This is a genomic window from Pseudomonas syringae, assembly GCF_001698815.1.
In the GTDB taxonomy this organism is placed as follows: domain Bacteria; phylum Pseudomonadota; class Gammaproteobacteria; order Pseudomonadales; family Pseudomonadaceae; genus Aquipseudomonas; species Aquipseudomonas syringae_A.
The window spans coordinates 1-47,675 of the sequence record NZ_LGSI01000070.1 but is presented as its reverse complement, the minus strand read 5'-3'; the positions used below and the strand labels follow the sequence as shown (position 1 = coordinate 47,675).

Below are 47,675 nucleotides of genomic sequence, written 5' to 3'. Positions count from 1 at the left end.
ATACCGCTTATGGAACCGCACCGATGCTGGCCTGGATGGTGGACCAAAAAAACATTGAGCCTCATGTGCCGGTTTGGGACAAAACCGAACGCAAGAACGACAGCCTCTCGAGCAGCGATTTTCAATGGAATGAAGAAACGCAGGAGTATCGCGGTCCCACCGGACACGCCCTGCGTAGCGAGTGGCGGGCCTTCAAGAACCAGCGCTCACATGTCACGAAAGCTGGCACCATCATCTTTCGATCCCGACAAACCGACTGCGCTACATGCTCGATGAAAGCGCGCTGCTGCCCGAACACTTCGTTCCGAAAAATCGCCCGTAGTGTCCATGAAACGGCGCGAGATGTGGCCCGGCGGATCGCCACGACACCGCAATACGTGTGCTCTCGCCATGAGCGCAAGAAAGTAGAAATGTTGTTCGCTCACCTCAAGCGAATCCTGAAACTGGATCGATTGCGGCTACGAGGCATGACCGGTGCAAACGACGAATTTACCTTGGCGGCAGCGGTACAGAATCTAAGGAAATTAGCGAAACTGACCTCTCAAGGGCCACCGACCACGGGATAGGTACGCCCGGAATCAGCAAAAACCTTCAAATTAACCACTGACCAAGCTACAAAGATCAACGCAGAACCGAAAAACCACGCAACGTGGTGAACAGGTTCTGAAGTGACGGCCAACCTTGATGCCTTCCAGTCTGAAATTTCGACTTTTTCAACAGGATCGGTCGAAAACGGCCAGTTGCGAAGAGCAGCTACGAGCCGACTGCTGCCCGTCTTAGTAACGGTCATTCTAAGCCTCTCAAAATGGAGGCTTGCTATGAACGCATTAACCACCTCAGCGCACCAGCCTTGGAATAAAGGCAAGCTGGTCGGTCAAAAATCCCCCCTCCGCCTGCGTGACATTTGGGGCATCAGGATCAGACTTGAGCTGGCCCGAAACGTGAGAGATCTAGCGCTTTTCGATTTAGCAATCGACAGCAAGCTCCGTGCCTGCGATCTGACGAAACTACGTGTTCGGGATGTGGCCCACGGGAATCACGTTGCAGCGAGGGCAATGGTCATGCAGCAAAAGACACAACGGCCCGTACAGTTCAAGATCACCGCGCAGACGCGACTTGCCGTTGAGGAATGGGTAAAACAGGCTCGACTCAGGAGTGAGGACTTCTTGTTTCCGAGTCGGCTAAGGACCTCGGAACACCTTTCCACGCGCCAATACTCACGCATTGTGAAAGCCTGGGTAACTTCCATCGGCCTCGACCCAGTGCCGTATGGCACCCATACGATGCGTCGGACCAAGGCTTCACTGATCTATCGCAGAACGAAAAACATCAGAGCAGTACAGATACTTCTAGGCCACACGAAATTGGAAAGCACCGTTAGATATCTTGGCATCGAAGTGGACGACGCGCTTGAGATGGCCGAACAAACTGAAGTGTGAGCAGGGATCAGCGACGGGGCGGTCACCCGTCGCTTTCGGCCAGAAGCAGTCACCTTGTCAGGTGCGCAAACCATTGAACGGGCTGGGAGTGCTGACGGCTGCTACCGCGTCGCAGGCGTATTTGGTGAAAGCACGCAGTTACTTCTAAAGCTGCCAGCAGGAGCTAATCCACCTACTTTGAGTGACTAATGTTCTTTTACTTAAAGCGAGCACTGGTCCAAGCCAGGACGGTTCACCTAGGCGGCTGAATTAACTTGAACTGCCGCTGATATTCATCCGTGACTTCCCTTGCTTCGCTGTTGCTGGTCACGACCCGAGGCGTGATCAATACGATGAGTTCAGTGCGACCCTTGCTGCGGCTGGTTGAACCGAAAAGCCAGCCCAAACCGGGTATCGAGCCCAGATAGGGCACCTTGCTGACGCCCTGAGTATCGTCCTGCTGGATCAAGCCGCCCAGTAGAACCGTCTGGCCACTCTGCACTGCAACTTGTGTCGCGATGGAGCGCGTGGAAATTCGTGGGTTTTGCTCGGGAGCGGTGGTAGCACCGGCATCACTTACCTGCTGCTTGATATCCATATAGACAAGGCCGCCCGGATTGATACGCGGCACTACATCCAGAATCACCCCGGTTTGTATGTACTCGACACTGCTCAGGGTAGTGTCCGTATTGATGGTGTTGACGGTGGTCTGGCTGATAGGGATGTTATCGCCGACCTGGATCTGGGCTTGCTGGTTGTTCATCACCACCAGAGAGGGTGCCGACAGGACCTGGGTCTTACCCGTTGCCTCCAGGGCCCGGATGGCTACCTGCAAATTGTTGCCGACGAAGGAGTAGAAAAAGGTATCGGCGGCCCCCAACCCTGCCCCGCCAAAACCAAGAGCGCCCTGGCTGCCGCTGATATTACCAATGCCGGGAGTGGTGGAGTTGCCAGCCAGTCGCCCCAGGTACCACTGCACCCCCAGATCCAGTTCGCCGGTCAGTGACACTTCGAGGATGCGCGTCTCGATCTGGACCTGCATGGGCGGGTTATCCAGGCGCCGGATTGCGCTCTCGATTTCGGCCCACTGGCTGGGCCGGGTGCGTATCAATAACTGGTTGCTGCTTTTCTGCGCCGTGATACGGGTGCTTTCGTCCAGGCCCTTGCGGCCTTCGCTGGTCGGTTCCTCTTGCGCTTCACTGCCGACGTCATTTTCCGCTTCAGCCGATGCGGGGCTCTGTGCGGAAGAGTCCTGCATCCCCATGCCGTTTTGAATGCCAGCGCCGCTTTGGCCAAGCCCGGAATTGCGCCCCACACCGCCCAGCCCGCCGCCGCTGCGCCCGCTGCCAATCGGCGAAGACAAGGTGGTGGTGGTCAGTCCTGGCGCCACCTCGGCGGCGGCCTCTTCCTTGATCGCGCCACTGCCGTAGATCTGGCGCAGGTAGCGGCTCAGGTCGGTCGCTTTCATGTTGCGCACGTCATACACGTACAATTGCGGTTCGTTGCCGCCACCGTTGTCGATCATGCGGATCCAGTCGCCCACCTCTTGCAGGTATTGAGGCTGCGAGGAAATGGCAACGACTGAGTTTGTCCGCTCGATGGGCATGAAACGCAGCATGCCCGCCAGCGGCGTCCCGCTGTCGGGGCCAAAGACCTTTTGCAGCTCGGGCAGCAGTTCGGACACAGTTGCACGCTGCAAGCCGAAAACCCCGATGGACATGCCACGCAGCCAGTCGACATCGAAGGTCTCGATGCTGGCCTGGTAATTGGCAAGTTCATCGCTGGTGCCTGCCATCCCCAATACGTTGCGCGCAGGGTCCACCAGCAAAAAGGCGTTATCACGGGCGAACGGCTTGAGCAGCTTCTGCATTTCAGGGGCGGAGATGTAGCGCAGCGGAAACAGCCTCACCGACAGGCCCGCTGCAGGTTGACGCAACCCTATGGAAGGCACCAATTGACCGGCAACCGCCTGACTGGCGGGCAATATGAGGTAACGGTCACCCTGGCGGATCATGGCGTTGTTGGTCCACGACAGCAGCGATTCGAGGATGGCCATGGACTCAGTCTTGCTGACGGGGCTGGAGGTGGAAAACGACACTTCGCCGCTGACCCCTTGGGCGATGCTGTAATTCTCCTGCAGCAAGTCGCCCATGATGGTGTTGATCACTGCGACGATGGACTGATTGTTGAAGTTGAACATTACCCCGGTGCTGCCATCCCCCTGATTTTTCCCCACCGGCACGGGGCGGCCTACGCGGTTGCTCGGCCCCTGGATGAATCGCTGGTTGCCCTGAATGATCTGCCGTTGCCCAGTGCTGGAAACGGGCGCGCTTAGCACGGCGGCGGGCGGAGTTCTTACGCTCTCAGGGACTTGCTGGTTGCCGGTGCCACGCAACGCCTCCCGCGTCAGGTCGTCGTCCTCATTCAATGGATGTGGTGCACACCCGCACAAGACAGTGAGCACCACCAGCATCACGGTCGAGGTCCAGGGCGACATGGTTCAGTGACCTCCCGTAACGGGCCCGCGACGGGACTGAGCGTCCGGCGCATTGGTCGGCGCCGGGCCGGGCCGTTTCACCTCAGGCAAGCGCGGGGTCGGCAACTGCAGGCGCTGGGTGTTGCCGTCCAGTTCAAACTGCACCGATTGGGCGTCAATGCGCTGCACGCGCCAGCCGCTGGGCAGTTGTCCGCCCTCGCGCAAGGACAGATCGCGGCCGTCGGCCTGCTTGAACAAGGCGTGACGCACGCTACCGTCAATGATTACCCCGGTCAGCTTCAACCCGCCGAGATCCGTCGCGGTTTTCACGGCGCGCACGGGCTTGTCCGGTTCCCGCGTGGGGCTGAACAACGGCGTTTTCCAGGTATCGACGAGCTGCTCCAGTGGCACAGACGTCGGCAGTAACGGCACCGGCGCTGCGGTCAGCTGGGCATCAGTTTGTGGAATCGCCAACCATTCAGGATCGCTGCCCACCCCGGTCGATAACCAGCCAAGGCCAATCGTAAGCATCAATGCCAGAGCCGCCAACACCTGAATCAAGGGCTGTCTCCAGGCACTCATCGCGACGGTTCCTGCGATTCGGGCTGGCCTACTGCAGACTCCTCCACTGCAGGCGTCGAGGTGCCGGAAGCCAGAAAACCACTGACCAGCATGTGCACACTCAAGCGTCCTGGACCGCCATTGGGGGGTGCATTGTTGGCGCGACGGACTCTCAACTCATCGACGAACAACAATGGCTGGCTCGACTCCAGTTGGTGCAACAGGGTTTCCAGCGGCTCGGTGGCGCATTCCAGATCCAGGCTCAGGCGAACCTGGCGAAACGGCTCCTGGCTCTGACCCTGGGGCAAGATCGGCATGCGCTGCGTCAGCTGGCAGCCCGCGCCTCGCGCTTCGTTGTCCTTGACCATTTGCGCGACCTTTTGCATCAGTTCGGCCGCCACCACGCTGGAGTCGTCGCCCTCCAGTAACGCGTTGTGCAACGAGTCTTCGCCCGGCGATTTCTCCATGGCCTGCTGCAGGCGCCGGCCCTGGGCGAGCAGCCGCTGATAGTGCTGACGTTGTTCACGCAGGGTGTCCATTTGTGCGTCCATCTCCTGCAACGGTGCGATGAAGAAAGGCTGGATGACTAGAAAATGGAAGCCCGCCAGCATGACGACAACCAGTAGCCAGGCACCGACTCGCCGCTCACGAGGAGTCAGCGGGCGGCCCATCACCAGACTCCCCACGGGTTTTTGCGCGGATGTAGAACCGATCACGGCCACTGGCTTCGTCAGGTTGAATCACCCCTTGATATTGCGGGTCGGACAGCTGGCTGCAGCCCTTGATCAAGGCGATCAGCGAGCTGGCCCGGGTGCTCAAGCCGGCCACGTCGACTTGACCGTCCGCGCTGATTTCCAGGGTTTGCAGCCAGGTGTCGGGCGGCAGGCAGCGAGTCAGTTCGCTGAGCAACAGCGCGCGGGACGGCTGATTCAAGCGTCGTTCGAAGAGAAACTGCACGGCGCTGCGCGAGGCGCCTAACGCGTTGCGCAGGGCAGCGTCTTCGTTGGCCTGTTGCCGCAGTGTCTGCACCTCGGTCTTCATGACGGCCAATGCAATCTGGCGGTTGTGTAGCCACACCCCGTGCAAGGCAATGGCCAGTGCGACACAGGCCACACCCAACCCCATCGCCAGATGTCGACCGCGATGCTGAACAGCAGCGTCATAGCCGGTGGGTAACAGGTCCAGGCCCATCGGCTGGCCGGCATCATCGAGTACCTCCACCGCCTCCAACACCAGCCCGTTGGCCGTGCAGTGGTGCAGGCATTGATCAAGGAAATCACGCTGAACCAGCGCCAACGTCACCCATACCTGAGCGTCACGAATGCCATCGCGGCGAATCGCGTAATACACCTGACTGGCGTCAAAGGGGGTGAAGCGATCCAGCTCGAACGCCATGACGCTGCGCACGTCCCGGGCGGCGGCCAATGGTAGGGGTACGCGGTGCAACAGCACGAAATCGCCGGGCAGATCGAGCACGACATGAGTGCTGGCCGGCTCGTCATCCATCGTAGTGAGCACCGGCCAAGAGTAATGACGCGGGGCGCCGCCGAGGCGCAGGGAGCGTTGCAGCCACGACGGCAAACTGCTGAATAACTCAAGACGCCAAGACTGGAGAAACAGCTGGGTGCGGCTGCCGTTCCATTGGGCCTTGAGACGCGCGTGCCAGAGCCAGAAAAGTTCAGAACCCATAAGCTGCGGCCTCATTCATTGTAGCGCACGACCCGGAAAGGTCGGGTGCCACTGTCCATGGGTAACAGTAGTACGGTGCTGTCGACCACGGCGGTTATCCCATCGGGTAAATAAGCCTGACTGCGTATTCCCACAATCGGCCCGGCGTCCACGCCCAGCGGCTGGATGTCCGGCAAATGCAGCGCACGCCGCAGGACACCCGTGGCAAAGGCCGGATCCGGCGAGGCCATCCCGCTCCAGACCGTGACCTGGTCAAGCAGGCTTTGGTACAGCGACGCGCTCATCCCGGTCAGGTCGCGCAGTTCTTCGAGGGCGCGCAGCGGCGGCTGGCCAACCGCCCGACGCTGATCGAGGGCGGCTGCCACCGTGCGCGCCTGTGTCGGCGAAGCGCCCAAGGCCGTCAGCAGACGCGACACATCGGTTGCCGAAGCGGCATTCAGGTCCAGTTTGCCGCGCTCGCTGCGCACGCTGACCTGCAAGCTGGCGTCGTCAAAGCGTAGGGTTTGCGTGCGGCCATCGGTGATCCAGCGCCGGTTCGCTGCCGGGTCGCTCAAGGCCCTGACTGCCAGGTTCATGCCTGCCTCGGCTGCGAGACTGGCTCTGGTGTGCTCGCGCTGCCAAAACCCAAGGGCGACCTGCTGGCGAACTTCTACCACCAAAGCGCCGAGCAGCACCGTCAACAGCGCCAGCGCCCACAACACCAGCAGTAATGCCATGCCGCGCTGACGATTCATGGCGCCACCTGCAAATCGCTGAGTTCCAGGCGCAGGGCTACCACCTGCGGAAACCAGGCCACGGGGCCGTCGCTGTTCAGGTTGATGCGAATTGCTTCGGGGAGCCTTGCAGGCCACGGCCAGGTCTGCAACCAGCCGGTTCGGACGCCCCGGGTGTCACGGCCTCGATAACTGAAGCGAACATCGCGCACGCCATGCAGCAAAACCTGCGGCTGGCCCCACGCCCCGCCGCCCGCACTTTGCAAGTGTTCGAAGCGCACTTGCAACGCGTTGCCTTTGCCGCTGCCCACCACCTCGAAGGTGTGCAACTGGATGCCGCCGCCCAGCACGCTGTCCAGCCCGGCGGCGAACCGCAAACGTTGAGGCTGGCCCTCGAAAATAACTGCCCGGTCGTCCCCGGCGGCTTGAATCTCCAGCGGCAAGGCGCCCTGCAGCGCCTTGTGCAGAAAGTTCTGCGTGGCTCGCAACTCGTCCAGGCGCTGGCTGTAGCGTTCGCCCTTGAGCAGCGCACGATTGGCCCCCAGCAACGCACCGGCCACCAGCGCAGTCAGCACCCCCAGCAGGACCAGCGCCAGCAACATTTCCAGCAGAGTGAAACCTCGGGACAGGCGCCTCACGGATTGGCACTCAGGGCCGGCGCCGATTGCACTGCCAGAGTGCTCAAGCGCAACTCCCGACCGCCCTGAGCCACCGTCAGTTGCAGCCGCAGCAACGGCAGTGCCGACGCAGGCCCTGGCTCGCGTGTGACCTGTAGGAGCCATTGAACGCCATGCTCGGTCCCGGACCGCTCTCCCACTTGCAGCGGCTGGTCACGCTGATCGTCGATCAGGGTCCGGGCCGCAAGGCTCAGGCGGTCGCTGGACCGCACCTGTTCCAGCGTGTGTGCTGCCTGCCCGAACGCTATCAGCAGCACCGTGCTCCCCAGCGCCAGCACCACCAGCGCGGCGATCATTTCCAAGAGTCCGAAGCCTGCGGATGCGCGCTTCATTGCACGGCCTGCCAGCGTACGTTACCGTTGAGCCAACCCACGTCGATCCGCCAGCGCTGCCCTGCCCGCTCTACCAGCAAGTGGCCGCCGCTTGAACTGCCATCAGGGAAAAACGCCACGGCCGGGCCCAGTTGTTCGGCAGAGGTCAACTGCACGGCCAGATTATCCGGCCATTGCCTGGGTACTTGGCCAGGCACCTGAAAGCTGCGTTTGGCCAGATCAAAGCGCAATTGCAGGGGGGCAGCGCTCAGCACCGCCTGGGTTCGGGTCTGGCGCAGTGCCGCGACCATTTCACGTACCGCCTGTCGATCACGGCTGGCGTCCAGCCCCCGGCCCATGCCCACGCCGAGCACCCCGAGTGCCACGGCCATCAAGACTATCACTATCAACAGCTCAAGTAGGGTGAAGCCGGCCACCGACACGCGAGCGTTCACTCCCAGTTCCCCAGATCAGCGCTGTAGCCCTCGCCCCCGGGCTGGCCGTCCTGACCGTAGAAAATCAGATCGAAACTGCCGTGCTGGCCGGGGAAGCGGTAGCCGAACCCATGACCGAATGGGTCCTTGAGGTCTGAAGGTTTGGCGTAGGGCCCCGCCCAACTGTTCGAACCGGCCGGCTTGTTGACCAGTTGCGCGAGGTCCTTGGGCGGCGAACCCATGTCCAATCCGTAGCTTTCGATCTTCATGCCCAGGCTGGCCAGCTGCGCTTTGCCAGCGCCGTATTTGCCCTTGTCGACGTTGCCGCCTACTTGGCGCACCACGATGGTTGCAACGATGCCCAACAGCACGATGACCGCCAGCATCTCCAGCAACGTGAAACCGCGTGTACGCCTGAGCGACAGCATCTTCAAGGCCCTCAAATGTTACTGGTGAGGCTCATCAACGGCAACATGATGGCCAGCATGATGAAGGCCACCATCACTGCCATGACGATGGTCAGTGTGGGCACCAGCGCAGCCAGCAGGCGCGCGATGCTGTGGCGGGCTTCGCCATCGAACACCTGCGCCACCTTGAGCAACATGGTGTCGAGCTGGCCTGCTTCTTCGCCCACCTGAATCATCTGCAGCGCCAGTTCCGGCAGAAGGTTGTCCCGGCTCAAGGCAAGGGCCAGCGATCCACCGCCCTTAACCTGTTCGCTCGCCAGCTCGACCTGAGCGCGCACCGCCCGGTTGCTGACCACTGCAGCAGCAATCTTCAGCGCACCAAGCAGGGCCACGCCGTTTTGCAGCAGCGTGCCCAGGGTCCGCGCCAGCCGCGCCGCTTCCAGGCGCTGCAACAAAGTGCCGGTGACCGGCCAACTCAACAGACGGCGATCCCAACGCAACCGTCGTGCTGGATCGCATAGCGCACGCCGGGTGATCATCGCGCCCATCACGATCAGTGCAACCAATAGCAGCCAGAACCGATTGAAGAACTGCCCCATGGCGAGGATGAGTTCGGTGACGAATGGAATCGGCACGCCCAGGTCCTGAAAAATCGGCACGAACTGCGGCACCACGTACGCCAGCAATAGCACCAGCGAGCCGAGCACGCCCACCACCAGGAAAGTCGGATAGATCAAGGCGTTGGTGACTTCGCTGCGAAGCGCCTCACTGCGCTCCAGATACTCAGCGAGCTGACGCAGGCTGTCTTCCAGTGCACCGCCCGCTTCCCCGGCGTGTACCAGGCTCAGGTACAGCGGCGTGAACTGATGGGGCTCCTTTGCCAACGCCGCCGATAAAGGCTGCCCGGCCTTGACCCGTTCGCGTACCCGGTCGAGCAGCGCACGGGCCGGAGTCTGCCGGGCACCGGGCTGTTTGATGAGAATGCCCAGCGCGCGATCCAGCGGCAGGCCGGCATTGAGCAGAATCGCCAGTTGCTGGGTGAACGCCATTAGCGCTCGTGGGGGCAAGCTGCGACTGGGTCGCCAGTGAACCCATTGGCCCTTCGCCGGTTCGATGTGCAGAACCAGCGCACCCTGGCGTTGAAGCTGCAGGGCCAGATCCTGACGGTCGCCTGCATCCATCTGGCCCTGACGCGCGGTGCCATCGGCGTCCACGATACGGTAGCGAAACATAGCCATTGCAGGCCCCAATCTTTTTATTCGCCTATTCGCTGCGTGTGACGCGCAGCACCTCTTCCAGCGTAGTGACGCCCGCCAGCGCCTGGCGCAGACCATCTTCATACAGAGTACGCAAACCGCCGCGCCGTGCCGCCTGTTCAAGGGTCCCGGCATCGGCATGATTCATCAGCAGGCTGCGCAGCTCATCGTTCATCACCAATAGTTCGGTGAGCGCGCAACGTCCGTGATACCCACCGCCAGGCGCGTCGGACCGAGGTCGGTACAGCAGGATCGGGCGGCGCTCGGTTAACTGCTCCAGACCGTATGCCACCACTAATGCCTGCGACACTTCGAACGCCTCGCTATACCGTGGGTCCAGTCGGCGCACCAGGCGCTGCGCCAGAACGCCGATCACCGTCGAGGCGATCATGTAGCTCTCCACGCCCATGTCCAGCAGCCGGGTGATGCTCGCCGCCGCGCTGTTGGTGTGCAGGGTTGACAGCACCAGATGTCCGGTCAATGAAGACTGAATCGCGATGCGACAGGTTTCCAGATCGCGCATTTCGCCGATCATGATCACGTCCGGATCCTGACGGACGATGGAGCGCAAGGTCATGGCGAAATCCAGGCCGATGGCCGGCTTGACCTGAATCTGATTGATACCCTGGATCTGGTACTCCACCGGGTCTTCGACGGTGATGATCTTGCGCTCGCAGGTGTTGAGCCGTGTCAGAGCGGTGTAAAGCGTGGTGGTTTTACCCGAGCCAGTGGGGCCGGTAACCAGGAGGATGCCGTGAGGGCGTTCCAGTAATGCCAGCAGACCTGAAAGTTGAAAGTCATCGAAGCCCAAGCTCTGAAGATCGAAATTAACTGTCTCTCGATCCAGCAGCCGCATGACCACCGACTCACCGAAGCTGGTGGGCACCGTCGAGACTCGCAGATCGAGTTCCTTGCCTTGCATGCGCAGCATGATCCGCCCGTCCTGAGGCAGTCTTCGTTCGGCGATGTCCAGACGGGCCATGATCTTGATGCGGGAGATCACCGCCGGCGCAGAGCTGGGGGGTGGCGCTTCGCTGTCCACCAGTATCCCGTCGATCCGGTAACGGACCTTGAACTGGTTGTCAAAGGGTTCGATATGGATATCCGAGGCGCGTTGTTCAACGGCACGCTGCAGGATCAGGTTGACCATGCGGATGACGGGCGCCTCGCTAGCGAGGTCCCTGAGGTGTTCGATATCTTCTGCCTGGGCGGCATTTTCGCTGTCAATGTCTTCGACCAGACTGCTCATGGCCGTGCGCCCATGCCCGTAATAGCGCTCGATCAGATTGTCGACTTCGCTGCGTGTCCCTGCCCGCATCTGCACAGGTTTACGGCATGCAAACGCCACGGCTCGAGCAGGATACGGATCGCCCGGATCGCAGGCCAATAGTTGCAATTGCCCTGCCTCCCAGCCTACGGGGACGACATGCTGGTAACGCAGAAATCGCTCGCTGATCATTGGCAACGGGTCCAGGGAAATCGGCGCGTCAGTGGCGCTCATGAACGGTATGTCGAGCACTGCTGCCCAAGCCTGAGCCATCTCAAGTTCAGAGACGATCCCCAATCGGGTCAGGAGGCTAGGCAACCTGCTGTGCTCGGCACCGTTCGGTGATAGGCGTAATGCCCGGTCGACGTCCGCGGCTTTGAGCCCGGCATTGAGCATGAGCCAGTTGCATAAGGCATCCAGGACGCTCGCGTCATGGCCGGGTAGCTGCACCCGTCTGGCTGGTTGGGCGTCCTCCCTTAGTAGCGTCGCCATGTTTGTTGCCCGCCGCCTTGTTATCGTGAGTCTGGGTCATGACCTTAGAATCTGGAGCACCTGAGGTGTTGGTCGAATCGGCCCCATTGGCAATAGTTGAAACAGCAAAGAGCGCACAGAGAACTGCACACATCTGCATCGAGCGTCTCATATAATAAGTCTCCAACTTAGTTAGCTAAGCAATTACTTTGAAGCGTCTTGTTTGCGTCATTCAAGCACAGAGAACCTTAGACGCCAGTTGTTCTCTTCGCAACCTGAAATCAGATTTACCTGTAAATATCTTAACGCTGAAATAAAGGAAAGCCTTATAAGAATTTATAATAACCAACTCACCCGCGACGTTTGACTTCGCTCAATGTTTGGGCGTCCTATGCAACAGTCATTGTTCGGGTGCATGTCCGTCATAACACAATGACACCGGATATACGAGGCGGGATAAGCGGATCCAATCAGTAGCATCCAGCGCGGACCAGACATATATGGCCGCGGGCCTTCATCAGGGCATCAAAGATTGAAGTCTGTATCACCCGATTAACAGTTTGCCCTCGTTGTCGTTATTTTTACGCCCGACTCTCCCGGGAGGGTCGACGGCGGGAGTAATTAAAATGAGAAAAACAAACTCGCCTAAACTTGCAACAGCCTTTACCCTTCTTGCAATCAGCATCGCGCAAATGTACAGCGGCCCGCTCTCGGCTCGAACGCTTCAACAGGCCAATACTCTAGCGCAACAGACACTCAGCCAAATGACACTGGAGGAAAAGCTCAGTTACATCAGTGGCACCGGAGGCTGGGATATCAAGCCTTTACCTCGATTCAACCTGCCGCAGATATTCGGCGCCGATGGCGGACTGGGTGTGCGATATACCAATCAGGGCAATGATCAGGGCGTGGTGTACCCCAGCGGCCCCAACCTGGCGGCGACTTTCAATCTGCGTCGGGCGGTGGATTTCGGTCGGGCGCTTGGCTATGACACCGCCACCGGCGGGTATCACTACATCACCGGCCCTGGCATGAACATGTACCGGATGCCTTACGGCGGGCGTAACTTTGAATATCTCACCGGCGAAGATCCGTTTCTGGGAGCAAGTATGGCGCCAGCGGTGATCAACGGTATTCAATCCCGTGGAGTTTGGGCCGACGCCAAACACTACGCAGCCAATGATCAGGAAACCAACCGTTTTGTCCTCAATCAGAGTGTGCCTGAACGTGCACTGCGGGAAATGACACTTCCCCCCTTCGAGTCCGCGTCCAAGAACGGCAAAGTCGCACTGATGATGTGCTCGTTCCAAAAAGTGAATGGCGACTATGCCTGCGAAAGCAGCCACCTTTTGCGCGACATATTAAAACAGGGCTGGGGCTATGCAGGTTTCGTGCAATCGGACTACGCCGCTATTCTCGATGGCTTGAAAGCAGCCCAGGCAGGTGCCGATGTTGACATGCTGTTTGGTACACAAATGAACAGTGCCGTCCTGACACCGTACATCGACAGCGGCGTATTAAGTGTGGCCACCATTGATGACAAAGTCTTGCGCATACTCAGGCAGATCTACTTGTTCAATTTTGATACTTATGTGCCATCAACCGTCCACGACATGGACAACCCTGCCAGCAACCAGGCGGCTTTAAACGTGGCGCGGGAAGGGATCGTATTGCTGAAAAACAAAGATAACTTTTTGCCACTGGATCGCAATGTGGTGAAAAAGATTGCGGTGGTCGGTGTGCTGGGTAAATACGCACCGCCCATTGGCTTCGGCAGCGCGTATGTGTCGGCGCGCAACTACATCAGTGAAGTGAGTGGCATGCGCCAAGTCGCTTCGAACGCGCAGGTCACTTTCCTCGACAGCCTGTCTCTGGATCCGCAAGCGGCGGTATGGACCCACCTGGACAGTGACGGCACCACCTCCGTACCAGGAATGACCGCCGAGTACTTCACCAACCCCGACTGGTCCGGCACCCCGGCGGCCACCAGAACCGAAACCTACGTCGATCTCAACTGGGACAGCGACGAAGATCTGCCCACCGACGGCAACGACCGCAACACCTCGATCCGCTGGAGCGGCAGGATCACGCCGACGATCAGCGGCGAGCATGTGTTCAAGGTACGGGCGGACGGCTTGATCCGGCTGCGGATCAACGGCCAGCAGATCCTCGATAACGGCGACGGTGAACCGCTGCCCAATAACCCGATTCCACCCACTATTCCGGCTTACGCCAAGTACACGCTGGAAGCCGGCCAGACCTACGACGTGGTGCTAGAGTATTCGCGCAGGCCTGCTTATGTCGCGAGCTTGGGCGGTTACACCGGGGTCCGCTTCAGCTGGGCTTCACTGGTGGCGCCGGCCGATATCGCGTCCTACGACGCGGTGGTGGTGGCGGCGGGCAACAGCAACGAGTACGAAGGCGAAGGCTGGGACCACATGTTCGAGCTGCCGGAATACCAGGGCCAAATGATCCAGAGCATCGCCGCGCAGAACCCGAAAACCATCGTGGCGCTGCATGGCGGGACGGGGCTCAAGGTCAGTGACTGGGTCGACCAGGTCTCGGGCCTTCTGTATGCGTTCTATCCTGGCCAGAACGGCGGGCAGGCATTGGCTGAGATCATTTTCGGCCGCGTCAATCCTTCCGCCAAACTGCCGATCAGCCTGGAGCGAGATATTCAGGACAACCCTCTGTTCTCCTACTTCCCGCAGTTCGACAACGAAGGCGTCATCACTCAGACCAGCTACGCCAATGACTTGCTATCGGGCTATCGCGGGTACGAGAAAAAAGGCACCACGCCACTTTACCCCTTCGGCTACGGCCTGTCGTACACCCAGTTCCGCTATTCCGGCATCCGCATCACTCCGGCGGTGGCGCTGGGCAATACACCGGTCCAGGTCTCGTTCGACATCACCAACACCGGGCAACGGGCTGGCGCCGAAGTCGCTCAGCTGTACGTTGGCCAACGCAACCCGCGCCTGGAACGGCCGATCAAGGAGCTCAAGGGCTACCAGAAAGTGTTTCTGCAGCCTGGCGAACGGCAGCGGGTGACGATCGAACTTAACGGTCGCTCGCTGGCGTACTACAACCCTGCCACCAGTAACTGGGTGATCGATGGCGACACCTTCGACATCGGCGTTGGTGCGGCGTCCAACGACATCCGTTTGAGGACACGCCTGCTCAGCCCTTACCGCCAGTCGCTGTCAGTCGCCAATAGCAATCCGCTGCCGCCTACGGTAGTGACCGCGACCAAGGTCACCGCCCGCCAGCTGGCCATGAACGGCAATGATGATCAGGCCAGTGGCGACGGACTGGATACACCGGCCCCGGCGCCGGTTACGCCGACGGGCAATGGCAATTCAGGAGGTAGCACCCAATAACTCAAAAAAACAAAGGGTAGCCGGGCCCGTTGAAGGCCCGCCTACTCTGTTTGAACTTTCCAAGGTCGCGCAAGCGCAGCGCGCATGGTTTCAGCCTTGACCGAGTGGGCTGAGCCAACGCCAATCGTCATATCCCAAACCCGATTCCTAGTCTTAGAGCAATCCAATAACCCCGTACAGCACTGACATCAGTGCTGAGTCGGGGATGGATAGAATCTTGCTCGACGGACTAGCGGCGACTCAAGGACACCAGGTAGCGTCGAAGTGCACGGAGCGGTCATCGAACTGGGTCAAAAATGCTTGGGTGTCCATAGGGACAACGGCTTTGGTACTGTCTTCACCGGCAAAAGCAATGATGGTTTCCATTGAATTCCACAGAGTGATCTCCACGAATTCAACTTCACCGCCCTCCAGCGTGCAGCGCATGAAATACGATCCCTTGTACTCTTCTATTCTATGAAGCTAGGGTAATTTTTTCTGTGTAAGAAGTTGCTCATAGGCGTCAGCAGTTTCAGCCTTAGCCCAACCTCGCCATACGCGCCCAATCATAATTTAGCTTCCATGGTTAACGAGCTTAATTAATCCGCGAGGACGCGAACCTTGTCACTGGGTATAAACACATCGATCATGTCCCCGACTCCGTAAAGCTGATCCGCCGGCGCCAGACAACGGATGCTTTGCCCGTTGACATCGACGATGTAGCGGACACGAGCGCCTAGGAATATGCGTGTCAGGACAGTGCCCGCCAACGAGCCCGCCCCGGTAAATGGCCTCAATTGGATATCCTCCTTACTGTGGAGCGCTCGGACGAATCGAGTTGGTCAGCCAGGCTCAGAAACTGCTCAGATCCGAGATAGGCCCTGATCCGTAACGCCTGAGGCTCAAGTCGGGCATCCAGTAGATTGGTCGACCCCATGAACGCCGCACTAAAGCGCGTTGCAGGCCGTGAGTAGAGCTCAGCCGGTTTCCCCGCCGGCTCGATTCTGCCGCTGTTGAGCAGGATGACCCGGTCCGAAAGGCTGAGGGCTTCTTCCTGGTCATGCGTGACGAATACCGTAGCGCGGTGGAGTTGAATCAGCTCCTCCTGCATGCTTTCGCGTAGGCGAGCGTCTAGATTGGATAAGGGCTCGTCCAGCAACAGAGCTTGCGGGGCAGAACCCACGGCACGTGCAATGGCCACCCGCTGCTGCTGACCGCCGGAAAGCTCCTTGGGTCTACGCTGGGCCAAGTGAGACAGCTGCACGAGTTCCAGCACCGAATGGGCACGTTCCAGTTGTTCCGCAGCTGAGACCAGCTTGCGCATGCGCAGCGGAAACAATCTATGTTCACCCCACTATTTGCAATACTGATTAACCGATGAAGTGGTTGGCTTGCTTAAATCTATCCGGCGTCTATTAAGACCATATGTCTTGCGCCATGATGAGCGTCGCGGTTGACGATCCTGTTAATGGACACGGCTTCTTGAGCCGATTTGTTTCCCAGGCTCCTCGTCAGGCCGGTGAGCCGTTTACGTCATCTGTTGTTCAGCTATCGCAAAACCTGAAGGATGAATCGTGGTACCGCAACAACTGCAGGGTCAGACGTTCAAGGCGTCTGGCCTTGCTTCGTATTGGGTATGGTGTAAGGCAATGGCCCACTCTATACGGGCTAATTTGTTCGCCAGTGCGCAGGCCACGACATTGGAATGACGTCGCATCAGTAACGAGCGCACCCAGTCTGCCAGTGGGCCTTTCTGATGCTCCAGCCTCTGCATGTATGCCCTGGAACACTGGACTAGAAGTTGTCTGAGGTGCTTGTCGCCGCGCTTGCTGATCCCCAGTAAATTCGACCGGCCTCCGGTACTGTATGCCTGCACTTGCACGTGTGGGAGTCGTCAGCCCCTGACGTTGAACTCTCCAGTCATGGCTACCGTCTAGCGCATAGGTGAGCACAGAAACTATGCCTTAAATCCCTGACGTTAAAGGAGATAGCCATGACAGGCCGCACACGTTTGAATTACTTAAACGACACCCTTCTCGACCCTATCGCTAAAACTGTTGATTGCGACGTACTCATCACGCTCATTACGCCGGGTGCCTTGCAGGTGCAGGTGCTTTTTCGCCAGTGCCAGATGATCTACACAAGACTCATTCCTTGACCATTACTCTTTCTTCAGGAGAGCGCTTGAATGGCACTGTGGCTCACCGTAGCCAGATTTCGGAGAACCTTAAATGAACAAATCGCATGCTGTGACAGCTACCGTTCAAATCCTGATGTTTGAACGCAACGAATGGGTTCCCAACAACCCGCGCCTGCCGGAGGTAATAGGCATTTTTAACCACACACAGCATAGGATGGAGATATCCCAAGTGTGCGTTGGTTGACGTTAACGCTTACGCAGAGCGCCAAAGCGTAATGTCTGCCGGCAAGGTAATAAACCCGTGAGCAACATTTCAACCTATGGCTCCCCCCATGCATCCACGGCGCCGGGGCTGACTCAGTGGAAGCGCCGGCATACCCGATGCTCTTGAGCACCACTGCCAGCAGAATCGGAAGCAGATAAAGCACTGAGTCATTCGGCCGCGAGATCCTCAGTGGTAACTGGCTCCGTGCTCAAGCACATCCTGGTGCCCCATGCACAAATGACGAAGCCGGCGGCTAAGAACCCTACGTACTGAAGGCCGATGTGATCGATCAACAGGCCTCCAGCCGAAGTACCAAGCATGATCCCAAGGTTGATCGCGCTGACGTTTACGGAGCCGATGAACTGAGCATTAGCCCCTGCCCTTCGCAGCACGTCAACGCCTGTCAACAGGCTGGCACCTGCATGACAACAGCCGATGGCGGCCACTACCAAAGGTACCAACCATACTGATTCGCCCAAGAGCGAGATCGCGGCGAGGCTGACGGCCAGCACTAACAACAGCGTCTTGAACATGCCATCCAGTTGATCAGGAACCCGCTTGGACAGGAGCAAGTTGCCAACAATGTCTGAAACGCCGTACAGGGCTAACGTGAGCGTGACCGGCGTACCTGCCAGCCCCGTATACCTCGCGAGGAATGTTGCGAGGTAACTGAAGACCGCCATGATCCCTGCAAACATAAATAGGTAGCTCAGCAGAGCCAAGGCAATATCTCTCGTCCAGACGCTTCGGAGCCGCTGAGCTAGGCTGCGATGATTCACAGGTGTGTGAGTTTGAGGCGGGTGTATCCATCGAATAACGGCAAGCAACGCCAACGCACTCAACGCGGCAATCATCCCCATAGCAATTTCCCAATCCCACGTGTCGCTAACTAGCTTGCCGAACGGTACGCCCACTACTGAAGCAATTGAAATGCCGATAAGCACACGAGATACGGCAAGGCTCTTATGCGCCGTTGAGGACATCGCTGAGGCGGCCAGCGCGGCATTAGTCCAGAAAATCGCCACGCCTATGCCGCCCAGCGCTCGGCCCAACATCAGCAACGAGAAATTATCAGTGAGCGCGCTGATGGTGTTCCCACAAAAGAGTGCCACGCACCCGCTCATCAGCAGGGTGCGCAGGCTAACCTTGTGCGTAAAAGCCGCGATGACCGGAGCACCAATTCCCATCCCCAAGGCAAATGCAGTAACGAGCCAGCCTGCTTGACCCACGGAGATTTGCAGACCCGAAGCGATCTCAGGCAGCAGGCCCGCCGCTATGAACTCGGAGGACAGCATCACGAATGCTGTGAATGTCAGGATGTATACTTTTGGGTTGAGCGAGTCAGCCATAAAACCTTATTTCCGTTGATATATGTCCCGCCGACCATTCGGCTTGAAGTTCGATGGTTTCATTTCCAAGGGTGAACGTGTAGCGCGCAAATTCGTCCCGTCATGCTTTCATCCGGCGTTGGTAGCATTGTCGCAGCCGCCGCAATGGTCGGGTTCAGGTTCTCTTTGATGCCGGCAAACATCTGCATTGGCAGCGTCCGTTGCGAAGGACTGGCCAGGAATAGTGTCACTACTACTTCGTCAAATGAGGTTGCGAAGGCGAACAAGGCCCGGAGCCTCGCCTTATGACCAACCTCCGGCATCAACCTCATCTAAAATAATCCACCGATGCGCTTTTAGCGTCGTTACCTCACAAAGCAGCCTTCGCTGACGCGCCCTTGCTCGAGTGTCTACGCAGTTAAAGCACCCACAACAGCGCGATCAATAATAGTCCGATGCCCATTGCCGGGATGATATAGGGCTGAATAACCGCCAACATGGGTTGCTCGCCGCCTTGACGCGCGACAGCCACTTCGTGAGCTGTTACTACCTGCGCCGAATTGCCAAAGCTGCGCAAAACATAGGTCGCGATATCGGCAATTCGCTGATCATTCAGGGAGCCAACGTAGGACAACTCATCGAAGCGTGGCATCAGCGCGTGGCAGTCCGCCTAACCTGAACGCTTTGTAGACACTCTTCTTCATGCGCACGCTTGGCAAACAGCTCGCCGACCCAGTCGGTGAAAGCTCGAACAGTTATCGATGAGCGGTTACCAATTGGGTAGACAGCCGAAACCGGGACACTGGGTTCACTTAACTGGTCCAGCACCGAAACCAGACGTCCGGCGCGCAAATGCTCCTGCACTAAGTAACTGGCGACTCGAATCAATCCGAGGCTTTTAAGGCCGCAGGTCACGTACGCCAAAGTCTCGTTAACAGAAATCGTGTTATTCATGCGGATGTTGACTGACTCGCCATTGGAGATGAAAACCCAGTCGATATTCTTGCCTGACTGCGGATGGAAATAACCGACGGCTTGATGGGCCGCGAGGTCAGTCAATTGTCGGGGCGTACCGTATTTTTGCAGATACTCGGGGGTGGCGCAGGTTATCCACTCAAATGAAGCAACGCGTCGCGCGATCAAGATCTGGGAGTCCTGCGGGACGCCGGTACGGATGGCACAATCGATATTGTCATGAATGAGATCGACTACCCGATCATCCAGGCCGATCGTCAGTTGGATCTGCGGATAAAGCTCGATGAACTGGTTAATCGCCGGCAAGATCAACTGGCTGGCCAGCGCATGGGAAATATCAACCCGCAGCTTTCCTCGGTGAGTCTGAGTAGTGCCTGGCAGGGTTTTCTCCGCCAGCTCCACATCGACCAAAATCCGCTTGCAGTGGTCATAGTAGTGGAGACCGTCGGGCGTCAGGCTCAGTTGACGAGTGGTGCGATTGAGGAGCGCCACCCCAAGATGAGTTTCCAATTGCTGGACCTGGCGCGATATTGTCGGCGTCGCCACACCCATCACCAGCGACGCTTTGCCGAAGCCGGCTTGTTCTACTACATGGGCGAACGCTTGCATGGCCTGAAACCGATCCATATCCACTACCTCACTGATTGCAGCGTTAAACGTGCGGAGTAAACACACGGCGGGTGAGTCGATCCATGGACAGCAAGTAACCCGAGAGTTGCGCGCGATCTGGATCATCAATCAGATCTGACGATGCGCGAGCAGTACTGTCGATCTCGGTTACCAGCGAATGCTCATTCAGGCTGGTGTCGTTTCGGTAATTGGCCAGCAGTTCGGCGCGCCATTGCGGTAGCGCTCTGGTGCCAGACGGGAAGAGGTTGGTCGCCTCGACAAATGCACTGACATGCCGGACCTGACTCATCAGAAAGATTACCCGCCCAGCCTGCTCGATCAACTGGTGCTTCTTCTCAGGGGCTTCATAAATCGAGATATAGACCATCTTGTCGATAACCAGCCCGACCCGATCGGCCAGGGCTATCGACGAAGTTCGTTCTACCGAATTGTCGGAGAGGAAGCGATCAAGGTCACGTTCAAACACTTCACTGACCCGAACCGGGTTTTTCAGGACCCGTTTTCTGGGCAGGAAAATGCAGAGCAGTGCCAAAAGGATGGTGCCCAGGCCCATGCTCAGCGAGCGCTCGATTGCAAAACCAATATCAACCGATGGCACGTTTTCTGGCAGCAGGAACACCATGAAAGAGATATTGAAGCCCAGGCTGTACGTAAAACTGGTCAGGCTGGATAAGCCCATGAAGCCAAAGAACAGCACCACCCCACTGGTCAGCAGAAGCAGTTCGACGGCGCTTGGCGCTTGAGCCAACACACTCATGACCAACATCCCCACGGGAATGGCGACAAAGAAGCCGATGGCGATGTTCTTGAGGATTAACTCTGGGTGGGGAGCCTTGCCCAGCACGATGCTGAACACGATCGGAACGACACACATCAAAAAACCGTAGGTCCAATCGGTCGCGTACCAGAACACGAACCCGAGCAGAAACAGCACTGCCGATCGCGCCCCGGTAATCAGGCAGTTCGACAACTGCCGGTGACGACGAACACTGACCCCTTTGACGCTGACTTTCTCAGCCTTCATCAAGCTCGCATAAAGCCGGGCAAAGCCGCTGAGGTGTTGGGCCAGATCAGCGATCTTGCCCAACAACATGCTCAGTGCCCCATCTTCATGGGCGACCTGTTCGCTGCGCTCGCGGGCGTCCGCCATAAAACTTTGCAGCCGATACAGATCGCCCCCCACCGGTATCGCCTGGTGGGCCAGGACGTCAACCAGGTGCTCCAGTTCATTGAGCTCAACGGCTAACCGCTGCCGATAAACCGGCTCGAGTTGCTGCAATGCATACGAGTCGGTGGTGACCTCGATCGCCAGCTTGTTCATTTCCCTGGCAACCTGCGCTCCCCGTCTGCCCCAAGCCCCCTCGAACTCGCAATGGTCAGCCAGGTCCGCGTGTTCGATGATGCCGCTGAATACCGCCGAGAGTCGTACCCGGAACTGCTCAGGGTCCGATCCGAACTGCGTATTGAGGGCAAACACCGATTTGAACAAGCGCCCTGAAGACAGGCGCAGCAAGTCCGAGCTGAACATCGGCCAGATGCAGGCGCTGACAAAAGATGCCCAGACAATCCCGACGATAATAGTGCCGATTCGATCAACGAAAATTTCGTAAATCTCTTCGCTGGTGGGCCCCAGCGTCACCGTCACCATGACCATGATGCAAACGGTCACCGCAAAGATCGCACACATAAAAGTACGGTTGGCATCGCGTGTATGGTAGGACAGCGCGGAGGCTATGAAGACAATAGTAGCGACCGACAACGCTGCCATGAGCGGGCTCTGGCCGAAAAAGTTCATCAATGCCACGCCAACACTCCCGCCCAGCACTGTGCTGAAACACTGGAACAGGCACTTCTTCAGTACTTGCGCATGGTCCGGCGCAAAAAACGAAATCATCCCGGTGATCATGGCCCAGACCGGGTGTTCAAAGTTCATCAACAAGGCAATGAACAACGCGCCCAGAACTGAAACAGAGATCTTGATACCGGTCTTGACGGCGACCTTATTACCTAACAGGAATGAATCCAGCGCTGTAGGAGCCATGAAATTTGCCTCGACTTTGCACGAATGTGCTGCACTTGCTATCTGGAGAAAATCGCGCCGGAGCCTAGAACAACGATTTTACGTTTTCGCTGAAAGCATGAAGAACCGATCGCTGGTCACGCTGATCACCAACTGGCACAACGACTTTCAGCGTGGCCGACATGCCAGAGCTCAAATTGACACCTTCAGGTACCTGATCGATTTTGATGTTGACGGGAATTCGCTGGGCCAGGCGCACCCAGGCGAAGGTCGCCTCGACACTTGGAAGCATCTGATTGCCCGGCGTGCTGTTACTGTTGGAGATACCGCTGTCGATCGATTCCACATGACCTTCGAGCTTCAAGGTCCCGGCCATCAGCCATATTTCGACCTTGTCGCCGATCTTGATACCGGGGATTTTGGTCTCTTCGAAATAGCCGGTAACGTAGTAACTGTCGTCTTTGACCAAGGCCAGGCGATTCACGCCACGATTAACGTAGTCGCCTTTTTCCAGTTCAAGGTTGATGATCTTGCCGGAGGCTGGCGAGGTATAAGTGGTTCGCGCCAAGTCAATCTTCGCGCTGTTCAGGACGGCGACTGATTGTTTGTAGCTGGCTTGCTTTTCCATCATGTCCAGGCGCGATGTATCGACCTCTTCACGACTCACGGCATCGGCACTCATTTGTGTCCGGCGTTTATAGACGTTGGTCGCCCGATCCCAGCTCACCTTGGCACTGTCCGATTGTGCCTGCGCCAGATCGACGGCGACTTGATAGCGTGCGTGATCCACAGTGAACAGGACATCGCCCGTTTTAACTTCACGGGAGTTCTGCGCATGCAACTCATCAATCCAACCCGATACATCGGGAGCGATATTAACGACATCGGCCCGGACCCTGCCGTCGCGCGTCCAGGGCGTGTACATGTAGCTATCCCAGATGTAAACCAGAACTACGACAATGGCGCCAATCAGCACCGCCGTCATGGCCATATTTGCGACTCTTTTCATTTTTCGTCTCTCAGAAAGTAATTCGTACCAGCCCCGCGAGGATCAACATGAACAGCAGCATGCCCAGCAAACTTTCATTGCGTTGCATTGAATAGGGAATGATCCGATCCACAATTCGGCTGGTCACAACAGTCACGGCGGCGGCAATCAGCACCATCATGAATATCGGGCTGACCAGCAATCCCTGAAAACTCACTTCGTGCAGCGGCATAACAGGCGATCCTCTGGTTAAAGGCTGAATACGCAAAACTCGATCATCCGACGCCCCCCTTTCCTAAAGAGGATGGGCCAAGGGCGGACAACAGGGGCTAATGAGCCAGCAAAGGGATGATCACGAGCAATCTCGTATTACGATACAGCATCCCGCCATACGAGACAACTCAGCATCTTTCTAATTTTTGCGTTCTGTCCGGTTCTCGCATGGATCAACAAAACGCAGGCACAGTAAATGCTGCGATCGGCCCAGTCAGGGCCGACGCATCAGGGGTTCAGGGGTTCAGATCAGGGGGAATGCCAACATCGGAAGAGCCGCAACAAGCAGTAAAACTGCTAGCGCCGCTCCGCCGAACAGAATTTAGCGACTTGCCACAGCGCCCTTGGACATGCGACCGATCTTCTTCTCAATCTCGCGCTTGCAGTCCATCAGCGCCGCTTTGTACGTATCACCATTACGCCCGGCCCGGATGCTTGGGGCGATGATGCTGATGGAGTAATTTCCGAGGTAAGTCTCCAGTGCCACGGCAAAGGTGCAGACGCCTTCGATGTGTTCCTGATCATCCACCGCGACGGCAGACTGACGAACGTCTTGCAGTTGGGCAATGAGCTGGGCACGGGTCAGTGTGTGCTCGGTCAACTCCTGAAGCTTCTTTGGAAGAATGGCTTGCAATGCATCGTCGGAAAACGCAGCCAGCATTATTTTTCCTGCTGCGGTGGCATAGGCGGGAGCCTCGATGCCCACCGAGAAGACAACCCGCAATTCGCGCTCGACAATGATGCAATCCACGACGTTGACCTTGGCGCCCGCCAGCGTCGCCAGGCACACCGACTCGCGAACCTGCGCCGACAAGGAGTTCAGAAATTCCCGGACACTGGAGATGATGTCGGCCTGAGTCTGGTGAATAAGCTGCCCGAATGCATGGCCCAGGCGAAAACCACCGGATGGGCCGATCGACTCGACCAGGTGCTCTTCCTCTAACGCAACGATGATGCGGTGCACCGTGGAGCGCGGCAATTTGACGATGTTGGCGATCGCCGAAAGACTCAGCCCACCAGAGTTGTTCCCAAGCGCACGCAAAATGGCGGCGGCTCGGGCGATGACCTGGATGCTGGGTTGCTTACTCTCGACCGGGTCGCTTGAATCAGACATTGGATCACTCCAGAAAAAAAAGCATTACATCCCTAACGGCGACAGCTCGCAAATTTATCGCTGCCGATTTCGGTCTGTCAGGCAAGGACGGCGCCGCCACTGACCAGTTTCTGCAACGTATGAACGAACGGCCCCGTCAATGTCTCGGTGGAATCGGGACTGTGTAATGACTCGATGACCAGCCCGGTTATGGACATCGCCATCAGCTGAGTCATCGCATTTAACTGGACCGTTGTGCGCTGCGTCGACATTCCGCCCAAAGCGGTCAAGAGCAATGTCAGTTGGGTCCGCAGGTTATGCTGCGCCACGCGCCAACGGAGCACCACCGGGCACTCCGGTGCGCCGATTTCGCCGTCCTTCAACAGGATGGTGCAGAAGTCTCGGTGATGTTGGACGTTGAGCGTGTCATTCAGTGCGCGAGCGAAATGCTCGAAACCTGGCGTCGGATCATCCGCGTTTACGAAGGACCCCTCCAGGGGCAATACCGAGGTGTTCATGATTGACAGCAGCAGATCCCCCTTTCCCTTGAAATGCCAATAAACCGCACCTCGACTAAGACCTGCACATTTAGCGATGTCATCAAGCGTCGAATAGGCGTAACCGTACTCGGCGAACATCCGTGCACCCGCCTCCATCAACCTGATACGCGTCTGTTCTGACTCTTCAACCGTTTTTCTGGCCATGACAATCGTTACCTGATCCTGTGGGCGGCTACCGCCACCGGTGGATGTCATTCAGCCCGCCACACACCTCGGCATCGCAAAAGCCGAGCATTGCACGTGGGCCGCATTATGGTACACTTTCTCGCATTACGGTACAGATCAAGTCCCCCGCATACAAGCTGGCAGTCCACAACCTTAAAAAGATCAGGTACGAACCATGAAGTTGAAAGCACTGATTGTTGCGATTTTGCTGGGCGCCAGCCTGCAAGGTTGCAGCTTGATCCCCGCTTACCACCGGCCCGAAGCGCCGGTGGATCAGAGCTGGCCTCAAGGCCCGGGTTATAAAGCCTCATCAGTAGGTGCGGCCAACAGCGCCAAATCCATCGCTGACTTGCATTGGCAGCAATTCTTTTGCGACCCGGCCATGCGCCAGTTGATCGGGTTGGCCTTGACTAACAACCGGGACCTGCGCCAGGCGGCCTTGAATGTCGATGCTTACCGAGCGCTGTATCGCATCCAGCGCTCCGAGTTGTCGCCAACCGTTGACGTCAATGGCTCAGGCAGCAGACAACACCTTCCGGCAGATCGGGCAATTTCCGGGAAAAACGGGACCTATGGCGACTACGAGCTCAATGTCGGCGTTGCGTCCTATGAGCTGGACGTGTTCGGACGTATCCAGAGCCTGGACGAAAGCGCCCTGCAGACTTACCTGTCGACCGAAGAAGCCCAGCACAGCGTTCAGGTTGGCCTGGTGGCCAGTGTCGCCAGCGCTTACCTGACCTGGCGGACAGACCAGCAGTTGCTGCAGATCGCGCAATCGACGATGGACACCTACATCCAGGGGCTCAACGTGATGCAGTCTGCCCGCTCTGCCGGCACGACCTCTGACCTGAGCGTGCGTCAGGCACGCACTCTTGTAGACACCGCACGCACCAAGACCCTGTCCTACACTCGCCGGGTCGCCCATGACATGAACGCCCTGGCGCTGTTGATCGGCACCCACATACCCGCCAATCTGCCTGACAATGGCGATTGGACGCAGCGGATGATCGCATCCATTCCGGCCGGTTTGCCTGCGGACATACTGCGGCAACGGCCTGATGTCAGAGCAGCGGAACGCGACTTAATTGCCGCAAATGCCAACATCGGTGCAGCGCGGGCAGCGTTCTACCCCTCCATCACTTTGACGGCGAATGCTGGCGTGGCCAGTGCACAGCTGTCGCATCTGTTCGCCGGCGGCCAAGGCCAGTGGACCTTCGCCCCCCAGATCAATATTCCGATATTCAATGGTGGGCGGCTGAAGGCGAACCTCAACTACGCCGAAATCCAGAAAGACATCCGTGTGGCCGCCTATGAAAAAAGTATCCAGACCGCGTTCAGTGAAGTTGCCGACGGCTTGGCTTCCGCGGGTATCTACGATGAGCAACTGCAGGCCCATCGCGACCTGGTGCAAGACAACAGCGCCTACCTCGATCTAGCGCTCAATCGCTTTCAGCACGGCGTCGATAATTTTCTGCCCGTCCTGGACGCCCAGCGCAATCTGTTTGCGGCGCGCGAAGAACTCGCTTCCAACCGCTTGTTGCAGCTTCAAAGTCAGGTCCAGCTGTACCGCGCCCTGGGCGGCGGTTGGGACGATACGCAACTTGCCAGTGCCAGACATTCCGATACCCATCTCGAATAACCGAATGAGGAGTTGATATGACGGCGGGATACCTAGGTTTTCGAGACAGGGTGGCATTGGTTAACGGTGGCCGCATCGGCATTGGCCGAGTGACTCACATAGTGTGCGAGTGATGCCCTGTAATGACGAGAAGTGATATGGGAATTGAATTGGTTGAAAGAAACAGCATCCAGGTTGTCTCCAGGGCCGCTCGAATCCTGCGTTGTCTCGAGAGTGAGCCTCAAGGATTGAGCCTTGGCGTTATCGCCACCCGCAGTAATCTGCCCCGTTCGACCGTGCAACGGCTGGTCGACGCGTTGGCCGTCGAACAACTGTTGGATATCGGCAAGAACGGTGTTCGTCTGGGCTCTGCATTGATGCGTCTGGCTTCCCACAGCCACTTCGACGTGACCTACAGCGCCCGGGCGCCTTTGGAACGACTGGCGCAACACACCGGCGAAACTTCAGCACTGGTTTATTCCAGCGGCATCGAGTTGATCATGTTGCACGCCGTGGTCTCCAGTCAGGAGTTACGGGTAGCTCCCATGGTTGGCAGTTTTCTCTGTGTGTACGGCACTGCCGCCGGAAAGATTTGCCTGTCCAAGATGAGCGACGAGCAGGTGACCAGCCTGCTGGGTGGCGTAACGGAGCCACTCACCTCGGATACATTGAGCTTGCCGGCGCTGCTCGATGACCTGCGCCATATACGTCAGCAAGGGATTGCCTTCGATCACGAGGAGCATCGTCAGGGGATCGGCTCAATCGCAATAGGCGTCGAGACCACCCAGGGCTTTTATTCCATAACCGTGGTCGGCCCGTCGTGGCGAATTCGCGATCAGCGTGAGCCGATCATCCTGGCGCTTAAAGAATGCCAGGCCAGTCTCAATGCCTCATCTTGCTCGACCGATTGACCGATAGATTCGGCAGATACCCGATGGCCCAAACTATGCCCACGCTGACGCCCATGAAAATCAATCTCCGGATTTTTGCCGAGATCGACCTCAATCTGATGGTCGTCTTTATGGTTATTTACGATGAACGAAATGTCTCGCGCGCGGCGCTCAAGCTTGGCGTCGGCCAGCCGGCGGTGAGTGGCTCGCTGGCGCGGTTGCGTGCGCGTTTTGGCGATCCGTTGTTCGAGCGAATGAGTAGCGGTATGGAACCGACTGCCAAAGCGCACGACATCGCTCGTAAGCTAGCGCCTGCAATCAGAACGATCGAGTCGATCCTGGGGCAGCGCTGAAAGATGCCTTCAGCGCAATGGCAGCCAGTCAGACGGCAAGTGGTGATCTATCAGTGACTGGTCTGGCCGCCATCGATGATGAATACCTGGCCTGTGGCAAAGGAGGCCATCGGAGAGCACAAGTAAAGAACGGTGTTCGCCAGTTCTTCCGGCTTGCCAGGACGTCCCATCAGCGGCCCGGCTAACACCGCGTCGCGCATATCGGGGTCAGCTAACCAGCGTTGGGTCATGGGCGTCTCGACCAAGCCGGGAGCCAGTGCGTTGACCCGAATCCCTGACTTGGCGTAGTCGACCGCTGCAGCTTTGGTCAGACCGATAACGGCGTGTTTCGCCGCGACATAAGGCGCCATTCCAGGATCGGCAATAACGCCAGCGACCGATGCGGTATTGACGATTACGCCGGCGCCCGCCTTCAACATATGCCCGATCTGATATTTCAGGCACAGGAACACGCCCTTGACGTCTACAGCCATCACGCGGTCGTACATTTCCTCATCCTGTTCTGCCAAGGGCAATGTCGGCGGCAAGATCCCGGCATTATTGAACGCACAGTGCAAACCGCCATAGGTCTTCACTGTGGTGTCCACAAGCGCTCGGACTTGGGCGGCATCGGCGACGTTGGTCTTGACGTACAACCCCTCACCGCCAGCGGCCTTGATCAACTCAATAGTCTTTTGACCTTCCTCGCTAACATCGCCAACAACCACTTTCGCGCCCCGTTTGGCGAACGCCAATGCTGTAGCACGGCCGATACCAGTACTCCCACCCGTGATCAAGATGACCTGATCAGTAAAATCAAGCAGCTCATCGTTCATGTTCGTTCAACCTCTCATTCGTTAGCGATTCAGTGGAGATGCGCTCTTCACATCGTGGGGGTTTCCGATCCCCATTTCGGCGTCACAGTCTCACCGCCGAAAGACATTTGTATCACAATGCAGTCCACTGTACCATAATGCGAAACATGCTTTGCAGGCTAAAATCTGCCCGTGTCTGGCCGCATGGGCATGAGTGCACCGATTAATTTTTCTCGCCAGCAATGGTGTCGAGCCTGGCTCTGCTGTTGCCGTCACCGGTTTTTTTAGGCAGGAGATTGAACGCATGCCAGTCAACATTGTTGTTGTGGGAGGGGGGGCCGGCGGCCTCGAGCTCGCTACGGGTTTAGGGCAGCGCCTGGGACGCAAGGGCACAGCACGGATCACGCTGGTTGATGCCAATGCGACACACATCTGGAAGCCACTGCTGCACGAGGTCGCCGCAGGTTCCATGAGCACCTCGGAAAACGAGGTCAATTATGTGGCCCAGGCAAAGTGGAACGATTTCGAATTTCAAGTGGGTCGGCTGTGTGCAATCGACCGGAAACAACGGCTGATTCACCTGGCGCCTTTGCTCGACGAAAGCTCAGAAGTTGTCATCGCGCAGCGAAGCTTGTCTTACGACTACCTGGTCATCGCGATAGGCAGCAAAACCAACGATTTCGGTACACAAGGCGCGCAAGAGCACTGCCTGTTTCTCGACACTACCGAACAGGCGGAGCGCTTTCACCGTCAATTGCTCAATCATTACCTAGGAGCGCATGCGAACGCCTACACCGGCGCGAACCAAAAAATTACGGTCGGGATCGTGGGGGCTGGAGCGACAGGTGTCGAGCTGGCCGCAGAGCTGCGAAACTCGGCTTTGGAGTTATCGGCGTATGGGCTGCACTGCATCAAGCCCGAGGACATGCATATCACCATCCTGGAAGCAGGCCCCAAGGTTCTTCCGGCACTGCCGGACCGAATTGGCGGTGCGGTGCAGAAGGCACTTGCCAAGCTCAATGTCGATGTTCTCACAAGCTCCGCTGTCAAAGAGGTGACTGCAGAAGGGTTCAAGACCCACGACGGCACCCTCATCCCTGCCACGCTAAAAGTATGGGCTGCCGGCATCTGCGCGCCGGCGTTCCTCAAAGATCTGGGTGGTCTGGAAGCGAATCGGATCAATCAGCTAGTGGTTCGACCCACGCTCCAGACAACATTTGATGAGCGCATCTACGCAATAGGTGACTGTGCAGCATGCTCGCTGGGAGAGGGATTGGGCAATGTTCCACCACGAGCACAGTCAGCACACCAACAAGCGTCGCTTCTGGTCAAAAGCTTTGCTGCTCAAATCAAGGGCAGCACACCTCTTACGTATAGATATAAAGATTATGGATCACTCATATCACTGTCCCATTTCACCGCTGTGGGTAATTTGATGGGGTCCGTGATGGGCAGCGTCAAGGTGGAAGGATGGCTAGCCAAGTGCTTTTACGTCTCGCTGTACCGGATGCATCAGGTCGCTCTGTTCGGGTTGGTTCGCACGGGCTTGCGCGTGCTGGGTGATCGTATAGGCAGCAGTACCAAAACTCGTCTAAAGCTTCACTAACTGATGCAAGGCTGCCCACGGAACACGGCTACGCCGGCTCCGGTCGCAGCCAAGCCAACACTCCATTTTTATCGCCAGGGCAGCGAACCATCCTCCGCTGTCAGTGGCTCAGGATCCCGCGATCCAGCAATGCCTGATCCCACTCCGGCGCATCGCCGATGCGCGCGATCAGAAAGTCGATCAATGTCCGCACCTTGAGGGCCCGACGTTGGGTTTCGGGATACACGGCAGCAAAATCGAAGGATGACAAGCGATAGTCGACAAGAATCGGCACCAGTCGCCCGGTGAGTAGCTCGTTGCTGGCAATGAGGGTCGGCAAGCAGGTGATGCCAGCCCCGCTCAGGGCGTAATCACGCAACAGATGGACGGAACTGGAGCGCACCTGACCATGCAAAGTCAGATCGACACACTCCTCTCCCCGAGTGAACTGCCAACGATTACGTGACGGGTAGCCTCCGTAAAGGGCGATGCGGTGATTCTTGAGTTGCTGGGGATGCTCGGGAGCATCATGCTCGCGCAAATACGCGGGAGACGCACAGAACAGCCGATGCACGTTGAACAGCTTGCGCACCACCAGACGCTCGGCCAGCGGCGGGAACATCTGGAAGGCAATGTCGAATCCCTCTTCGATCGGATCGACCACCCGGTCGTTGACCACCACATCGAACTCGATCTCGGGATACATGGCAGTAAACTCCGCCAGCATCGGGCCCAAGTGATCGATCGCGAATCCTTGCAGCACCTGGACGCGCAACTGACCCGTAAGGTTGGAACGTTGATTGCGCATTTTTTCGGTCAGGCCGTGAAAGCCGGCGACCATGTCGGCGCATTCCTGAAAATAGGCTTCACCGATATCCGAGAGGCGGACGTGGCGGGTGCTGCGATGAAAAAGCGGCGAATTGATGAACGTCTCAAGCTGTTGCACACGATGGGTAATCACTGAACGGGTCACGCCCAACTGCTCTGCTGCCTTGGCGAAACTGCCAGTCTGCGCCACACGCACGAACGCTTCCGTAATGAGTAGACGATCCATGACCTCCCCTCTTCTTGTAGTTATTGGCTGGCGCACATGTTGGATGAATCAGGCACAGCCTGCCGTTGCATAGTACGGCTGTGCCTGGCATCCCACCAGCGAGACGATCAGGAAAGGCGGTAATCGGTTGCTTCTACCTCGTGGGTCCGGCGCCAGAACTCGACTGCGTTGAAAGGGAAGTTCTGGGTAACCCGCCCTTTGCTGTTCTTGTACCAGCTGTTGACCCTGGAGAAGCCCCAGGCACGCAAGCCATTGGCCTGATCGACCCGCTGGTTGTAGCTCTCGAACACCTGCGGCTTGATCTCCATGCTCTGGTGTCCTCCTTCCAGCAACAACCGCACGGCATCGACGATGTAGGTCGCGGTGAACTCGGAGAACTGGATGATGGTGCTGTACACCACCAGCCCGGTGTTGGGGCCGTACATGCAGAACATGTTGGGGAAGCCCGGCACGGTCATACCCATGTAGGCGCGAGCGTCGTCATCCTTCCAGACCTCGTGCAACGCCAGGCCGTCGCGCCCGGTGATGTTGATCGGCATAAGAAACTTGGAGGCATGAAAGCCGGTGCCGTAGACGATCAGATCGAACTCGTGTTCAGTGCCGTCGACACAGCAGATGCCCTTGGGCGTGATCGCCTCGATAGGCTGGCGAATCATGCTGACGTTGTCACGCTTGAGCGTCGAGATCCAGGTGCCGTTGTCACGGATGATGCGCTTGCCGCCGACAGGAGAATCCGGAATCAGCACATCACGCAGGTCCGGCCGGTCAGCGAACTGCGGCTCCATCCAGGCACTGATGTCCCGGCGCAATTGATCGTTGCGCGCCGATACCGCGACTTCTGTCGGTGGGTAGTTGACATCGACAACGACATCCTCAAGAAAGCCGACGCTCTGCGGCATCACCATAGCCGCCCGGTACCACAGGCTGTAGTTGGGCAGGTTGGCGAGCAACCATTTACAGCTGTCGGAGATTTTCTCGTGCAGATCGGGCGTGGGTAGCAGCCAGTTGGTGGTGCGCGCAAAGACCTTGAGATCGGCGGCGGTCTTGGCCAATTGCGGGATGAACTGGGCAGCACTCGCACCCGTGCCGATCACGGCAACGCGCTTACCGCTCCAGTCGACATTGTGGTCCCACTGCGCGGAGTGGAATGCCGGACCTTGGAACGTCTCTTTGCCAGGAATGGCCGGGATCATCGGCCGATTAAGTTGCCCGACGGCGAACACCACCACGTTGCTGTCGACGCGGGTTTGCCCGGCACTGTCGCGGCAGAGCAGTTGCCAGCGCTGGCTGTCTTCGTCCCAATGGGCGTCGGTGACTTCGGTATTGAACTGGATATGCTCGTACAGGCCTTTCTCCCGCGCCACCGCCTGCATGTAGCTGAATACCTGTGGGCCAGGGGCGAAACAGTCGTCCCAGGTGCTGCGGGCAAAGGAGAAGCTGTAGAAGAAACTGTTTATGTCGATGCGGCAACCCGGGTAGGTATTTTCGCGCCAGGTACCGCCGACATCGCAGCCTTTCTCATAGACAACAAAAGGCACACCGGCCTGCTTAAAGCGCAACGCCGCGATCATGCCGCTCTCGCCCGCGCCGATGATCACCACCTTGAAGTCACGGCCGGCGGCCACATGCTCTTTATGCCAGCGAGGGGCGCGAGGGTCTTCTTCGGCCGTCACCAGTTCCTCGGCGATCAGGGGCAGATAGGGCTCGATGTCAGGACCCATCAGCCAGGTCCCGATCGCGTGCAGTTGGTCGCTAGTCGGCCGCGCGGGCACGGGCAGCCGACTGTCACGAAAGGCCAATAGTCTGTGCAAGCAGAATTCTCGCACATCGGCTTCGACCTCGGCGCTCATCCCGCTTCCCGCCACGCCCATGGCAACGACAGGCTTCCAGTCCGGCTTGAGCACATCGAGTTCGCCAGTCAGGTGCGCGACGGTCATCAGCAAGGTCGGAATATCGGCCCCCTGCAGGTGCCCACGCAGGGTTTCATCATCACACTCAAGGGAAGCCACAGTGGTGTTATAGGTGCTCATGGGTAAACCTCTTATTCTTGTTGTCGGGGGTATTGACGATCGGTCGTACAAGGCTTAAACGGTCTGCAACCAGGGTTCGATCTGGTCACTCAGCCAATCCAGCGCTTCGGTACTTGCACTCAGGAACGGCATGGTCACGAAGCCGTGCATCTGCCCGCTGAAACAGCGCTCGAGCACGGTGATGCCGGCTTGAACCAGACGGTCGGCGTATGCCTGACCTTCGTCACGCAGCACATCGAACTCCGCGGTCAGCACCACCGCCGGTGGCACGCCACGCAGGTCCTTTGCCGCCAGCGGTGACGCCGAAACCTGCTGGCGCTCGTTGGCATTCGGCAGGTAGTGATCCCAGAACCAACGCATGTCCTCACGGGTCAGCAGCAGTTGCCGTTGCGGGTCGAGATAACCTGGCCCATCGAGATCAGCCTGGGTCGCCGGATAGATCAACACCTGCAAGGCCCAGTGCAACTGGCCTCGCTGGGCAGCACGCTGGGCGAACACGGCCGCCAGGTTGCCGCCAGCACTGTCGCCCGCGACGATCAGTGTGCCGTTGGCCGAGCCGGCGAGTTGCTCGCGATGAACCACTAGCCATTGTGCGGCGCGCTCGACGTCATCCAGGGCGGTCGGAAAAGGAAACTCTGGGGCCAGCCGGTAATCGACCAGGACCACGGTGCAGTCGGTACGGTGCGCCAACTGACGAGCGAAATGGTCGAAGTCGTCGAGCCCACCCACGACCCAGCCCCCGCCATGCAGGTAGAGGATGGCGCCGCGTACCGAGGCGCTGGGCTTCAATACACGCAGGCGCGCCCCATCCAATTGCACCTCCTCGACGCTGTGCATGGTCGGCCCCACGGCCTCCGGGCGCAGACTCGCCATGACTTCTCGAGCCTCGTAGGGGTTCATCAAATGAAACGGTTTCAGGCCGCTCTCGGCCAATTGCTCAAGCAATCGGGCAGACTCGACATCAAGCGTCATAGCGTTGCTCTCCTGTCATGGGTGCACATTCGTGGGTGCGTTCTGAACCCCGGCCAACCACAGCAAGCCGTCCTGCTGGTACACCGGGACGCTGTCCAGATGCGCGCCTTCGCACGGGCCATCGATGCAGTGGCCATCTTCGAAACGAAACATCGCCCCGTGGTGCGCGCACATCAGCAGTCGCGTCTGGTAGGTGCTGAACGACCCCGGTTGATAGTCCAAGGGGATGGAAAAATGCGGGCAGCGGTTGCGGTAGACCCACACCTGTGCGCCCCGCCGTACCGCAATCAAGGCAGTGGTTTGCCCTTGCAGAGTCGCTTCGAGCCCGAGTGCTCCGCCATCGGGTACCTGATCGAGGGCGCACAGCCTAATATTCGCCACGGCTCATGCTCCCATCTGGGGATTACCCAGTCCCCAGCTCCAGGGCCGTATCTCGACGCGCTCGAACAGTCCGGCCTGGGCATAGGGATCGTCGGCAAAAAAAGCTTCGGCCTCGCTCAAGCTGCCGGCCTCCACCACCAGCAGGGTGCCATTCATGACGCCTTCGCAGTTGCTCAACGTTGGCCCGCCAAGGCGCACCACCACGCGATGGGGGTGGGGCTCACGCAGGTATTCGCGATGCCTGGGGCGAATCTCCCTGCGCAATGGCTCGTGGTCCGGCTTGTCGGTGGCGAAGATGGCAAAGAACTGGTTCATGCCGTGGCCTCCAGGACGAAGTCGAACGTCGCGATGTGGAAGTCCGTGCCGATATCGAATTGCTCGGCCAAGGGGTCGCTGGCGAACCGCGGTTCGTACACGACGCGCAGCGAATCCTTGACCCCAAAGACCGCGTCAGAATCAATATAGGGATCGTCGTCGTTGAACAGATGGGTCACCAGGCGTCGATGACCCGGCGCATCGAGCATGAAATGCAAGTGCGCCGGGCGCCACGGATGGCGGCCGCTGGCCTGCAGCAGATCGCCAACCGGGCCGTCGGTGGGGATCGGATAACTCACCGGCACCACACTGCGAATCGCATAGCGGCCCTGTTCATCCGTGCGGTAACGACCGCGCAGGTTGCCGTGCGGCTGCGCGACGTCCTGACCCGAGTACTGCCCGTTTTCGGCGGTCTGCCAGACATCCAGGATGGCTCCCGGCAAAGGGTTGCCAGCGGCGTCACGCACATAACCGGTGATCAACGAGGCGCTGCCGGGAATCAGCGCCATGTTTTCGCCGTATTCCCGTCCGGGCATGCCAGCGATGTAGAACGGTCCAAACACTGTGCTCTGCGTCGCTTCGACGCCACTGCGGTGCTCGATGGCGTCGACCAGCATGGACAGCCCCAGCACATCCGAGAGCAGGATAAATTCCTGACGCACCACGTCGTCACACTTCTGCCCGGTGGCCGTGAGGAACTGGATTGCCTGCAACCACTCGGCCTCGCTGAGCTCGACTTCGATGGCAAACTGGTGAAGATGCCCCACCAGTGTCTGCAGCAAAAAGCGCAGGCGTGCATCGGGTGTGTGCGCAAAGCTGTTGATGGCGCGGGCGGTAATCTCGCGCTCGGAAGACAAGTCGAGGTTATTCATATTGTTATTCTCGTGTGGCAATCGACGGACAGCGGCAACACCTTCAGGCAGGTGCTTGCCCCTTCAGCGCGCGGGTCAGCAGTGCCTCAATGGCATCCTGTTCGAACGGCCGCGGGTTGTAGTACGGGCTGGCACAAGCAATGCTCGCCGCTTCGGCTGGACCATGCTCGGGAAAGCCGAACTCGGCCAACGCCAAGGGAATGCCAAGGCGGCGGTTCAATTCGTACAGCAGCGGCCCGACTTCATCGGCTTGCTCGCCGCCCAATGCTCGTGCAGCGCGGCGCAACGGCTCGGCCGCCGCGCGGCGGTTGTAGTGCGCCGCGTGGGGCAGGACGATGGCGTGGGCTTGGGCGTGCGGCAGGTTGAAGGTACCGCCGAGGGTGTGACACAGCTTGTGGTGGATCGCCATACCCACCGAACCCAGGCAGATGCCTGCCAGCCATGCGCCTTGCAGCGCCTGACCACGAGCCTCGACGTTTTGCGGGTCGTCGACGATTTTCGGCAGTGCCTGCGCCAACGCCCGGATCGACTCTTCGGCCATCAACGAGATCACCGGGTTGGCGTCTTCGGCGTACAGGGCTTCGATCGCATGGGCCATGGCGTTCATGCCCGAGCAGGCCGACATACCCACCGGCAGGGTCAGCGTCAGCTCCGGGTCATAGATCACGGTCTTAGGCAGGACCCGTGGATCGCGACCGGTTTTCTTCAAACGGTTTTCGGTCAAGCCGTAGATCGGGGTCATCTCCGATCCGGCGTACGTGGTCGGCACCGCCAGGATCGGCAAGCCGCTGTCCATGGCGATGGCTTTACCCAGGCCGATGGTCGAACCACCACCGACGGCCACGCAGCAATCCGCTTCGCGGCGCACGGCCTCCTCGCGAGCCGTTTGCGCGGTTTCCAGTGGCACGTGCATCACCGCCTGTGGATAGACGCCGGCGCTGCGATCACCCAGTAACCGCGCGACCTGCTCGCCCAGTTCCTGTTGCTCCGGGGTGGTCAGGATCAGCGCGCGACGGGCGCCCAGGCGCTGGATTTCGTCGCTGAGGCTGGCCAGTTTGCCGGCGCCGAAAATCACTCGGGTCGGCGTGCCTTGATAGATGAATGCGTTCATGGGGTCACCTCAGCGCGGGTAGTGGGGAAGGATCTTGGCGTCGACGTTGACCCATACCGAGCGAGCTTCGGTGTAGTCGTGGATGGCGTCGAAACCCATCTCCCGGCCGTAACCGGATTGACCCAGACCGCCGAACGGGCTGCCGGGGCTGACACGCTTGTAGCAGTTGATCCAGCACATGCCGACGTTGATCTTTTCCGCCACCCGATGGGCGCGCTGCAGGTCGCGGGTCCACAGGCCACTGCCCAAGCCGTAATCAGTGCCGTTGGCAATCTCCAGCGCCTCTTCTTCAGTGGAAAAGCGCAGCACCGTCACGAACGGGCCGAACACCTCTTCCTGGGCGACACGATCACCGGGTTTGGCTTCAACGATGGTCGGCTCGACATAAAACCCCGAGACCAGCGCAGGATCGCTCGGCGCCTTGCCACCGGTGAGGACGCGGCCGCCCTGCTGGCGGGCGATGTCGACGAACGACAGCACCCGGTCGCGGTGCAACGCCGAGGTCAGTGGACCCATTTCGGTATTCGGGTCCTGGGGATCGCCGAGGCGAATCGAACGGGCCAGAGTGATGAATCGCTCGAGAAACTCATCGGCGATGCTGTCTTGCAGCAGCAACCGCGAGCCGGCGATGCAGGCCTGGCCCTGATTGTGGAAGATCGCCCAGGCGGCGCCGTTGACGGCGGCGTCGAGGTTGGCGTCTTCGAAAACGATGTTGGCCCCCTTGCCGCCCAGCTCCAGCTGCACGCGTTTGAGGTTGCCCTGGGAGGCTTCGACGATACGCCGCCCGGTGGCGGTAGAACCGGTGAAGGCGATCTTGCCCACATCAGGGTGTTCGGCCAGGCGTTGCCCAGCGGTATGGCCGTAGCCTGGGACGATGTTGACCACGCCGTCCGGAAAGCCCACTTCTTTCATCAGCTCAGCGATGCGCAGCGTAGACAGCGGCGTCAGCTCTGACGGCTTGAGCACCACGGTATTACCTGCAGCCAGCGCCGGGCCCATCTTCCAACTGGTGAACATCAGCGGAAAATTCCACGGCACGATCTGACCCACGACGCCGATTGGCTTGCGCTGCACGTAGTTGAGAAAGCCAGCGTCGACCGGAATCACCTTGCCCTCTATCTTGTCGGCGATACCGCCGAAATAGCGGAAACAGGCGGCCGTGCGCGGTACGTCGAGGATCCGTGAATCCCGAAGGGGATGGCCAGTATCCAGCGACTCCAGGCGCGCCAGCTCCTCGCTGCAGGCCTCGATGCGGTCGGCCAGCTTCATCAGCAACCGCCCCCGCTCAGCGCCCGGCGTGGCCGCCCAGCCTGGGAATGCGCGCTTGGCCGCGGCGACTGCGAGATCGACGTCCTCGGCCTGCGCCGCGGCAATGCGCGTGATCAGCTCGCCGTTGGCGGGGTTGACGACATCGATCTCGCCGCCTTCAAGGGCGGAGACGAACTGGCCATCAATGAACAATTGGTTTTGCATGAGCAAAGACTCCCTGCAGTGCCTGGATAGGCACTGTGAAATGCACTGGTATAAGGACGCGGGCCCAGCCTGAATCGCTGGGCTGCGATAATCAAAACTCGACGGGGTATGGCTTGAGTTCGCCGCTTTCGTAACGCTGAGGCAGGTTGGGGGTAGCGTTTTCCCAGACCAGCAGCATCGAGCGTTTGGTCGAGTAGCCTTGGTGGCGGATGTCGGCGGGCATCGCGCAGATATCGCCGGCGCGCATGGTGATCCGCGCACGGGGATTGCCATCGTCCTTGTCGCCGATATCCCAGACGATCTCGTCGCTGAGCTGCAGGAACCACTCGATCCGGTCATTGCCATGGACAATCGGCAGGACGAACTCTTCGGTGGTCGGGCAAAACAGACTGGTGCGGCACACCGAGGTCACCGAAGGGTTCCAACTGACGTCGGAGCGCGACAAGTACTTGAACAGGCTGAAGGCATGTAGCTGCCCTTCGAAGCCCTCGGCGGCATGTACCTCGGGCTCGTCCTGGGCAACATCGGCAAAATGGCGGTTGACCGGCAAGTCGTCGCGCAATGGCGAATCCCCTTCCAGGCCTGGCATGCGGCGGGTGGCAACGCGGAAACGCTCGATTGCCTCAATGTTGTCGCCGTGCTTGCGGCCAAATGCCGTACCGGTTTCGGAAGGTGCGGCAAACGGGTCAAAGCCGGCGTTGGTCCAGTCACGCAGGATCGCCTTGAAGGTAGCCATGATCTGCGGCGTTTCGAACTGCTCGGTGTAGTCGACACCGGCGGCTTTTAAGACACCATTGAAGGTGCCCGCATACATATCGACCTTGCCGTACAGGTTTCGAGTACCAAAGACGTGGTCGAAGTTGACCCAGCCGTAGAAAAAGCCCCACGCCACGTCACGCATGACGGCGCGCAGGAAAGCGTCTGCCGGGATCAGGTGCGAGCGGCGCTCACCCTTGGCCGGCCATTCGATACGGGCGAAGTATTCGTCGCGCGAGAGTTTGAACGCACCCAGCGTATAAGCCTTGTAGCCGGTGATAGGGTGGGCAGCGCTGGCGTCCACCAGGTTGTCAAACGACAGTGCGTTCTCGGTTTCAACTGCTTCGAGCATAGCCATGATTGGCTCCTGTTATTTTTGGAGTGATGTCGAGGTCAGAACACGGATCATTTCAGGCAGATGTCAGCCCACTTCTCGACGCTGAGGGTGCCCTGTACGGTTTGCAGCAGCAGCACGCAGGGGGCGCTGGCTTCGAAGCGATAAGCGCAGCCGGCAGGCAGCAGTGCCTGGTGGCCGCGCTTGAGCAGCACATAGCCCATTGGCCGACCTTTCGGCAGTTCGCCAGCAAACTGGGTGCCCTCGCCTTGCGCCGGTGCGGCGTCGAGCTTGAGGAAGTCGACGCGAACGCTGCCGTCGACAGAGATGACGAATTCGTCGTGGGCACAGGTGAACCAGGGAGAAGTACCTTCAGCGCGCAGCGTTTCGATCACATAGCCGAGATTGAGACCCACGACGACTTTCTCGTAGGGTGCCGATTGCCCGGCGACTTCGAAGATATTGGAGAAGGCATAGTGGCTTTTTTTGCCGGTCACCAGCTCGATCGAGCCTTTGGTGTAGTGCGCCAGCGAGCCGAAAACTGTTTTGAATGCAGGTTGAGTACTCATCGTCTTAGCCCTGTTATTTTTGTGTTTGATTGACTCAACGTTAAGGTGCCCCCCCTTACCCTAACAAGGCCATTATGGGCGAAATGACTGTTTGCGAAACGCGAACAGCGGTCCGGCACCGACCGAGCGCTCGGGTGCCGAAGTAGACGAGTTGTTCGTTTTCGGCGAATTATCTATTCGCCAAGATTGCTCTTGCCGTGCGGGGGCAGTGAACTTACCGTCTGGGCACTCCCCTATAAAAACAACAGGGCCAAGCCATGAGTAACCCTCCCGCCTTTTAGACGATCTTCGGGTCGTGCACGTAATACCCACCACAAACAATAACAATAAGGTAAATACCTCTATGCGTATCCCTATCGCATTACTGTGCGCAATATTTTCGTGCACCCCGTGCGCGGCGTCTCCCTCCCAGCCGGGAGAAGGTGACCTGGCAACCTGGCTGATACCCGAATTGGAAAGAGATACCGGCATCCGAATTTATGGCGTCGTTGATGCGGGGTTATCACGCAACAATACATCGACCCGTAGTGAGCGCCACGGCGGCCTGAGCAACTTGCCCGTGGCGGGATACGCCGACGAAAATTTTCAATTGTCCTTTTTCAACCTGTTTATCGAAAAGCCTCTAAATACCAGCTATGTTCCGCGCGCAACGCCACTACCGGGTCCGCAGCCTACCGAGGCGTCATTCGGTTTCACTTTCGGGTTGCTCTATGGTCGCGACGGTCAATTTGCGCGAACCACCGGCTGGGATGAACATTGGGGGGTGAATGAGCCGGGTGCGTCTGACTCGGCCAAAGCGCAGCGAAGCCGGCAAAACTTCTACGCGTTTCCCGACCTGTTTGGCACGGCCTATCTGCCTGTTGGCACTGGGATCAGCATCATGGCCGGGATCTTCGGACCGGGAGTGGGCTACGAGATTCCACCGAACATCCGAATTGCGCGCAACGCTTTTGCTACCAAAACGTATGCATTTGTAACCGAGCCAGCGACCGTCAGCGGTGTCGTATTGGGCACAAGACTGATGAGTACCCAATCAAGTCTGCTCGGCGGTGAGATAGGCATTGTGCAGGGCTGGAATAATCTGAGAGACAATAACGATAGCAAATCCTTGTTAGGCGCAATACGTTGGCGTAGAGCCGACATGCAAGGCTGGATCGATTATGAATTTCTAATTGGTGACGAGCAGAATAAATCCATCGATGATATTCAAGCACCGACTTCGCGTTTGATTTCATCCAATGGCCAACTCAAGCAGCAACATTCATTGAATGGCTGGTTCGCGCTTGACCAGCATTGGTCAATCGGCGCCGAGGCGGTTTATGGACGCCAAAGTGGCGACGGCAAAGTTGATACTGTCGATATCGTGACAGGCCCGCGGTTCTCAGGCGCTCACTGGTGGGGCGTGAACAGTTCTCTGAGTTATGAATATCGCAAGGACCTTCTCTTCTCGGCGAGGGCAGAACATTTCGCGGATCCCGACGGCTTCGCACTGTTCCCGGTGTCTACAGCTCACGGTGCATTTAACGCGCTTACCCTGGGCTTTCGCTATGAAGCAACGCGTAATCTATCGTTACGCCCTGAGATCCGATATGACTGGTTTACCGGCAGCGATGATGACAACCCTTTTGGCAATGGCAGAGACCGCAAGCAGGCTACCGCGACGGTGCAAATGCTCTATTATTTCTGAGCATATCCATCCAAACCTATTTCGTGCTGGCCCGACAACCTCACTCTGCCGCAAACCGCCCTGGTACCACTCATTGCGAGGATTGGCACAATTGCGTTGGCCATATATCTAATGATTGCAATCAGCCACGTCATTAATTGGCTCGGCAGGCTACCGTACAAAGTCTTCGGACGTGGTATCTGCCCGGCCGACAACGGTAACTCAGGACTGAGGTTCACCAGATCATAGGCACCGAGATGAATCCATCGCGTGTCGCCGTCGACGTCAAATACAAGTCGTATTCCTCCCGCACTGGCAAAGCGCCGACCAAATCTCAGCCGGACAATGCAAACGCACCGGGTTGCATACCGTTATACATCACCAGCAATAGAAGAACCTGGCGAACATACTGAATATCTGGTGTCGTAATTGCGTCGAGGTCGCGAATCCCCAGCTCCGCTGTGACGATGTTCGCGGTGATACAGAGCACGCCGCAGGTGACAAATTTCAGGTCATATGGCGCGTGCTCCCCGGCCAGGCTTTCGTACATCTGCTCACGGACGTGCTCGCGCAAGAGACTGCCGGGAAAGGTCTGGCCCTGATAGAGGTAGGTGTCGTGAGCGTCCAGCGTCCAGCGTCCAGCGTCCAGCGTCCAGCGTCCAGCAATGTACCCGCTCCAAGGTCAATTCATCATGATTCTGCAACGCATGGATCAGCGAACCCGAATCGACGCCAAGGTATCCTGAGCCACGAGCTGATCATCAATGACAGCAAGGCCAAAATCCACACGGTGAGCGGTGACTGTGTTTCTCGTAACACCGGGTCTCATTCAACGTTATGTCCAGGATTTTCCTAGGCGTTTGGCTCGTTGAAAATTGAGCGATTGCATGGCCTGAGGTTTAAAACTCGGCGCGCCGTAAAGGACAATATGATGAGCTGGCTACGGTGGTGCAGTTCTTCTGTGTGCATCCCATGCGTTATGAGCAGAACTGGCGCCGCTAGAGTTTCCTGATGGTTAGCGTCAGCCACCACAGCATCAGACTGCCAAACAGGACAAAGGGCGCTGAGAGACCTATTACGTTGAGCGTTAGATTTCGCAGCGGAGTGCCCGCCCTTTCCAGTGGTTGCTGAGCCACAACGACCCAACCGGTGCTCAGCATCGTTGCGAAACCCGACAGCATATCTACTCCATAGCCATTGGTGATCCGCTGCGTACCATTGCTTTTTGCTGGCTAGGTGTCGAGCATAGAGTTGCCCGTGACAACCGTACCAACCCGCTTTGGATCAGAGTGATAGAGCAGCGGTAGATTGCGACCCACTACCTGACCTGTGAGCTGGTCAGCATACTCCATCCGGCGTAGCGCACCATTCAGAGTGCTCTCGCTTATGCGCTTGGTCAGGTCGCTTCAATGAGCGAACAAATAATGTTGCGCTGGAAGAACCTGGTCCAGTAGGTGACGCACTACTTCAAGCGCCTGGACCGAGAGCGGGACAATGTTGGGCGGTATATTTGCGACCTGCTTGCCTGGCTTCCGCATAGCTAACTGGAGTTGCTTCACCACCTCCGCCGGTATGATCCATAACCGCTGCTCCAGATCGAACTGGTTGAGTGTCGCCAAGCGTAGCTCACCCGTGCGGACACCGGTCAGCAACAACAATCGAAGGCCAAGGCGTGTTTGGTGCGCTCCACCATAGTTTCGGAGAGCAGTCATCAACGCAGGCAGCTCGTCCATACGAAGAAACGGATTGTGTGACACCGGAGGTTTGGGGAGTGCGACAACATCGAGGTCTGAAGCCGGATTGTGTTCCAATCCCTCGATCTTCACTAGCGCATAGCGGAACAACTGGTTGAACCAGGTGCGGCACTTTTCAGCTGTCGTTAATGCCTTGCGTTGTTCGATCCTGCTTAGCAAATCCAGCAGATCGTGACGACCGATATCGTAGATGGACCGCCCACCCAGTGTGGGCAAGACGTCTTTATTGAAGATTCTCAAGATTTGCGAGAGTGTGCTCTGACGCCCTTCCTTAAGGCTCAGGCTGCGGAACTCCACCCACTGATCGAACATGGCCTCGAAGGTATGTTCTGTCGTATTACGAACAGAACGACGCTGCTGTTTACGATACCCATAGGGATTGGTGCATTGGGCAACCAAGGCACGCGCGTCATCACGACGGGTTCGCACTTCTTTGAGACTGATCTGCGGGTAACTACCCAAGGACATGCACTTCTGCTTGCCTGCCCGGTAGTAACGGAAAAGCCAGATTTTTCCACCGCTTGGTTCGCCATATTGCTCAGTTGCCCACGATCATTACCAACGTTGGTCACCTCATGGGCAATGATTAAATGGTGTTTGTCGTCGACAGCTGTTTGTACGTTGTAGCCAACCGTTCCGGTGCCTCGACCGCTCGTGGCCATTGAGCGAGCATCTGGGTCTGTTAGGGAAATCTGCTGGTCTGGACTTTCGTGGAGCTGTGCCTCGATTTCCTTGAGTTTCTGCATCTGCTTTTTCAGTGTTTCTATCTTTTCTTTAAGCCGCTCTGCTTTGGCCTCGGCCACTTCGGGCGTTGCTCGATCCGCCGAATCCATCGCCGCCAGATAGCGATCAATGCTCTGCTCGATCTGCTGCATGCGTGCCTTCACGTTGCCCTGAGTGAAGTTGCGGTCGCGATTATTGACGGCTTTGAATTTGCTGCCGTCGATGGCGATGATCGACTGAGAGAAGAGATTGAGGTTGCGGCAAAGAACTACGAACTGGCGGCATACGCTGCGAATGGCTTTGCCGTTGTCTTTGCGAAAGTCGGCAATGGTTTTGAAGTCCGGAGCCAAACGCCCCGTTAGCCACATCACCTCGACGTTGCGCTCGGCCTCACGCTCAAGCCGGCGGCTGGACTGAATCCGATTGAGGTAGCCGTAGATATAGATCTTCAGCAACACCGCTGGGTGGTAAGCCGGACGACCCGTTGCAGCAGGATCGACGCCCTCAAAACCAAGTGCGCCCAGGTCGAGTTCATCGACGAAAACATCGACCACGCGCACTGGATTTTCTTCAGCTACGTAATCGCCCAGACACTCCGGCAGCAACGTGACCTGCGTCCGAGCCTCACCTTCAATAAATCGCTTCATGATCGCCGCCGCTACGATCTCGACGATCAGAAGATTAGACAATTGCAGGTGTTTTCACACAGCCTGGGTCGATTCCAGCCGTTCGTAATTTAGCGTCTTCACCAGTTGAGCGACTGTCACAGCAGGCATAAAAAAACCCGCTTGAGCCGGTTACTTGTTCATTAATACCATTCCAACATCCTGTCGGCGGCTGTCCATCGCCATGGCGGTATTCCGTTACCTCCAGAGTATCTTCGACTCTCTGGCTGATGACTACAGAATGCTACCTCGGCATCTCGTGGTATAGGGACGACTTGGTTGAGAATGTGGAAAATGTATGGGCGAATGACGGATTGGCATCAGTAGATCCTATAAGGCGTCGGGTGAAGCCCGATGACCCTCTTTAGGATAACGGCCATAAACATCGCTTCAATTCAAATTGCCATCGGAAAGCATGGGCATCCCTCCTCCCTAGAAGCGCGCCAGTTTGTGACTCAGCACTTGGCTTGCGCGCGATCCCACGCCCGTTATCCTCTTCTGGCCAAGGCAGGCTATTCAGGCCGTGGCACAGACAATCAAATGATTTAAGGATTTTGGTCGTGACACTGACTCAGGTGATCTCGTTGCTTGAGAGGCAAGTCAATCCAGGCCTGTTGGTTGTGCTGGCACGTATCCAGGTCAGCGGCGAAGTACGCGCTACGCCGACAATCGAGCCCAGCGTCAACGTGATGGTAAAAGCCCCCAGCGTCGTGGCGATGGTCCAGTTGGCACCCCAGATCAGCGTTTCCAGGTAGGTATGGGTGCCATCCAGAGACGGCTCGAAAAAGATCAACCCGTTCCAGTTGTAGCCCATGGTGTTACCCGTCCAGCGCAGTTGCAAGGCCGGACGCCAACGCCCGCCCCGTGGGTGATGCGTAACAAGCAATGGGATCAGCAAAGCGACGATCCACGCCCGGTATTGAGCCAGATGCGGTGAGACTTGGCTACAGAAGTCATTATCTGCCCAACGCCGGATCCCCCAGGCGAACCCGGTGATGTCGTCAGCTACCCGGTTCACCCACCTTAAAGTCAGACCTAGCGCACTTCACAATCCACAGTGCCGCTTGAACCTGTTGAGGCGGCTGCACCTGCCAATGAGGAAGAGAACGCAGGGGGCGGCGTAAACACTAACGCTGGGGATGCAGGCACGATGACCGGAGGCTGCGTGAAACTGGGGGTGTAGCCAAACTGCCCTGCCGCGAAACTTGTGGTTCCGCCGCGATTGGTGAGGTTAATCAAGCCATCAATGACCTGAACATATAAACCCGGTGCCAGACCCGGACCAGAAGCCGGGACGACCGCCGCGAGAGTCGACAGACTGCCTGCGACCTTCGAATCCAGCCAGGCAACTGCTCGGGCCAACCGATAGGAATAGCGGGCGGCGACGACGGCCGCAAACGCCCCATAGGACGTCTCACTCTGGATGGCTGCGGCCTCGAATTCAGCACCCGTCAACGCCAGATAGCGGGAAAGACGCTCAATACCGGCAACCGCCTTGGGCTCCGGACGATACTGCACCACCACACTGGCCGACTGCAGGGCAATGCTCGCAGCCGGGGTCACCAGGGTCACGCGATCACGGCTGCGCTGCCCAAGTTTGCCGACGTCCGAGCGTATGCCGCCCTGTTTCAGGGTGAACAGTAGTTGGTCCTGCGTGGGCACCGACGCGTCGTAGACATAGGTATTCAGCGTCACCACGGTATCAGGCTGCAACGTGAGCTGACTGTCGTCGCTGAAGCGGATCTGCGCATAACCCTTGCCTTGGGTCGAAACCGTATCCCCCGCCTCGACCATCGACTGAGCACTCAGAATCCGCATGCTGCCATCCGCTTTACTCACGAACAGCGGTCCACTCAGGTGACTGACGACCCCGGCCCCAGGCGCGGCCTGAACCCATGCCGCCGAGCCCAGAAGCGTAGCCAACAAAAGTGACTTAATTGCAGTACATTTTTTTCGCGACTTCATCTTTTGTACTCTGGGCACTGGATGCAAGGGGAGTGGACGGAGCAACATCTTTCTTGTCGGCTTCACTGGATTTGTCACTGATAAGCGGCGTTTCGTTGAACGTTTGATCCAGCGAATTGTTTGTATTGCGAACCAGTTGCTCAGTCGCCTGCTGCACGGGCTTTGAGGGCTCCGAGGTGGTCGATGGCGTCGTGACCTGACAGAGCGCAGAAGTAGACGACACAGAACAGGTTTCCTTGGCCGCAGCGTCAGCAGCCGCTTTGGCCGCAGCATCAGCAGCCGCTTTGGCCGCAGCATCGGCAGCCGCTTTGGCCGCAGC

45 protein-coding genes and 7 pseudogenes are annotated in these 47,675 nt (G+C 58.2%); 11 read left to right on the top strand and 41 right to left on the bottom strand.

Annotated features, from left to right (window positions below; translation table 11 throughout):
- The coding region (locus AFK24_RS26360) for a transposase (RefSeq protein ID WP_170826402.1) at positions 1-566 on the top strand (566 nt) is incomplete at its 5' end.
- A gap of 252 nt (positions 567-818) precedes the next feature.
- A complete protein-coding gene (locus AFK24_RS26355) occupies positions 819-1,439 on the top strand; it encodes a tyrosine-type recombinase/integrase (RefSeq protein ID WP_065836047.1) in 621 nt (206 codons plus the stop codon).
- Positions 1,440-1,671: 232 nt separating this feature from the next.
- Here AFK24_RS26355 and gspD read toward each other — a convergent pair whose 3' ends face one another.
- From gspD to gspE, 11 genes are read right to left on the bottom strand one after another with little or no spacing between them, the layout of a single operon-like run.
- Positions 1,672-3,915, bottom strand: coding sequence for a type II secretion system secretin GspD (gene gspD, locus AFK24_RS26350; protein WP_065836046.1), 2,244 nt, complete (start codon positions 3,913-3,915; stop codon positions 1,672-1,674).
- 3 nt (positions 3,916-3,918) lie between these two features.
- Positions 3,919-4,476 carry a hypothetical protein gene (locus AFK24_RS26345; protein WP_065836045.1) on the bottom strand — a complete coding sequence of 186 codons (558 nt, stop codon included), beginning with the start codon at positions 4,474-4,476 and terminating at the stop codon, positions 3,919-3,921.
- Positions 4,473-5,126 carry a type II secretion system protein GspM gene (gene gspM / locus AFK24_RS26340; RefSeq protein WP_065836044.1) on the bottom strand — a complete coding sequence of 218 codons (654 nt, stop codon included), beginning with the start codon at positions 5,124-5,126 and terminating at the stop codon, positions 4,473-4,475. The genes AFK24_RS26345 and gspM overlap by 4 nt, the downstream gene beginning before the upstream one ends.
- Complete coding sequence (locus AFK24_RS26335; RefSeq protein WP_065836043.1) at positions 5,101-6,144, bottom strand: PilN domain-containing protein; 1,044 nt, start codon at positions 6,142-6,144, stop codon at positions 5,101-5,103. Before AFK24_RS26335 ends, gspM begins: the two co-directional genes overlap by 26 nt.
- An 11-nt stretch (positions 6,145-6,155) precedes the next feature.
- Positions 6,156-6,878, bottom strand: a complete 723-nt coding sequence (locus tag AFK24_RS26330) for a type II secretion system protein GspK (RefSeq protein ID WP_065836042.1) — start codon at positions 6,876-6,878, stop codon at positions 6,156-6,158.
- Positions 6,875-7,495: a prepilin-type N-terminal cleavage/methylation domain-containing protein gene (locus AFK24_RS26325; RefSeq protein ID WP_065836041.1), complete on the bottom strand. Its 621-nt coding sequence runs from the start codon at positions 7,493-7,495 to the stop codon at positions 6,875-6,877. The genes AFK24_RS26330 and AFK24_RS26325 overlap by 4 nt, the downstream gene beginning before the upstream one ends.
- Positions 7,492-7,866: a type II secretion system protein gene (locus AFK24_RS26320; RefSeq protein ID WP_065836040.1), complete on the bottom strand. Its 375-nt coding sequence runs from the start codon at positions 7,864-7,866 to the stop codon at positions 7,492-7,494. The genes AFK24_RS26325 and AFK24_RS26320 overlap by 4 nt, the downstream gene beginning before the upstream one ends.
- The gene (locus AFK24_RS26315; protein ID WP_080482329.1) at positions 7,863-8,300 is read right to left on the bottom strand and encodes a GspH/FimT family protein; all 438 of its coding nucleotides are present in this window, start codon (positions 8,298-8,300) and stop codon (positions 7,863-7,865) included. Before AFK24_RS26315 ends, AFK24_RS26320 begins: the two co-directional genes overlap by 4 nt.
- Positions 8,297-8,707, bottom strand: coding sequence for a type II secretion system major pseudopilin GspG (gene gspG, locus AFK24_RS26310; protein ID WP_065836039.1), 411 nt, complete (start codon positions 8,705-8,707; stop codon positions 8,297-8,299). Before gspG ends, AFK24_RS26315 begins: the two co-directional genes overlap by 4 nt.
- An 11-nt stretch (positions 8,708-8,718) precedes the next feature.
- Entirely contained in the window at positions 8,719-9,924 is a 1,206-nt protein-coding gene (gene gspF, locus AFK24_RS26305; RefSeq protein ID WP_065836038.1) for a type II secretion system inner membrane protein GspF, read from the bottom strand.
- A gap of 25 nt (positions 9,925-9,949) precedes the next feature.
- Positions 9,950-11,605, bottom strand: a complete 1,656-nt coding sequence (gene gspE, locus AFK24_RS26300; RefSeq protein ID WP_139110582.1) for a type II secretion system ATPase GspE — start codon at positions 11,603-11,605, stop codon at positions 9,950-9,952.
- 701 nt (positions 11,606-12,306) lie between these two features.
- Between gspE and AFK24_RS26295 the strand changes: the two genes are divergently transcribed.
- Positions 12,307-15,060: a beta-glucosidase gene (locus tag AFK24_RS26295; RefSeq protein ID WP_240500462.1), complete on the top strand. Its 2,754-nt coding sequence runs from the start codon at positions 12,307-12,309 to the stop codon at positions 15,058-15,060.
- A gap of 240 nt (positions 15,061-15,300) precedes the next feature.
- Here the strand turns inward: AFK24_RS26295 and AFK24_RS30290 are convergent, their stop codons facing one another.
- From AFK24_RS30290 to AFK24_RS26275, 4 genes and pseudogenes are all read right to left on the bottom strand, one after another.
- Positions 15,301-15,486 carry a hypothetical protein gene (locus tag AFK24_RS30290; protein WP_080482327.1) on the bottom strand — a complete coding sequence of 62 codons (186 nt, stop codon included), beginning with the start codon at positions 15,484-15,486 and terminating at the stop codon, positions 15,301-15,303.
- Between the two features lie 152 nt (positions 15,487-15,638).
- Complete coding sequence (locus tag AFK24_RS32155) at positions 15,639-15,809, bottom strand: TOBE domain-containing protein (protein WP_430962183.1); 171 nt, start codon at positions 15,807-15,809, stop codon at positions 15,639-15,641.
- A 23-nt stretch (positions 15,810-15,832) separates the two neighbouring features.
- Positions 15,833-16,363 carry an ABC transporter ATP-binding protein gene (locus AFK24_RS26280; RefSeq protein ID WP_065836034.1) on the bottom strand — a complete coding sequence of 177 codons (531 nt, stop codon included), beginning with the start codon at positions 16,361-16,363 and terminating at the stop codon, positions 15,833-15,835.
- A 273-nt stretch (positions 16,364-16,636) separates the two neighbouring features.
- Positions 16,637-16,906 (bottom strand): annotated as a pseudogene (locus tag AFK24_RS26275) (transposase); the annotation flags it as partial.
- Positions 16,907-17,032: 126 nt separating this feature from the next.
- Between AFK24_RS26275 and AFK24_RS31280 the strand changes: the two are divergent.
- The gene (locus AFK24_RS31280) at positions 17,033-17,197 is read left to right on the top strand and encodes a hypothetical protein (RefSeq protein ID WP_170826400.1); all 165 of its coding nucleotides are present in this window, start codon (positions 17,033-17,035) and stop codon (positions 17,195-17,197) included.
- A gap of 414 nt (positions 17,198-17,611) precedes the next feature.
- On the opposite strand, the gene AFK24_RS26270 is transcribed toward AFK24_RS31280, so the two are convergent.
- From AFK24_RS26270 to AFK24_RS26230, 9 genes and pseudogenes are all read right to left on the bottom strand, one after another.
- Entirely contained in the window at positions 17,612-18,793 is a 1,182-nt protein-coding gene (locus tag AFK24_RS26270; RefSeq protein ID WP_080482325.1) for an MFS transporter, read from the bottom strand.
- A gap of 122 nt (positions 18,794-18,915) precedes the next feature.
- Positions 18,916-19,062: pseudogene (locus AFK24_RS30285) on the bottom strand (ABC transporter permease); the annotation flags it as partial.
- A 128-nt stretch (positions 19,063-19,190) separates the two neighbouring features.
- On the bottom strand, positions 19,191-19,424 hold the full coding sequence (locus AFK24_RS26260) for a hypothetical protein (RefSeq protein WP_065836032.1): 234 nt from the start codon (positions 19,422-19,424) through the stop codon (positions 19,191-19,193).
- Entirely contained in the window at positions 19,424-20,374 is a 951-nt protein-coding gene (locus tag AFK24_RS26255) for a LysR family transcriptional regulator (protein ID WP_065836031.1), read from the bottom strand. The genes AFK24_RS26260 and AFK24_RS26255 overlap by 1 nt, the downstream gene beginning before the upstream one ends.
- Before the next feature lie 25 nt (positions 20,375-20,399).
- Positions 20,400-22,418: an FUSC family protein gene (locus tag AFK24_RS26250; RefSeq protein ID WP_065836030.1), complete on the bottom strand. Its 2,019-nt coding sequence runs from the start codon at positions 22,416-22,418 to the stop codon at positions 20,400-20,402.
- Between the two features lie 64 nt (positions 22,419-22,482).
- Positions 22,483-23,406, bottom strand: coding sequence for an efflux RND transporter periplasmic adaptor subunit (locus AFK24_RS26245; RefSeq protein WP_205884883.1), 924 nt, complete (start codon positions 23,404-23,406; stop codon positions 22,483-22,485).
- A 10-nt stretch (positions 23,407-23,416) separates the two neighbouring features.
- Positions 23,417-23,617 (bottom strand): hypothetical protein, encoded by a 201-nt coding sequence (locus AFK24_RS26240; protein ID WP_048730272.1) that lies wholly within the window; start codon positions 23,615-23,617, stop codon positions 23,417-23,419.
- A gap of 363 nt (positions 23,618-23,980) precedes the next feature.
- Complete coding sequence (locus AFK24_RS26235) at positions 23,981-24,772, bottom strand: IclR family transcriptional regulator (protein WP_065836029.1); 792 nt, start codon at positions 24,770-24,772, stop codon at positions 23,981-23,983.
- A 77-nt stretch (positions 24,773-24,849) separates the two neighbouring features.
- Positions 24,850-25,506 (bottom strand): TetR family transcriptional regulator, encoded by a 657-nt coding sequence (locus AFK24_RS26230; RefSeq protein WP_080482324.1) that lies wholly within the window; start codon positions 25,504-25,506, stop codon positions 24,850-24,852.
- Between the two features lie 145 nt (positions 25,507-25,651).
- On the opposite strand from AFK24_RS26230, the gene AFK24_RS26225 reads away from it, so the two are divergent.
- From AFK24_RS26225 to AFK24_RS26215, 3 genes are all read left to right on the top strand, one after another.
- On the top strand, positions 25,652-27,115 hold the full coding sequence (locus AFK24_RS26225; protein ID WP_065836027.1) for an efflux transporter outer membrane subunit: 1,464 nt from the start codon (positions 25,652-25,654) through the stop codon (positions 27,113-27,115).
- A 122-nt stretch (positions 27,116-27,237) separates the two neighbouring features.
- Entirely contained in the window at positions 27,238-28,005 is a 768-nt protein-coding gene (locus tag AFK24_RS26220) for an IclR family transcriptional regulator domain-containing protein (RefSeq protein ID WP_080482323.1), read from the top strand.
- A gap of 53 nt (positions 28,006-28,058) precedes the next feature.
- Positions 28,059-28,337 carry a LysR family transcriptional regulator gene (locus tag AFK24_RS26215; protein ID WP_065836048.1) on the top strand — a complete coding sequence of 93 codons (279 nt, stop codon included), beginning with the start codon at positions 28,059-28,061 and terminating at the stop codon, positions 28,335-28,337.
- A 50-nt stretch (positions 28,338-28,387) separates the two neighbouring features.
- On the opposite strand, the gene AFK24_RS26210 is transcribed toward AFK24_RS26215, so the two are convergent.
- The gene (locus AFK24_RS26210) at positions 28,388-29,152 is read right to left on the bottom strand and encodes a glucose 1-dehydrogenase (protein WP_065836025.1); all 765 of its coding nucleotides are present in this window, start codon (positions 29,150-29,152) and stop codon (positions 28,388-28,390) included.
- Between the two features lie 283 nt (positions 29,153-29,435).
- On the opposite strand from AFK24_RS26210, the gene AFK24_RS26205 reads away from it, so the two are divergent.
- Positions 29,436-30,737: an NAD(P)/FAD-dependent oxidoreductase gene (locus AFK24_RS26205; RefSeq protein WP_065836024.1), complete on the top strand. Its 1,302-nt coding sequence runs from the start codon at positions 29,436-29,438 to the stop codon at positions 30,735-30,737.
- 100 nt (positions 30,738-30,837) lie between these two features.
- Here AFK24_RS26205 and AFK24_RS26200 read toward each other — a convergent pair whose 3' ends face one another.
- From AFK24_RS26200 to AFK24_RS26155, 10 genes are all read right to left on the bottom strand, one after another.
- Positions 30,838-31,770: a LysR family transcriptional regulator gene (locus AFK24_RS26200; protein ID WP_065836023.1), complete on the bottom strand. Its 933-nt coding sequence runs from the start codon at positions 31,768-31,770 to the stop codon at positions 30,838-30,840.
- 107 nt (positions 31,771-31,877) lie between these two features.
- Positions 31,878-33,800: a flavin-containing monooxygenase gene (locus AFK24_RS26195; RefSeq protein ID WP_065836022.1), complete on the bottom strand. Its 1,923-nt coding sequence runs from the start codon at positions 33,798-33,800 to the stop codon at positions 31,878-31,880.
- A gap of 54 nt (positions 33,801-33,854) precedes the next feature.
- The gene (locus AFK24_RS26190) at positions 33,855-34,772 is read right to left on the bottom strand and encodes an alpha/beta hydrolase (RefSeq protein ID WP_065836021.1); all 918 of its coding nucleotides are present in this window, start codon (positions 34,770-34,772) and stop codon (positions 33,855-33,857) included.
- 15 nt (positions 34,773-34,787) lie between these two features.
- Entirely contained in the window at positions 34,788-35,153 is a 366-nt protein-coding gene (locus AFK24_RS26185) for a Rieske (2Fe-2S) protein (protein ID WP_048730260.1), read from the bottom strand.
- A gap of 3 nt (positions 35,154-35,156) precedes the next feature.
- Positions 35,157-35,468 (bottom strand): YciI family protein, encoded by a 312-nt coding sequence (locus AFK24_RS26180; RefSeq protein ID WP_065836020.1) that lies wholly within the window; start codon positions 35,466-35,468, stop codon positions 35,157-35,159.
- The gene (locus AFK24_RS26175) at positions 35,465-36,340 is read right to left on the bottom strand and encodes a dioxygenase (protein WP_065836019.1); all 876 of its coding nucleotides are present in this window, start codon (positions 36,338-36,340) and stop codon (positions 35,465-35,467) included. The genes AFK24_RS26180 and AFK24_RS26175 overlap by 4 nt, the downstream gene beginning before the upstream one ends.
- A gap of 43 nt (positions 36,341-36,383) precedes the next feature.
- The gene (locus AFK24_RS26170; protein ID WP_065836018.1) at positions 36,384-37,451 is read right to left on the bottom strand and encodes a maleylacetate reductase; all 1,068 of its coding nucleotides are present in this window, start codon (positions 37,449-37,451) and stop codon (positions 36,384-36,386) included.
- A 9-nt stretch (positions 37,452-37,460) separates the two neighbouring features.
- The gene (locus tag AFK24_RS26165) at positions 37,461-38,924 is read right to left on the bottom strand and encodes an aldehyde dehydrogenase family protein (protein WP_065836017.1); all 1,464 of its coding nucleotides are present in this window, start codon (positions 38,922-38,924) and stop codon (positions 37,461-37,463) included.
- Between the two features lie 91 nt (positions 38,925-39,015).
- Positions 39,016-40,038 (bottom strand): hydroxyquinol 1,2-dioxygenase, encoded by a 1,023-nt coding sequence (locus AFK24_RS26160; protein WP_065836016.1) that lies wholly within the window; start codon positions 40,036-40,038, stop codon positions 39,016-39,018.
- Between the two features lie 47 nt (positions 40,039-40,085).
- Positions 40,086-40,583, bottom strand: coding sequence for a hydroxyquinol 1,2-dioxygenase (locus AFK24_RS26155; protein WP_065836015.1), 498 nt, complete (start codon positions 40,581-40,583; stop codon positions 40,086-40,088).
- Between the two features lie 343 nt (positions 40,584-40,926).
- On the opposite strand from AFK24_RS26155, the gene AFK24_RS26150 reads away from it, so the two are divergent.
- Positions 40,927-42,270, top strand: coding sequence for an outer membrane beta-barrel protein (locus AFK24_RS26150; RefSeq protein ID WP_065836014.1), 1,344 nt, complete (start codon positions 40,927-40,929; stop codon positions 42,268-42,270).
- 134 nt (positions 42,271-42,404) lie between these two features.
- On the opposite strand, the pseudogene AFK24_RS30280 reads toward AFK24_RS26150, so the two are convergent.
- Positions 42,405-42,983, bottom strand: a pseudogene (locus tag AFK24_RS30280) (maltose alpha-D-glucosyltransferase); the annotation flags it as partial.
- Here AFK24_RS30280 and AFK24_RS31725 point away from each other — a divergent pair.
- Positions 42,980-43,103, top strand: a pseudogene (locus tag AFK24_RS31725) (conjugal transfer nickase/helicase domain-containing protein); the annotation flags it as partial. The pseudogenes AFK24_RS30280 and AFK24_RS31725 sit on opposite strands and share 4 nt — an antisense overlap.
- A 5-nt stretch (positions 43,104-43,108) precedes the next feature.
- Positions 43,109-43,251: pseudogene (locus AFK24_RS31720) on the top strand (IS3-like element ISPsy28 family transposase); the annotation flags it as partial.
- 323 nt (positions 43,252-43,574) lie between these two features.
- Here AFK24_RS31720 and AFK24_RS26135 read toward each other — a convergent pair.
- The 5 genes and pseudogenes from AFK24_RS26135 to AFK24_RS31270 all read right to left on the bottom strand — a co-directional run.
- Positions 43,575-44,525 (bottom strand): annotated as a pseudogene (locus AFK24_RS26135) (tyrosine-type recombinase/integrase); the annotation flags it as partial.
- Positions 44,477-45,373 (bottom strand): annotated as a pseudogene (locus AFK24_RS26130) (IS1182 family transposase); the annotation flags it as partial. The pseudogenes AFK24_RS26130 and AFK24_RS26135, both read right to left, overlap by 49 nt.
- 589 nt (positions 45,374-45,962) lie before the next feature.
- A complete protein-coding gene (locus tag AFK24_RS31715) occupies positions 45,963-46,289 on the bottom strand; it encodes a hypothetical protein (protein ID WP_240500460.1) in 327 nt (108 codons plus the stop codon).
- A 137-nt stretch (positions 46,290-46,426) separates the two neighbouring features.
- Entirely contained in the window at positions 46,427-47,209 is a 783-nt protein-coding gene (locus tag AFK24_RS31275) for a FecR domain-containing protein (protein WP_170826399.1), read from the bottom strand.
- 115 nt (positions 47,210-47,324) lie between these two features.
- A partial coding sequence (locus AFK24_RS31270; RefSeq protein ID WP_205884882.1) for a hypothetical protein occupies positions 47,325-47,675 on the bottom strand: 351 nt, incomplete at its 5' end.

What these genes read in the sequence shown, in the direction of transcription:
- AFK24_RS26355 (WP_065836047.1), top strand. Translation starts at nt 819, where the DNA reads ATGAACGCATTAACCACCTCAGCGCACCAGCCTTGGAATAAAGGCAAG.
- gspD (WP_065836046.1), bottom strand. Translation starts at nt 3,915, where the DNA reads ATGTCGCCCTGGACCTCGACCGTGATGCTGGTGGTGCTCACTGTCTTG.
- AFK24_RS26345 (WP_065836045.1), bottom strand. Translation starts at nt 4,476, where the DNA reads ATGAGTGCCTGGAGACAGCCCTTGATTCAGGTGTTGGCGGCTCTGGCA.
- gspM (WP_065836044.1), bottom strand. Translation starts at nt 5,126, where the DNA reads ATGGGCCGCCCGCTGACTCCTCGTGAGCGGCGAGTCGGTGCCTGGCTA.
- AFK24_RS26335 (WP_065836043.1), bottom strand. Translation starts at nt 6,144, where the DNA reads ATGGGTTCTGAACTTTTCTGGCTCTGGCACGCGCGTCTCAAGGCCCAA.
- AFK24_RS26330 (WP_065836042.1), bottom strand. Translation starts at nt 6,878, where the DNA reads ATGAATCGTCAGCGCGGCATGGCATTACTGCTGGTGTTGTGGGCGCTG.
- AFK24_RS26320 (WP_065836040.1), bottom strand. Translation starts at nt 7,866, where the DNA reads ATGAAGCGCGCATCCGCAGGCTTCGGACTCTTGGAAATGATCGCCGCG.
- gspG (WP_065836039.1), bottom strand. Translation starts at nt 8,707, where the DNA reads ATGCTGTCGCTCAGGCGTACACGCGGTTTCACGTTGCTGGAGATGCTG.
- gspF (WP_065836038.1), bottom strand. Translation starts at nt 9,924, where the DNA reads ATGGCTATGTTTCGCTACCGTATCGTGGACGCCGATGGCACCGCGCGT.
- gspE (WP_139110582.1), bottom strand. Translation starts at nt 11,605, where the DNA reads ATGCTCAATGCCGGGCTCAAAGCCGCGGACGTCGACCGGGCATTACGC.
- AFK24_RS26295 (WP_240500462.1), top strand. Translation starts at nt 12,307, where the DNA reads ATGAGAAAAACAAACTCGCCTAAACTTGCAACAGCCTTTACCCTTCTT.
- AFK24_RS30290 (WP_080482327.1), bottom strand. Translation starts at nt 15,486, where the DNA reads ATGCGCTGCACGCTGGAGGGCGGTGAAGTTGAATTCGTGGAGATCACT.
- AFK24_RS26280 (WP_065836034.1), bottom strand. Translation starts at nt 16,363, where the DNA reads ATGCGCAAGCTGGTCTCAGCTGCGGAACAACTGGAACGTGCCCATTCG.
- AFK24_RS31280 (WP_170826400.1), top strand. Translation starts at nt 17,033, where the DNA reads ATGACAGGCCGCACACGTTTGAATTACTTAAACGACACCCTTCTCGAC.
- AFK24_RS26270 (WP_080482325.1), bottom strand. Translation starts at nt 18,793, where the DNA reads ATGGCTGACTCGCTCAACCCAAAAGTATACATCCTGACATTCACAGCA.
- AFK24_RS26260 (WP_065836032.1), bottom strand. Translation starts at nt 19,424, where the DNA reads ATGCCACGCTTCGATGAGTTGTCCTACGTTGGCTCCCTGAATGATCAG.
- AFK24_RS26255 (WP_065836031.1), bottom strand. Translation starts at nt 20,374, where the DNA reads ATGGATCGGTTTCAGGCCATGCAAGCGTTCGCCCATGTAGTAGAACAA.
- AFK24_RS26250 (WP_065836030.1), bottom strand. Translation starts at nt 22,418, where the DNA reads ATGGCTCCTACAGCGCTGGATTCATTCCTGTTAGGTAATAAGGTCGCC.
- AFK24_RS26245 (WP_205884883.1), bottom strand. Translation starts at nt 23,406, where the DNA reads ATGAAAAGAGTCGCAAATATGGCCATGACGGCGGTGCTGATTGGCGCC.
- AFK24_RS26240 (WP_048730272.1), bottom strand. Translation starts at nt 23,617, where the DNA reads ATGCCGCTGCACGAAGTGAGTTTTCAGGGATTGCTGGTCAGCCCGATA.
- AFK24_RS26235 (WP_065836029.1), bottom strand. Translation starts at nt 24,772, where the DNA reads ATGTCTGATTCAAGCGACCCGGTCGAGAGTAAGCAACCCAGCATCCAG.
- AFK24_RS26230 (WP_080482324.1), bottom strand. Translation starts at nt 25,506, where the DNA reads ATGACATCCACCGGTGGCGGTAGCCGCCCACAGGATCAGGTAACGATT.
- AFK24_RS26225 (WP_065836027.1), top strand. Translation starts at nt 25,652, where the DNA reads ATGAAGTTGAAAGCACTGATTGTTGCGATTTTGCTGGGCGCCAGCCTG.
- AFK24_RS26220 (WP_080482323.1), top strand. Translation starts at nt 27,238, where the DNA reads ATGACGAGAAGTGATATGGGAATTGAATTGGTTGAAAGAAACAGCATC.
- AFK24_RS26215 (WP_065836048.1), top strand. Translation starts at nt 28,059, where the DNA reads ATGAAAATCAATCTCCGGATTTTTGCCGAGATCGACCTCAATCTGATG.
- AFK24_RS26210 (WP_065836025.1), bottom strand. Translation starts at nt 29,152, where the DNA reads ATGAACGATGAGCTGCTTGATTTTACTGATCAGGTCATCTTGATCACG.
- AFK24_RS26205 (WP_065836024.1), top strand. Translation starts at nt 29,436, where the DNA reads ATGCCAGTCAACATTGTTGTTGTGGGAGGGGGGGCCGGCGGCCTCGAG.
- AFK24_RS26200 (WP_065836023.1), bottom strand. Translation starts at nt 31,770, where the DNA reads ATGGATCGTCTACTCATTACGGAAGCGTTCGTGCGTGTGGCGCAGACT.
- AFK24_RS26195 (WP_065836022.1), bottom strand. Translation starts at nt 33,800, where the DNA reads ATGAGCACCTATAACACCACTGTGGCTTCCCTTGAGTGTGATGATGAA.
- AFK24_RS26190 (WP_065836021.1), bottom strand. Translation starts at nt 34,772, where the DNA reads ATGACGCTTGATGTCGAGTCTGCCCGATTGCTTGAGCAATTGGCCGAG.
- AFK24_RS26180 (WP_065836020.1), bottom strand. Translation starts at nt 35,468, where the DNA reads ATGAACCAGTTCTTTGCCATCTTCGCCACCGACAAGCCGGACCACGAG.
- AFK24_RS26175 (WP_065836019.1), bottom strand. Translation starts at nt 36,340, where the DNA reads ATGAATAACCTCGACTTGTCTTCCGAGCGCGAGATTACCGCCCGCGCC.
- AFK24_RS26170 (WP_065836018.1), bottom strand. Translation starts at nt 37,451, where the DNA reads ATGAACGCATTCATCTATCAAGGCACGCCGACCCGAGTGATTTTCGGC.
- AFK24_RS26165 (WP_065836017.1), bottom strand. Translation starts at nt 38,924, where the DNA reads ATGCAAAACCAATTGTTCATTGATGGCCAGTTCGTCTCCGCCCTTGAA.
- AFK24_RS26160 (WP_065836016.1), bottom strand. Translation starts at nt 40,038, where the DNA reads ATGGCTATGCTCGAAGCAGTTGAAACCGAGAACGCACTGTCGTTTGAC.
- AFK24_RS26155 (WP_065836015.1), bottom strand. Translation starts at nt 40,583, where the DNA reads ATGAGTACTCAACCTGCATTCAAAACAGTTTTCGGCTCGCTGGCGCAC.
- AFK24_RS26150 (WP_065836014.1), top strand. Translation starts at nt 40,927, where the DNA reads ATGCGTATCCCTATCGCATTACTGTGCGCAATATTTTCGTGCACCCCG.
- AFK24_RS31275 (WP_170826399.1), bottom strand. Translation starts at nt 47,209, where the DNA reads ATGCGGATTCTGAGTGCTCAGTCGATGGTCGAGGCGGGGGATACGGTT.